The sequence below is a fragment of the Paraburkholderia sp. OAS925 genome, from assembly GCF_040543975.1.
In the GTDB taxonomy this organism is placed as follows: Bacteria; Pseudomonadota; Gammaproteobacteria; order Burkholderiales; family Burkholderiaceae; genus Paraburkholderia; species Paraburkholderia graminis.
This window is the reverse complement of the sequence record NZ_JBEUNO010000001.1, coordinates 1264627-1322297: the sequence shown is the minus strand read 5'-3', so window position 1 is coordinate 1322297 and position 57671 is coordinate 1264627. Positions and strand designations below refer to the sequence as shown.

General features: G+C 61.2%; 34 protein-coding genes and 3 pseudogenes (2 of these 37 only partly in view). 10 read left to right on the top strand and 27 right to left on the bottom strand.

The annotated features are described in order from the left end of the window. The 3 genes and pseudogenes from ABIE53_RS05710 to bcsB all read right to left on the bottom strand — a co-directional run. Nucleotides 1-3594 (bottom strand): annotated as a pseudogene (locus ABIE53_RS05710) (cellulose synthase subunit BcsC-related outer membrane protein) (it extends 523 nt beyond the left edge of the window). A 65-nt stretch (nucleotides 3595-3659) separates the two neighbouring features. Further along, nucleotides 3660-5102: a cellulose synthase complex periplasmic endoglucanase BcsZ gene (bcsZ, locus tag ABIE53_RS05705; RefSeq protein ID WP_192700146.1), complete on the bottom strand. Its 1443-nt coding sequence runs from the start codon at nucleotides 5100-5102 to the stop codon at nucleotides 3660-3662. Then, a complete protein-coding gene (gene bcsB, locus ABIE53_RS05700; protein ID WP_192700145.1) occupies nucleotides 5102-7513 on the bottom strand; it encodes a cellulose biosynthesis cyclic di-GMP-binding regulatory protein BcsB in 2412 nt (803 codons plus the stop codon). The genes bcsZ and bcsB overlap by 1 nt, the downstream gene beginning before the upstream one ends. Nucleotides 7514-7789: 276 nt before the next feature. Here bcsB and ABIE53_RS05695 point away from each other — a divergent pair, with 276 nt between their 5' ends. Beyond that, on the top strand, nucleotides 7790-8224 hold the full coding sequence (locus tag ABIE53_RS05695; protein ID WP_376914799.1) for a diacylglycerol kinase: 435 nt from the start codon (nucleotides 7790-7792) through the stop codon (nucleotides 8222-8224). 77 nt (nucleotides 8225-8301) lie between these two features. Here ABIE53_RS05695 and ABIE53_RS05690 read toward each other — a convergent pair whose 3' ends face one another. Then, on the bottom strand, nucleotides 8302-9951 hold the full coding sequence (locus ABIE53_RS05690; protein ID WP_006048614.1) for a methyl-accepting chemotaxis protein: 1650 nt from the start codon (nucleotides 9949-9951) through the stop codon (nucleotides 8302-8304). 251 nt (nucleotides 9952-10202) lie between these two features. Between ABIE53_RS05690 and ABIE53_RS05685 the strand changes: the two genes are divergently transcribed. Continuing rightward, nucleotides 10203-11303 carry an MraY family glycosyltransferase gene (locus ABIE53_RS05685; RefSeq protein WP_107707233.1) on the top strand — a complete coding sequence of 367 codons (1101 nt, stop codon included), beginning with the start codon at nucleotides 10203-10205 and terminating at the stop codon, nucleotides 11301-11303. Between the two features lie 40 nt (nucleotides 11304-11343). On the opposite strand, the gene ABIE53_RS05680 is transcribed toward ABIE53_RS05685, so the two are convergent. Both ABIE53_RS05680 and ABIE53_RS05675 read right to left on the bottom strand, forming a co-directional pair. Then, nucleotides 11344-12054, bottom strand: coding sequence for a nuclease-related domain-containing protein (locus ABIE53_RS05680; RefSeq protein ID WP_035570542.1), 711 nt, complete (start codon nucleotides 12052-12054; stop codon nucleotides 11344-11346). Between the two features lie 61 nt (nucleotides 12055-12115). Continuing rightward, nucleotides 12116-12739, bottom strand: coding sequence for a hypothetical protein (locus tag ABIE53_RS05675; protein ID WP_192700144.1), 624 nt, complete (start codon nucleotides 12737-12739; stop codon nucleotides 12116-12118). 2013 nt (nucleotides 12740-14752) lie between these two features. Here ABIE53_RS05675 and ABIE53_RS05670 point away from each other — a divergent pair. Beyond that, nucleotides 14753-15850, top strand: coding sequence for an integrase domain-containing protein (locus ABIE53_RS05670; protein ID WP_192700143.1), 1098 nt, complete (start codon nucleotides 14753-14755; stop codon nucleotides 15848-15850). 9 nt (nucleotides 15851-15859) lie between these two features. Beyond that, nucleotides 15860-16228 carry a hypothetical protein gene (locus ABIE53_RS05665; RefSeq protein ID WP_192700142.1) on the top strand — a complete coding sequence of 123 codons (369 nt, stop codon included), beginning with the start codon at nucleotides 15860-15862 and terminating at the stop codon, nucleotides 16226-16228. 711 nt (nucleotides 16229-16939) lie between these two features. Here the strand turns inward: ABIE53_RS05665 and ABIE53_RS05660 are convergent. The 3 genes from ABIE53_RS05660 to ABIE53_RS05650 all read right to left on the bottom strand — a co-directional run bounded on the left by ABIE53_RS05660 (nucleotide 16940) and on the right by ABIE53_RS05650 (nucleotide 20132). Next, nucleotides 16940-17602: a nuclease-related domain-containing protein gene (locus tag ABIE53_RS05660; RefSeq protein ID WP_192700141.1), complete on the bottom strand. Its 663-nt coding sequence runs from the start codon at nucleotides 17600-17602 to the stop codon at nucleotides 16940-16942. Nucleotides 17603-18192: 590 nt separating this feature from the next. Continuing rightward, nucleotides 18193-19131, bottom strand: a complete 939-nt coding sequence (locus ABIE53_RS05655) for a hypothetical protein (RefSeq protein ID WP_192700140.1) — start codon at nucleotides 19129-19131, stop codon at nucleotides 18193-18195. Nucleotides 19132-20000: 869 nt separating this feature from the next. Next, on the bottom strand, nucleotides 20001-20132 hold the full coding sequence (locus ABIE53_RS05650; RefSeq protein WP_310075869.1) for a hypothetical protein: 132 nt from the start codon (nucleotides 20130-20132) through the stop codon (nucleotides 20001-20003). Between the two features lie 1136 nt (nucleotides 20133-21268). Here ABIE53_RS05650 and ABIE53_RS05645 point away from each other — a divergent pair. Next, nucleotides 21269-22285 carry a PRTRC system protein D gene (locus ABIE53_RS05645; protein WP_192700139.1) on the top strand — a complete coding sequence of 339 codons (1017 nt, stop codon included), beginning with the start codon at nucleotides 21269-21271 and terminating at the stop codon, nucleotides 22283-22285. 612 nt (nucleotides 22286-22897) lie between these two features. Here the strand turns inward: ABIE53_RS05645 and ABIE53_RS05640 are convergent. The 11 genes from ABIE53_RS05640 to ABIE53_RS05590 form a co-directional block, all read right to left on the bottom strand. Further along, the gene (locus ABIE53_RS05640; RefSeq protein ID WP_192700138.1) at nucleotides 22898-23251 is read right to left on the bottom strand and encodes a hypothetical protein; all 354 of its coding nucleotides are present in this window, start codon (nucleotides 23249-23251) and stop codon (nucleotides 22898-22900) included. A gap of 1062 nt (nucleotides 23252-24313) precedes the next feature. After that, nucleotides 24314-26197, bottom strand: a complete 1884-nt coding sequence (locus ABIE53_RS05635) for a polysaccharide biosynthesis protein (protein WP_192700137.1) — start codon at nucleotides 26195-26197, stop codon at nucleotides 24314-24316. Between the two features lie 12 nt (nucleotides 26198-26209). Then, entirely contained in the window at nucleotides 26210-27232 is a 1023-nt protein-coding gene (locus ABIE53_RS05630) for an MraY family glycosyltransferase (protein WP_192700136.1), read from the bottom strand. Next, the gene (locus tag ABIE53_RS05625) at nucleotides 27226-28197 is read right to left on the bottom strand and encodes a UDP-glucose 4-epimerase family protein (protein ID WP_192700135.1); all 972 of its coding nucleotides are present in this window, start codon (nucleotides 28195-28197) and stop codon (nucleotides 27226-27228) included. Before ABIE53_RS05625 ends, ABIE53_RS05630 begins: the two co-directional genes overlap by 7 nt. Continuing rightward, nucleotides 28194-29039, bottom strand: a complete 846-nt coding sequence (locus ABIE53_RS05620) for a glycosyltransferase family 2 protein (RefSeq protein ID WP_192700179.1) — start codon at nucleotides 29037-29039, stop codon at nucleotides 28194-28196. The genes ABIE53_RS05625 and ABIE53_RS05620 overlap by 4 nt, the downstream gene beginning before the upstream one ends. A 222-nt stretch (nucleotides 29040-29261) precedes the next feature. After that, entirely contained in the window at nucleotides 29262-30677 is a 1416-nt protein-coding gene (locus ABIE53_RS05615; RefSeq protein WP_192700134.1) for an FAD/NAD(P)-binding protein, read from the bottom strand. 40 nt (nucleotides 30678-30717) lie between these two features. Further along, nucleotides 30718-31689, bottom strand: a complete 972-nt coding sequence (locus ABIE53_RS05610; protein WP_192700133.1) for an NAD-dependent epimerase/dehydratase family protein — start codon at nucleotides 31687-31689, stop codon at nucleotides 30718-30720. A gap of 48 nt (nucleotides 31690-31737) precedes the next feature. Then, nucleotides 31738-36966 carry a glycoside hydrolase family 99-like domain-containing protein gene (locus ABIE53_RS05605; protein ID WP_192700132.1) on the bottom strand — a complete coding sequence of 1743 codons (5229 nt, stop codon included), beginning with the start codon at nucleotides 36964-36966 and terminating at the stop codon, nucleotides 31738-31740. 63 nt (nucleotides 36967-37029) lie between these two features. Continuing rightward, nucleotides 37030-38433: an ABC transporter ATP-binding protein gene (locus ABIE53_RS05600; protein WP_192700131.1), complete on the bottom strand. Its 1404-nt coding sequence runs from the start codon at nucleotides 38431-38433 to the stop codon at nucleotides 37030-37032. Next, nucleotides 38423-39241, bottom strand: a complete 819-nt coding sequence (locus ABIE53_RS05595; RefSeq protein WP_192700130.1) for an ABC transporter permease — start codon at nucleotides 39239-39241, stop codon at nucleotides 38423-38425. Before ABIE53_RS05595 ends, ABIE53_RS05600 begins: the two co-directional genes overlap by 11 nt. 435 nt (nucleotides 39242-39676) lie before the next feature. Further along, a complete protein-coding gene (locus ABIE53_RS05590; RefSeq protein WP_376914791.1) occupies nucleotides 39677-39871 on the bottom strand; it encodes a hypothetical protein in 195 nt (64 codons plus the stop codon). 414 nt (nucleotides 39872-40285) lie between these two features. On the opposite strand from ABIE53_RS05590, the pseudogene cysD reads away from it, so the two are divergent. Together cysD and cysC are read left to right on the top strand one after the other, a co-directional pair. Then, nucleotides 40286-41183: pseudogene (gene cysD, locus ABIE53_RS05585) on the top strand (sulfate adenylyltransferase subunit CysD). 26 nt (nucleotides 41184-41209) lie between these two features. Beyond that, nucleotides 41210-43093, top strand: coding sequence for an adenylyl-sulfate kinase (gene cysC / locus ABIE53_RS05580; protein WP_376914789.1), 1884 nt, complete (start codon nucleotides 41210-41212; stop codon nucleotides 43091-43093). A 102-nt stretch (nucleotides 43094-43195) separates the two neighbouring features. On the opposite strand, the gene ABIE53_RS05575 is transcribed toward cysC, so the two are convergent. The 6 genes from ABIE53_RS05575 to ABIE53_RS05550 all read right to left on the bottom strand — a co-directional run bounded on the left by ABIE53_RS05575 (nucleotide 43196) and on the right by ABIE53_RS05550 (nucleotide 52457). Continuing rightward, complete coding sequence (locus ABIE53_RS05575) at nucleotides 43196-44692, bottom strand: mannose-1-phosphate guanylyltransferase/mannose-6-phosphate isomerase (protein WP_192700127.1); 1497 nt, start codon at nucleotides 44690-44692, stop codon at nucleotides 43196-43198. 56 nt (nucleotides 44693-44748) lie between these two features. Further along, nucleotides 44749-45714, bottom strand: coding sequence for a glycosyltransferase family 2 protein (locus tag ABIE53_RS05570; RefSeq protein ID WP_192700126.1), 966 nt, complete (start codon nucleotides 45712-45714; stop codon nucleotides 44749-44751). Nucleotides 45715-45762: 48 nt separating this feature from the next. Continuing rightward, nucleotides 45763-46341 carry an acyltransferase gene (locus ABIE53_RS05565; RefSeq protein WP_053857624.1) on the bottom strand — a complete coding sequence of 193 codons (579 nt, stop codon included), beginning with the start codon at nucleotides 46339-46341 and terminating at the stop codon, nucleotides 45763-45765. A 17-nt stretch (nucleotides 46342-46358) separates the two neighbouring features. Continuing rightward, the gene (locus ABIE53_RS05560) at nucleotides 46359-47588 is read right to left on the bottom strand and encodes a glycosyltransferase family 4 protein (protein WP_192700125.1); all 1230 of its coding nucleotides are present in this window, start codon (nucleotides 47586-47588) and stop codon (nucleotides 46359-46361) included. 34 nt (nucleotides 47589-47622) lie between these two features. Further along, nucleotides 47623-50970 carry a methyltransferase domain-containing protein gene (locus tag ABIE53_RS05555; protein WP_192700124.1) on the bottom strand — a complete coding sequence of 1116 codons (3348 nt, stop codon included), beginning with the start codon at nucleotides 50968-50970 and terminating at the stop codon, nucleotides 47623-47625. A 113-nt stretch (nucleotides 50971-51083) separates the two neighbouring features. Continuing rightward, on the bottom strand, nucleotides 51084-52457 hold the full coding sequence (locus ABIE53_RS05550; RefSeq protein WP_192700123.1) for an ABC transporter ATP-binding protein: 1374 nt from the start codon (nucleotides 52455-52457) through the stop codon (nucleotides 51084-51086). 496 nt (nucleotides 52458-52953) lie between these two features. On the opposite strand from ABIE53_RS05550, the gene ABIE53_RS05545 reads away from it, so the two are divergent. The 3 genes from ABIE53_RS05545 to ABIE53_RS05535 all read left to right on the top strand — a co-directional run bounded on the left by ABIE53_RS05545 (nucleotide 52954) and on the right by ABIE53_RS05535 (nucleotide 57458). Then, nucleotides 52954-53787, top strand: a complete 834-nt coding sequence (locus tag ABIE53_RS05545) for an ABC transporter permease (protein WP_053857620.1) — start codon at nucleotides 52954-52956, stop codon at nucleotides 53785-53787. After that, nucleotides 53777-55228, top strand: a complete 1452-nt coding sequence (locus ABIE53_RS05540; RefSeq protein WP_192700122.1) for an ABC transporter ATP-binding protein — start codon at nucleotides 53777-53779, stop codon at nucleotides 55226-55228. The genes ABIE53_RS05545 and ABIE53_RS05540 overlap by 11 nt, the downstream gene beginning before the upstream one ends. Before the next feature lie 322 nt (nucleotides 55229-55550). After that, nucleotides 55551-57458: a glycosyltransferase family 2 protein gene (locus ABIE53_RS05535; RefSeq protein WP_376915763.1), complete on the top strand. Its 1908-nt coding sequence runs from the start codon at nucleotides 55551-55553 to the stop codon at nucleotides 57456-57458. A gap of 53 nt (nucleotides 57459-57511) precedes the next feature. On the opposite strand, the pseudogene ABIE53_RS05530 reads toward ABIE53_RS05535, so the two are convergent. Further along, nucleotides 57512-57671: pseudogene (locus ABIE53_RS05530) on the bottom strand (glycosyltransferase family 2 protein) (it continues 764 nt past the right edge of the window).

Genomic DNA, 57671 nt, shown 5'->3' with positions numbered 1-57671 from the left:
ACGGTCGCTCCCGTGCGGAGCGTGACGCCGGTATTGGAAGCGACGTTGCGGCCGGTGAACATCCCGGCGCCGACGTCGGCGAACAGGTTCACGCGGCCGACGTCGACGGAAGAATGCACATCCAGCCCGTCGCGGCGCACGCCGCCCCAGACCGCGCCCGTCCACGGATCGCGAAGCCCCGCGTACGACAGTTCACTGCTGGTTTGCGGCCGCCGCGACAGATTGACGGTGAAGCTGCTGTCGTCGCCGGCCATGCGGTAGCGCACGCCGCCCACGAGGTAATGCACGGGGAAGCCGATCGGCGTCGTGCCGAGATCGAACCGCAGATTGTCCGACCGGTAGCCGATGCCGCCGCCCGCACCGGTCGCATGCTGATGGAAGCTCGCCACCGCGGCGGTGCTGCTATCCGTCAGCGCCGCGTGCGTGCCGAGCGTGTCGAGCAGGCTCGAATCGGAGCTGCTCAGCGTGCCCGCATCGAGATTGACGACGTCGACATGCGCGAACACATGTCCGTCGTAACCGACCGGCAACTGCGCATAAATCGGCACCTGCTGCGCGTGATAGTTCGAGATGCCCTCGTCGCCGGACTTGTAGGCCGGATACCACGCTGCTTCAATCGACGGATCGCGGCGCTGCTCCAGATCGCTCAACGCCACTTGCGCAGGCGTGCCGTTCGGGCCGGGGCTCACGCCGGCGCTGCGCTCCTGCACCTCGGACTTGCGATACAGCGCCGCCGCGTCGTCGTAGCGGCCGAGATCCTCGCTGATACGCCCCCGCTGCGCAGTCACGTCGTAACGGTCGGGAAACGCGCTCGCCAGTTCGTCGGTCAGCGTCTGTGCTTCATACGGCCGGCGCAACGCGGCCAGCCGGCGCGCCGCCGAGAGCCGCGTGTCGATGTCGTCCGGCGCGCTTTGTTCGACAACGCCGTGCACGAGATCGAGCGCCTCGCGGCGCTTGCCGCTTTCCTGAAGCACGCGGGCCAACGCAAGCTGCGCATCGGGATCGTCGGGATGCTCGGCGAGCAGTTTTTCGAGCGTCGCGCGGGCGCCGGCGAATTGGCCCTGCGCGCGCTGCAGATCGGCGACCTCGAGCGTGTAGCGCGGATCGCGCTGGCCTTCTTCGTCGACGGCCGCGAGAACCGCCGCCGCGCGCCGGTAGTCGCCGGCGTCGATCGCGGCGTCCGTCCGGCGCAGCGCAAGCCGCACCGACTGGTCCTGCAGCCGCGCGCGCTGTGCCGCGGTCAACGCGGCGTCGTTGCGCAGGTCGCGCAGCCACGCGTCGAGTTCGTCGTCGCGATGCGCGGAGCCGAGCAGATCGCCGTAGCGCAGCCTGACGTCGTCGTCGGTCTGTTGCGGGTGCGCCTTCATCCAGTCGGCAAGGCGCGCGAGACCGCGATCCGGCTGGCCCATGTCGATTTCGAGCGAGCCCACCGACGCGGTCAGGTTCGCGTCGTCGGCGCCGAGCGTCGCGGCTTGATCGAGCGCGGCTTTGCCCGCCTGCGCGTCGCCCGCGGCATACGCGGCGCGCGCCGTGACGAGCGCCTGTTGCGCATCCAGATTGCGGCCGAACGCGCGCATCGCATCGGTCTGGTTCGCGGCCGGTACGCTCGCGAGCAACGCGCGCGCGCCGGCCAGGTCGTCCGTGGAATTGCGGTAGAGCGCGGCGGCGTAATGCATTTCCGGCGAATCGGAAGCCTTGAGCCCTTCGTCCATCACCGTGCGGCCGAGTTGCGGCAGGCCGAGATCGCGGTAGATGCGAGCGAGCGCGAAACGCGTCCACGGCGAATCCGGTGCTGCGCGCAGCGCCGCTTCGTAACGGTCGATCGCCTGCGCGCGCAGGCCCTGCTGCGACAGCCGCTCGGCTTGCGCCACCAGATTGTCCGCGCGAATCTGCGCGAGTTCTGCGCGATCCGCCGGCGCGCGGAAGCGGTTTTGCACGGCATCCAGCAGCGGCCCGATGCGTTCGTCGCGGCCGGTGTTGTCGAACAGCGTCGCAGTGCTGCGCACCGTCGCGAGGCTCGGATCGCGGGCGCTCAGCAATTCCTTCAGCAAGGGCTCGGCGTTCGCCCAATCTTTTTGCGCAAGCAGCGAGTCGGCGAGCACCAGCTTGGCGTCGGTATTCGAAACGTTCATGGCGAGCGCCTCGCGCGCCAACCGCGCGGCTTCGTCCGGCCGGCCGGCCGCCGCGGCTTGCCGCGCGCGGGTGAGCGTGGCCCAGAACTGCGCGGTCCGGGCGAGGCCTGTCCACTTCGCGCGATTGTCGGGCGCGAGTTGCGCGGCGCGCTGAAAGAGCTTTTGCGCCTCGTCCTGGCGGCCCTCGCGCATGCGCAGCAGACCGAGGCCGCCGACCGCCTCGGCGTCATCGGATCGCGCCTGCGCGGCGCGTGTCAGCAGCGGATCAGCGGCGGCCAGATCGTTGCGCGAGAGCAGCGCGAGGCCGCGCTTCTGCGCGATGTAATCGGGATTGCTTTCGAGCCGGCGTTGGGCGTCGAGCTTGTCTTTGACGACGGCGAGGCGGTCGTGGAACTCGGTGTCGTCCGGCGCGAGCGCGACGTAGGCGCTCAAGCCCTGCACATAGGCCGGGTCGGGCCCCGCGGACTGCAACACGCGATGCCACAGGTCCATCGCCGCGCCGTGGTCCACATCGTTGCGGGTAGCGAGCGAACGGGCGATGCGCTCGGCCTCGGGCCGCGTGTCGCTGCTGCGATTGAGCAGGCCGGCGAGCGCCATCGCGGCTTGCGCGTCGGCGGGATCGGCGGCGAGCCGCGCGCGCAGCGCGGCGACCGCACGCACCCGGGCCCTCCGGCGTGCCGGCGACGATGCTGTAGTACTCCGCACCGAGCGGCCCGGACGGCGCGCCGTGCGGGAACAGCGCCTCGAGGCGCCGCGCGGCTTCTTCGGACTGACCGCTGCGCGCGAGCAGGCGGATCGTGGCGAGCTCGCCGCGGCCGCTCGTGGCCACGCGGAATTCGTCGTCCGACTGTTGCGCGAGTTTGCTGCCGGGCGCGGCCTGGTGCAGCTTCGTCAACGCCGCCTGGGCGGCCTGCGCCTGTCCGAGGCGCAAATTGATGCTCACCAGTTCGGCGAGCAGGACAGGCGATTGCGGAGCGATGAGCAACGCTTTGTCGATTGCCTGCTTGGCGAGGTCGTCGCGACGCTTGGCGCTCCACAGCCGCGCGGTTGCGTACAGCCGGGAGATGTTGGCGGAATCGGCGGCTGAGGCGGCGGGGGTGGGGTTTGCGGTGCTTGGGGTGGCGGTGGTGGTGATGCTGGTTGCGGCGTTACCGCTGGCCGCGGTGCTGGCTACGGCGCTGGCGCTGGCGTGCGCTGCGGCGCGGGCGCTGGAATCGGCGCTGGCGTGGGCTGCGGCGCTGGCGCGAGCGTGGGCTGCGCCGCTCTTGCTGACCGCGGCACTCTTGCTGGCTGCGACGGTTGCGCTGGCCGCTGCCGCGCCGCCATTGCGCGTGCCCTTGCCCGCAGACCGCGCAGCGCGTGCTTGTGCCGGCTCAGCCGGCTCAGCTGGCGCCGTCGACGCGGAACCGGCAGCCTGCGCTGCCGCCTCCTGCGCGGCAACCGCATGCGCGAGCGGCGGCATGCCGCACGTGAGACCGGCCAGCCACAGCGCGCGCGCAATTCGCGAGCGCGCGCGAACAGCGACGGTTAGCGTTTCGCGGGACGGCAAACAGAGCTCCAGGGCAAGTCGAGCGACCCATCGGCCGCAAAGCGATAGCGGCCATCGCGCCAGCCGAGGCCGAACAGCGTCAGCACGCTCGTGTAATAGCCGGGCGCGGTCTGCGCATCGAGCTGGTCGACCCGCGCGGACTGCCGGTCGGCAATCGGCGTCTCGCCGCGCGCGATCAGGAACGGAATCGCCGCAGCCGAAAAGCCCGCGTTGCCGTCGTTCGCTCCGGGTTTCGCGTCGGTCGTATCGATGCGCTCCGGCGGCGCTCCATGCTCCGCGACATAGCGCGCGAACGGCGTGAAATGATTGAGCAGCCGGCTTTTCAACGGATCGTTGCCGTTCAGCATGCCGATCCACAAGTACACGCGAATCGCGTTGTACGCGCTCTCGGCATGCGTCGCTGGATCGGGCAAAAAGCCCTTGCCCGCGCGATAGAGCGACCAGTCGGGCGAAAAACCCTGCGGCGCCGAGCCGACAAGCATGCGCGCCGACGAATCGACAAGCGCCTGCCAGCGCCTGTCCGAAGGCAGCGCGCTAGCCAGGCCGCGCAGCACCTGAACCGGCGCGTAGCTCGGATTGACGCGCCACAAATCGGCCTCGGGATGAAAACCCGTCGGCCCCGGCAACAGCGTGAGGCCGAGCGTCGGCACGCGCGCGGTCTCCTCGTCGAGCACGCGCCTGGCAAGCGCCGCGCCGCGCGCCGTGTAGCTGCGCTCGTTCCAGACACGCCCCGCTTCGAGCAGCGCATAGGCGATCCACAAGTCGGCGTCGGACGCCGCGTTGCTGTCGAGCACGCCCCATTTGCCGTCCTGCCCTCGCCCCCACAGCCACGCGGGCAGATGGGCCGTGAGATCGCCCTCGGCCAGATTGTTCTCGGTCCAGTGCAACAGACGATCGAACGACGCGCGGTCGTTGGCGACAAGCGCAAAGAACAGTCCGTACGATTGGCCTTCGGAGACGGTGCGGTCGTCGTCGGAACCGACGTCGATCACGCGGCCGTCCGGCGAGACGAACTTGCGCCTGAACTGTTCCCACGCGGGCCAATCGGCGGAAACGGCGAGTACCGTGGATTGCGCGCCGCCGGCATTGTCGAAGGCGCGGAAAGCCTGGGCGGGACAGGCGGCGGTGCCGGTCGCGCCGGCCGCCGACGTAGCAGCGGAAGAAGTAGCCGAAGTACCAGCCGAAGCAGCAGCGGAAGAAGCGGCCGAATTAGCAGCCGAAGAAGCAGCCGAAGAAGCACCCGAAGCCGCGGCCGCAACACTCGCCGGCGCCAGCGCCACACCCGCGGCAAGCCACGCCAGCACCGCGCCGCACACACCCGACGCGACGCGACGCGCGGGACGTGCCCATGCCACGCGCGCAACGCCGACAGACGGCGACTGCACGCCGTTCGCGCGAACCTGAACTGTGCGCTTCACCATCAGAGACCCCGGCGGCGCGCCGCAAGCTCCTGGAGTGCGACAAAGGCGCCGATCGCCAGCAGCAGACCGCCGAGCGCGCCCAGCAAGCCGAGCACGACCGGATGCCTGATCGCGCTGCTCCAGATGCGCGCATACCACGGCACGTAGCCGACCAGATAAGTTTCGCCGACGCGCAGGCTGTCGATCTGTCCGTCGCGGACCAGCGCGAGATCGCCTTGCAGCCGCGACACGCTGTCGCCGCGTTCGAACACATCGAGCATGTCGGTCAGATGCGCCGGGCTCGTCGCCTGCATGACGACCACGCTGCGCCCCTTGGTGCCCGGCTGCTGGAAGCCGAACAGCGCGGCGAGCGCGCCGTCCTGCTCGAGCTGTGCGCTGCCGCCGGCGACGGGCGCGCCGTTACGCCAGTGCTCCTTGACCGAGAACGACGCGCGCACGGTGCCACTCGGTGCGCCTGAGCCGCCCGCGCCGCCGGCCGCGCCTTGCAGCGCGCCGAGCGTGAGCGGCAGCGCCGCTTGCCACGGCGTTTGCGCAAGCACGCCGGGCGAGCCGCCGACGAACAGCATGTCCTTCGTTTGCGCGAGCGACGCAACCGCCGCGGGTCGAATCACTTGCACGCGCAACGACGGGTAGCCGGTCCATTGACCCATGTGGCCCATCATCGTGAGGAATGCTTCGAGTTCCTCGGCGCCGGCATGCGGCGGAATCACCACCGCCGTCTGCGAAAGATCGGCATAGCGCGTGAACGGAAAGCCGCTGTTGGCGAAGAACGCAAGGTTCGGCATCTGCGCGTAGTGCACGAAATGCGAGAAGTCGATCGTCGAATCGGGGTCGACTGCGGCCTGCACCGGATTCGCCGCGACGCCCTGACACAGGCCCGTCTTTTGCGAATCGAGGTTAAAGCGCAACTGCAACTGGTTCGAACTGCCGACGCGAAACGCCGGAATGTCGATCGAGTTGGTCGAGTGGCTCGGCTGGTCCGAGAGCACCGGCAACTGCATGCGCCCTTGCCCGTCCTCGGCGCTCGCTTTCGGCAGACGCAGCGACTTGACGAGCTGATCGTTGATGTTGACGGCCAGCGCGGAATTATTGACCACCGTCGGCGCGGTATAGCGGTAATGCAGGTCGAGCGGAACGCCCGTGCCGCTCCACGAAAACAGGTCCGCGGGCACGCGCAGATTCACGCGGATCGCATCGGGATTACTGCCGCTGACCTGCAACTGCGCCGGGTCGTCGACGAGTTCCTTGAACGTGACGGGACGGTCGACGGGCACCCAGCGCGGCGCATCGTAAGGCTTGCGCGGCTCGCCGATGTCGATATGCGCGACCGTCGTCGCCGGGCCGGACAACGCGGCACGGCCGAGCACGAGCGCATCGACGGCGCGCTCGACTTCGGCCGCGTCGCGGCCCGTGACGACGAGCAGCTTCTTGTCCTGCGCGGCGGGGTTGTCGACGACCATCAAGGTCGGGCCGGCGGGCGCGGGCAGCTTCAGTTGCGCAGGCAACGAAGACGCGACGCCGATCACGACGCCGTGGCTGTCAGCGGGAAGCCCCGACACCACCGGAAAGCGCGCCTGACGGTAATCGGCCAGCATGCCGAACCAGGACGCCAGGACGCCGGCGCTGCGCACCGTCTCGTTGTCGGGATTGGCGGGCAACAGGAACGGCAAACGCAGGCGCGACACGTCGCGGCGGTCGAAGAACGGCGCGGGCAGCAGCGCCAGATCGTTCGGCAGACGGACCGCCGACGTTTGCAGAATCAGTTCGCTCGTCGGGCTGATGTCGGCCCACAGCGCGGAGTTTTGCGGGTCTTCGCAGTGATCGAGCGTGTAGTGCGCGATCAGGTTCAGGTTGAGCTGGTTGTAATCGGTGAAAAAGCGCGGGTCGAGCACGATGTCGCGCGTGACGGCCTGCCCCGCCTGCTCGCGCTCGAGCGGCACCGTGGCGACCGACTCGCCGTTTACCGACACCTTGATGTGCGACATCGGAAACACGAGCGACGGCGAATACGTGTAGCGCAGGCGCAGCGTCGCGGCCGTCACCACACGGTCGAGCCGCACGCCGACATTGACCGTGCGGGTGTCGTCGAGACCGCGCAGCGCCAACGTCTGATAGGCGCCGAGCATGGAGAACGGCAAACGCAGCGCGCCAGCGCTCGTTGCGGCGGACGATCCGCCCACGGCGGCAGAAGACGCAGATGCCAGCGGCGCGGCAGCGAGCTTGCCGGCGATTCCAGCGGAAGCAGCCGACGCAGCAGCGGAAACCGAGGACGCGTCGGTTGCGGGCACAACCGTTGTGCGCGCCGGCGCTTCGCCGCCACGCGCGGCCACCGACATCGACGGATAGATAGCCGCTGCGAGCGCGCATGCGCCGGCCACCAGTGACACACAGAACGAGACAGCAGGCTTCATGAACTGATCAGACTCTCGCGCCCCCGCAGCACAATTGCTGGCAATGCTGTGGCAAAGCCAATTCCCTGGCCGGGATGCTGATGGGATAGAAGGAAGGGGCAATAATAAGACAACAGAAGGTAAGGTCACACTGCTTTACGTCACGGCAGCCGAAAACTGGAGCGCAAATCTCAAAATGATGCCGCACGATGTCGCGTGCGCGAGACAGTAGCAGCGCGAACACCCGGCGGCCACACAGACAGAGGCCCGTGTGGCATGCTTCTGCGGATGTCCAGAATGAACCGATCGATGCGCCGCCCGAACGATCCGCCGCCGTCTCCCGTCGCTCCCAAACGCAGCGGAGTCTTGCGCGGACTGTTCGCGCTGCGGCACTCTTATGACGGATTCCTTACGACCCTGCGTGAGGAAAGCGCATTCCGTCAGGAAACCGCGCTCGCCGCGGTGTTGATGCCGTTTGCCTTGCTGCTGCCCGTCACGCCGGTCGAACGCGTGCTGCTGATTTCGTCGCTGCTGCTGGTGCTGCTGGTCGAGTTGCTGAATTCGAGTATCGAAGCGACAATCGACCGCATTTCGCTGGAGCGGCACGAGCTTTCAAAGCGGGCCAAGGATTGCGGCAGCGCGGCGGTCACGTTGTCGCTGCTGATCTGCGCGACGGTCTGGCTGCTGCTCGCCGGGCCGGTGGTCGTCAGGCTGGCTGAGGCTTATCTTTAGTTTTCTTTGAGCTGGCTCCAGAAGCCGCGCGCAAGGCGGGCCCTCCCGGAAGCCCGCCCATCAGTCGACATTCGACGTCAAGCCACTTGCAGCGGCGAAGCGTCGCGCGCCGGCAATACGGGACGGCGCGTGTCGGCACGCGACAGCGAGCGGCCATCCGCGGCTCCGGCCGACTGAGCGCCATCCACGCGAAACACCGCCACCGCGTCGCGCAAAACCGCCGCCTGTTCTTCCAGCGATTTCGCCGCCGCCGCGGCCTCCTCGACGAGCGCCGCGTTGTGCTGCGTGACCTCGTCGATCTGCGAGACGGCCTTGTTGACCTGCTCGATGCCGTCGCTCTGCTCGAGCGCAGCCGCTTCGATCTCTCCCATGATGCCGGTCACGCGCTCCACCGACTGCATCGCCTCGTGCATCGTGCGGCTTGCCTCGGCGACGAGCGATGCGCCCTGCTCCACCTGAGCGGCCGAATCGCCGATCAGCTCCTTGATCTCCTTGGCCGCCGCGCCCGAGCGCTGCGCGAGGCTGCGCACTTCCGAGGCCACGACTGCAAATCCGCGCCCCTGCTCGCCGGCGCGCGCCGCTTCGACGGCCGCGTTCAGCGCGAGAATATTGGTCTGAAAGGCAATGCCCTCGATCATGCCGATGATCTCCGTCACCTTGCGCGACGACTCCGTAATGCCGTCCATCGTTTCGGTCACGCGCGACACGACCTTGCCGCCGCGCGTGACAGTATCGAGCGCGCCATGCGCCAGCCGGTTGGCCTGCTTCGCGTTGTCCGCGTTCTGCTTCACCGTCGCGGAAAGCTGCTCCATGCTGGCCGCCGTCTGCTGAAGCGCCGCGGCCTGCTGCTCGGTGCGCGCCGACAGATCGGTGTTGCCCGACGCGATTTCGTTTGCGCCCTGCGTGATGGCCGTGGTGCTGCCGCGCACTTGCGAGACGGTTTCGACGAGACCGTCGCGCATCTTCGTCAACGCGCTCAGCAACTGGCCCATTTCATTGCGCGACTGGCTCTTGATCGCCACCGTCAGATCGCCTGCGGCCATGCGCTCGAAGTGCTTGACGGTCGCGTTGACCGGCTTGATCAGCGCCGCCGACAACGCGATGCGCGCCGCGACGCCCACCGCGATGGCGAGCGCGCCGATCGCGGCGAAGAGCAGCGTCGCCATCTGGAAACGTTGCTCGGCGGTCGCGGCCTGGCGATGCTGATTCTCGATCTGCGCGTGTTCGAGTGCGTCGATGGCCTTCGAATACGTCGCATAGAACGCGTTCGCCGTCTCGCCCTGAATGTTGCGGAACGTGTTGAAGTCGAAGTCGGTGAGCGCCTTGAACTCGAGTTCGATCGCCTTATCGACGAGCGCGCCGCGCGCCTGTTCGACGTTCTGCGCGAGCTTCTGCTCGGCGTCGCTCGCAAACGGGCCGGCCATGTAATTGCGGAAGTCGTTGTTCGACTCGACCAGCACCTTGTGCGCGGCGGGCAGCAGATCGTCGGTCTGCTTGCCGATGCTAAAGAGCGTTTGATACGAGCCCAGCGCCAGTTGCACTTGCAGGAGCTTCTCCGAGCTTGCCTTCAGATGCGAGAGCGCCGACGCGCTGCGCTGCGTGTCGGCGAGGCTGCTGTTGGCGAGCTTCAGCGCGCCATAGCCGACGCCGATCACCGTCAGCAGAAAGGCAACGAATACGCTGATGACCAGCGTCAGGCCGCCACGAATTGTGATGTTGTTTAGCATGGATTCTCCGGAACGGTCTTGTCGATCCGCGGCGAGTGCGTGTTGCCCCGCGTTGTCCGCACTTCGCCGCATCCAGTCTTAACGGCTCGCGGCAAGCTCGCTGAATAGGTGAAATCCATGACTGGCGCGGCTTTCCGGGCCATTCTCGCCTCACTATCTGGGATAGTCGGCGGCATCGGCGAGCCCGGCGCTTTTCCGGGCGCGCAAGGTTTCGTTTGTATAATTCGGCGTCTTCGCTCAGGCCCACTTTCATGCTTAGTTTTGCGCTCGGCTTTCTCGTTTCACTGCTGATCACGCTGTTGATCGTGCGCTACGCGCATCTGCATGAAAAATTTTCGACGGACACCGATCTCGCCGGCGTGCAGAAATTCCATGTGCGTCCGGTGCCGCGCATCGGCGGAACGGGCATTCTGCTCGGGCTGATCGCGTCGGCGGTGCAATTGCACGGCGCGTACCCTGCCGTGTCGGGCGGCATCCTCGGACTCATTGCGTGCGGCATGCCGGCCTTCGGCTCGGGTCTCGTCGAAGACCTGACCAAGCGCGTGTCGCCGCTCGCGCGTCTAATCTGCACGATGGCCGCCGCCGCGCTCGCGTACTTTCTGCTCGACATCGCGGTGACGCGCATCAGCGTGCCGCCGCTCGACTTTCTACTCTCGTATGCGGTGATTTCGTGCGCGGTGACGGTGCTCGCGGTCGCGGCGCTGGCGAACGCGATCAATATCATCGACGGCTTCAACGGCCTGGCTTCGATGGTCGCGTTCATGATGTTCGCGTCGCTCGCCTACGTGGCCTTCCAGGTGCACGACCCGATCGTGCTGTCGGCATCGTTCATGATGATGGGCGCGGTGCTCGGCTTCTTCATCTGGAACTTCCCGGCGGGTCTGATTTTTCTCGGCGACGGCGGCGCGTATTTCATCGGCTTCATGCTCGCCGAACTGTCGATCATGCTGGTGATGCGCAATCGCGATGTGTCAGCGTGGTATCCGGTGCTGCTCTTCATGTATCCGATCTTCGAGACGTGCTTCTCGATTTACCGGAAGAAGTTTATTCGCGGCATGTCGCCCGGCATTCCCGATGGCGTGCATCTGCATATGCTCGTGTATAAGCGGCTGATGCGCTGGGCAGTCGGCACGCGAACCGCGCGCGAACTCACGCGGCGCAATTCGCTGACGTCGCCTTATTTGTGGCTGCTGTGTTTGATCGCAGTGGTGCCGGCTACGCTGTTCTGGCGGCATACGCTGCATCTGTTCTGTTTCGTGGTGGTGTTCGCGGCGACTTATGTGTGGCTCTATGTGAGCATCGTGCGGTTCAAGTCGCCGCGGTGGATGGTGGTGAGGAAGACGAGGCGGTGAGCGCAGTGCACAGGTCCCCGTGTCAGCGGATTTATCCGGCCTAGCTCTGGCCGCGCGCGCGGCCCTCCTGGATGCGTTGCCGGTGCTCAGCCAGCGCCTCCGGACGAGTGTCCGCATGCCGCAATATAACGTCCGCGATCTTGGGAACGGGCAGGCGTCCCGTCCCCGTACGCGCAAACTGCTGCTGGCGCACCCGCAGATGCCGGTAAAGTTCACTGCGCTCAAGCAACACCGCGGGAAGCGCAGGGGCGACCATTACGGCTTCATGCGAAAAGACACCGAGCCCTTCAACGATCCACAGCCGCGGAGGAAGCAGGCTGCGCAAAAACCGCACCTTCGCTGCATTTTGCTTCAAGGGCGAGGTGCGCACGAACCGCTGCCCATCAACCGTCGTGAGCGTCAACGTGTCGTCGGTTTCACCGTGTGTGACTACCCCTGCCCAATGCTTTGTTTCGACCACGAAGACTCCGAACGGCGCGATCGCCAGATGATCGATTTCAGCAGTCGGAAAGTCGCTCCCCGGTGCGTGGATTAGAACGAGGCCATCCAATACCAGCCAGTCATCACCGCACAGTCGCGTGAGGTGCCAGCGCAGTTCGGCTGACACCTCCCTCTCTCCTTCTTCCCCCCGCTCCTGGGCAGGTGCCGCCCGCGCTTCGCGAGCGTCGTCGTCCGCGAGACGTTGCTGGCTGAAGCTCAGATACGCGTACAGCAATCCAATCGCGAGCCCGAGGATTTTCTGGATCAGCATGCTGGTTTCTCCTTTAGATGTAGGTGAAACCAGCGTATCGGGCGCTAGGAGAAGTCAAGCATCAGGTCAGGATCGTAAGGCCGGGAGGAAACTGCTCGGCCGTTGGCCGCCCTTCGTTCAGGGCCTCGCAGACAGCATGCGTCGTCGTTCCCAGCGCGCGGGCCGCCTTGCGCAGGTTACCGCGATGTTCCGTCAGGGCGTCCATGGCCTTTTCGCTCGTGAGCACTGGTATGTCCGGCCGCGAGTAGACTGAAGCATCGGAGTATTGGACAGGTTTGCCCCCGACACGCGAGGCTGCTGCGGTAAGAGGCGCGTTCATTAAAACGATGAGTTGGGGCTTCCTGATCCATCGGAAAAACTCGCACCAGTGCTGGAGTCTCTCGGCCGCCTCTTCGGATGTCAGTCGCTGCGTGGACCAGCGATTGATGAGCACCTGCAAATGCTTGCTGCGAAAATTCCAGGGTGTCTGTAGCGCATAGCCGCTCGCGCGCAGCGCTTCAAAGCCCATCAACACCTCCGCCACGCGCCGACATTGCGTTTCGGCCGGCACAGCATCCTTGGCGCGAGTGCGCCAATCGTATGTCGCCGTGACCCGGCCTCTGGCGAGCCTGCGAAATTCCCGCCTGAATCCATAGGGCAGCCTGCTGCAGGCAATCACGTACCGGTAGTCGTAAAGAACGTACATGTCTGTTTTCCTTTGTTTGCATCCGTGACTTGGTCGGTGCGACAGAGGCACCGACCCGCGTTCAGCGGCGCGACGAGCGCACTGCTGTTTGAGTGCGCTGTTTATCGGGCCGCGCGCGCCACAGGAAAGGAAAATGTGCAGACGATGGCGAGCCGCCATCAAGACGCAGTCAGACGTGAAATTGGAGCAGCCGCCGCTAAACGCCGCCTGAAGAGGGGCGGTGGTCGGAAGTGTGCAAAGAAGAAAAAGAGAGAGGAAGCATAGCCGAGCGAACGACACTGGCACTCGCTGTGCCAAAGTGCACCTCGACGCCAAGAGAACGGAGGCGTACGGCCGAACGGATATACCGACAGGCTAACCGGAAGAAATACGGGTGGCTATGTCAGTTCAAGATCGATGCGTCGTGGACGCAGCATGAATATACTCCGACGCTCCCGAAGCTGGCAAGCCCGCGACTGGTGGAACGCATGTTATGCTGGTCACAGCCCAACAGCGGGGAACCAGCATGGATATTACCTGGCCGTTAATTGGAATCAATGTAATGTTTATAGGACTAGGGTGGGCGATGGAGCGTGGTGCGCGCCAAGAAAGAAAGAAACTCATCGCGCCACGTCCATCGGTCGTAGCTTCGCGCCAGAAAGAACAGCCACCGCGCGCCGGCGCTTCGCACCCGGCACAGCTGCACTGCCCACATTGCGGCCATATCATCGGCGATAGGGATTTCGCACGACAGCATGCGCCAACGGTCGACTGGCCGGGACGAGCATCGCGGGATTTCAGGCAGCCACCTGTCTGAGCACGACTCACTGACGCGCGTACGGAGTAGGCACCTTCGGGTGGCGCGGGCGGGGCGGACTCTCAGAGCACCGTACGGTGCCATTGCCTCGTTGGAGCGCCTGCCGGACGCAGGCATGCTGTCTGCGCCGATCATGGCGGCGATCTTGCCCCCTCGATATCCCGGGCCCAGACAATTCGGCTCTCACCGACCGAGTACGACCCGCTCAACAGGCGGACGATTCAAGGGCACCACGTGTCCTGTGTCGCGCGTCGGCCGAAGCCATTGAACGTCCAGGCGACAACCCGCTTTTTGTGCGAAAGCCACGCGCCCCTTTTGCAATCCCTGTAGCTATGTTCTAATAATTGCAGTACCGTTCGCTCACGTCACGAGCATCGACCATTACACCTCGTTGTTGGGGGTTTGGGGGCCTTTTCGCCCAATTCCTATAGATCCTTTGCTCAGCCGAACAGTCAAGCAAAGCACTTCGCGCGGTTCCTGTTAGCAGCATCGACATGAATCGAGCGCCTGCCGCTCGATCAGAGCCAGAGTCTTTCCCAAGGCCCAGAAGTTCCCACTGCGTGCTTCGCACGAGGCCTATCTCCCTCTTTCAGCCCAGTACGCGAGTCGATATCGCGTAGCAGCCAGTCACCTCTTCTGCAGCAAGTGATCGTCCGCCAACGGAAGTTACGTGCAGGCGAGCTTTTTGAACGCACCAGGGACTTGCCCCTGACGCCCTCGCCGCAAATGCGGGCCGTGTTCACGGTGCCTCCACGCCTTTAATGCAATCTGAGGGCGAGGAAGCATCTTCCCTTTTGCGATACACAGCGCAGCATCCATCCAAATAGGCCTTGCAGTCCGTTCATCTTCGGATGAAGACCGAAAGCGCTCCAATGGCGGCCCTGTTCCCTTGCAGGGTGCAGGCCGGTGCTTGTCTGGCACCCGCCGCTCGCCGCTCCCGCATCGACGCGATTCTTCCTTGCGGGGCTCCCATTTTCCCCTCCAGAACCTGCTTCACCAGGGCCCATCCGTAACCGGATCCCATAGCTCAACGCAGTGCCCGGCCCTCCCCCGAATTCAATTGCTTACGTACACGCTGCCCCCGCCCCGGGCCAGCGGTCCTTGCCGACATCCAACGTATTTGGGATATGTCACGAACTCATCGTGACCGGGGCCGTGTTCGCCTTCCCCGCAGGCGAACATGAGTAAAGCTGCGGGTCACAGCCGGGAGATAGCTCATGAGCATGATGTCAAAAGCCGTACACAGTTGCGCAGTAAGCAGCAAAAAAGCAGGCGGCAGTTTTGCGACACAGCAGAACAGGCGGTTCGACACAACAGGTCTTTTGCGCTTTGCCAGACAGCTCGGAGAGTTGCGGGCATCGGTCGGTGAAATTGCGCCGTGGGTGATCCATGCGTATGCCCAATACTGCATTGCGCAGGGCAAAACGGCTGGCACTCTCGCGAACATATTCTCGGCGGTTCGCGTCACATCGCGCCATGGCGGCCGGGACATCGATCATGTTTGCAACAACACGGAACTCCAACTGGTTCGAAGGGTACGAAGAGGAGCAAAACGGGCTATGAACCCGATGGAAATTGACCAGTTAATCGAGAGAGCGAAACGAATAGATCAGGGGCTAACGCACATGATATCGCTCGCCCTGCATCTCGGACTCCGACGCAAGGAAGCGCTGATGTGCGCGCCGGATCTACAGATGTGGCTTGACGCACTTGTGCGCGGCGACTCCACGCTTGCGCTGATGCGGGGCTCAAAAAACGCGAGGCCGAGGCAGGTACGGATCATCGAAAGCGAGCGCTCGCAAACCATCGAAGCCATCCGTTGCGCACTCGCGTACGCTCGCGAACACAATCTCGAATTGATTACTGGCACTGGCAGGACCCTCAAATCTGCCATGAACCGACTCAGAGCCCTGCTGCGTCGCGCGGGTATGGTTGGTCCAATCAGCTTTCATTCGCTTCGTTACACCTATGCGCTCAAGAGCGCACTGGAAATGCTGGACGGAGGAATGGCGCCCTATGAAGTCCTCGTGGAACTCAGCGAATCGCTCGGACACGGCCCCACGCGGATCCAGATGATCCTTGGGCACTACTGCCAGTCGATCCGGGAGAGGTTCGAGGGACATATATCGCTTCACAACATCGAATCCGATCGTCACCGGCCGCCGAGCAAACTCCCGCGGGCGACAGCGCGCCTTGCGGCCAAACGTCGACATAGCGAGTTAAGCGGCTACCCCATTGGCCGGATCGATGCGGCGCATGACGTAGCGTGTTCAGCAGACGACACGCCAGGGCAAGAACATCCTTTCAAAGCGTGAAAGACCACCATGTCCGATTCCTCACTCCTGGAACAAGTGAAGCGTTGCGCCGACAAGATAGGATGCAACGAGATGATGTGCGCCATCATGGTTAATGTCTGGTTCGAATTTGAGCAGACGATGGTTCCGCGTTCGCCACGGCCAATTCGGCTGCACGACCTGGACGTGGCTTCGCTTGCACGCTTTATCGAAGTGCGCTCCAAGCGATGCGTTAACGTCGAGCTACTTCTGCTGGAAATCACCTGCATCAGGATGGTGCTGTTGGAATCCGGCTTCCTTAACAACCAGTTGGCAGCCCTTAGCGTGCGAATAAAAAGGGAACGGCTTGCAAATGGCGAAAACGGTAAATATCGGTTCGGGAAAACGCTTTGTACCTGAGCTCTAAGCCATTAACTGCGAGAGGCAGATGACTTTGCACATCCCAGCGCGTTGCTGCAATTGAATCTTAACGCCTTGGGCGCCTGCTGCGCGGACAACGGCTGTGAGGGAGCAGGGCCGCTGTGCCGGTAGTGGCGCGGTGGCAGTTAAAGTCAGTTGCCTCAAGCAGAAAGATCCACACCAGCGTTTCTGATGGCTGCGCGTTTCGTCACCATGCAGCCCTCGTTACGCCTGGCATTGTGCGCGTTGTGCCGCGCGGACGCGATAAGCTCGATGGCGTTGACCAGTGAGCCACAGCGGGTGCTTCGTCGTCTAACCCGATATTTCCGTCGGCAGATCATATACATTAGTTATCCATAATTCCATAGTAGAAAACGAACGCTCCACGGGAATCGACTTCGGGCCCGCCCGGACCAGCCAGCCTCAGGTTTCCGACAGACATAGATTTGAACGCCCTGCCCCGCCTACACGGCCTCCAACTCGGGACGGCTTTGCGGGAGAAGCTCCTAAAAGCGATGAAAAAAACGCGGGCAAACTTTCCGCCCCAAAGATCCAGACAACGGCTGCGATTTCACTGTATGCGCTTGCCACAGAGGACGTCCATCAATGCAGGCCCAGCTGTTCGCTATTGGCGCCTGCGATTGCGGCGCCACATCGGACGACCGTATATCACTTCCTTTTCGCGACGACTTTCGAATCACTCTTTGCCTCTCAGCTCTCGCCCCAATCCGCACATCGCAGTTCCAGATGTGCGGCAAGTCTCCCGGGATCGAGATACTGCGGATGGCTGGCGCGGAAGCGGTTCAAGCGCGTGCGCATGAAATGATGAAGTTCTGACGGATACAGGATCGTGTCCGGCAGTGTGGGATCGAGTGCGCAATGTGAGGAGACGAAAATTGCAATGGACTCAACCGGGCAGCGATATTCGGCGAGTAGCGCACGCAGGTGCCGCACCGCGGGCTTTGCCCTGCGCAGTGGGGACGTCTGGATAGAAACAGCACCAGGCTCGTCATGTAAAAGGAGTTCGTCGTCGTTTACAGAGCGCTTTACGGTGCCCGTCCAGTCGTATCGATTAATGACAAACGCGCCAAACTCAGTCACAGCAAGACAATCTACCCACGTCACTGGATTGCGCGTTCCGGGCGCGTGCTCAAGCATGACGCCGCGCCGTACCACGAATGCGCGGTCGGACGTTGTCCGCAGGAGCGCTGCAACCGTTCTTGACAAGGGAAGAGACGAATGGCGTCGATGCGCCATCCAGCCGTCGCGATCGCCGGTAGGTTGCCTGAAGTCCGACGCCAGTTCAGGGGAACATGCGGCAGCACAATATGCATCTTTGTTCGCAGCGGAAAATAGCGTCTTGCCCCGTTTCATTTGTTCTCCTTTCGTGGACTGAAGAAGGTTATCGGACAGCGGCTCGCTCACGACCTGGACGGCTGGGGAGCAAAATCGTCATTCACCAGCGGTTTGGCGTGATGTCGGGTCGCAGATCCGAAGGATGGCCTATAACTCCAGCTTGCCATCCCCAGTCAGAAGTCAAGGCAACGCTTCAAGCAAAGAAGCAACTGCAGCGCGTACGTCACGGACCTTATTGCCCGCCACCCGTACAGCGGCCGCTACCGCTTAGCGCACGAAAGACGAGGGGGCACAAACGTACAACCAGAGGATAGGAATGCGGGGCCTACCAGGAAGACAGGATGCGTGCCGGACCTAGCTGGAAAGTGCCTGGAAAGAGGGCCTTACGGAAAACGTCACGCAGTCGACAAAACTGGACGACGAAACGCTGTCGGCCATTGCACACTGCCAGCAAGCGCTGCACTCGGGTTGAAACCATGGCCGGCCCTCGGCCGGTACAGATTCGCTATGTGTTGTAGTTTTCAGCTGCTGTCATCCGCTGATACGCGAGGTAAGGGCTGAGATGGAAGTTGCCTTTGTTACGGATGGATCTTTGGTGGAACATCACTTTAAAGTTTGCGATCATTGGAGATCGAGCGTGCCATCTCGATCTCCTCCGGACTAACGGTAACTCTCTTCACCACCTTTCGGATCGCACGCTCGATGTCGCGTCGGTATGGCAAGAGAGCGCCGGCGTCAATGCACTCGATGATGAGTCGCCGGGTTCCTCTACCCTTCCTGATGCGAATGCGATAATGGTCCGATGTCAGAACATTCACGCCGTTTAACTCCCGAAGAACAGTTTCGGGCGTTGCCTCGCTCCCTCCAGGGCTTAGACCTCTCACACGCTGCAATAGCGTTTGCCTGCCCAGCTCCTTGTCTAGCGCGAGTAGTTTCCGTCCAACAGCAAAAGTCAATTCGGCCTCACTGAAACTAACGGGCAAGCTACCCCGAAGCGCCATCATATACACCGCATCGCGTATGTTCTTTCGTGAAATGTCAAGTGCGCGGGCGCAGCCACTGTAAGTGGTCCATTCCCCTCTGGTCACACCCAGGTGATATCGATCGGAGATGTTTTTCGGTGAGTCCAGCGTCTTATTCAGAACCTTGTTCTCAGGGTTGCCTAAGTAGCGCAGCGCGCGCCTAGACGCAGCCCCTTGCCCATTTATCGTCGCAAGCACCGCTCGCGCTGAGAGCTTTCTGCCAGCCGCAACGTGCTCGCCGATTCGCTGAAACACGGTCTGAAGACCATCCCGCGCGATAACCTCGCGTATCACCCGCACGGAATACGGCGTTACCCCGGTGGCCGACTCAAACAAGTTGACTATCGCGGTGGGCAGAGCAGCCACTTTAAGCGCCAGCGAAAGTTCGGCCTGACTAACGCCAAGCGCGTTAAGTGCGCCCTTTTGGGTAGTCCATTTCCCTTTAGTCAGTCCGTCTTTATAGTAATGAGCAATAATGAAGCAATTGCGCTTTTTGAGTTGTCGAAGCAGTCCATCGGGGGTCATGGTTTTGTCTCACGCTTGATCCGGTGTTGCGGTAATCTGCAGGCAAAGCGTTACGATACGCGACTTGCCGCTCAAATGGCGACCGAATGGGGCACGAAAAATGCCCTGTTTCAAAAAAAGACGACGGCTGGTCAACCGCCGGGCAGTCACGTGGCATTGGAGGCATGAAATGCGCAGCCGCCGGCTACTGCTGCCGGTCTGGATGCAGAAGGGCACGCGTGCGCGGATTTCATACTTTTGGCCATCAGATGTCGTTACCACGCCGATGCGTCTTTCGCGCTTTCCCGAGAGTTTGCGACAAGATGGCCGAGCGCTTCGGTCCTGCCGAGTCGACGGCAGCTTGACTCGGCCCGCGTCGGTTTGGGGCGTCTGTCTTACAAATGTACTGCCGCCCCGTGAGCCGGCTCACGGTGGCACCAGCAGCGCGCTACCACCGCATCGTTCTGTTTTAATTGATGAAACAGGCTGGTTTGCGAAATCTCGATTGATTGATCAACGGCGCAAGGTTCGCAAATAAGGGGCACGCCGCGGATAGCACATAAGTGTTAGGGTCGATTCAAGACTGACCCACGAATGACAACTGCGGCGCATAGTGCCAGGAACCTGAGGTCGATGCTTATTCCGCTTCGCTCGACATCACTCCTTGAATGAACGTGAGCGCGCCACACTTGACCAGACGTCGTCTTAATGTCGGACGGAGTACAAGCCGGCGTCGACTGGCGCATCAACGAAAAATAGCAGCGGAAGTGTGTGGCAGAAACGGCCAATCTGCTCGCGGCGCTTTTCCCGCCTCGTTGCGCACCGATTCAATAGACAGCAACCGGCCCGTGGGAGCGGACGTCTAGGGAATCGAGGCCGGCAATGCCAATTCAGTTCCACAAGCTGCCTGTGATACGCCGGTGCCGCCGTTGCCGATCGCGCTTGCGCCCGCGATTGCTCATGTAGGCACCGTAGCCCAGGATCGGCGCCAGGACGAGCAGGACGAACAAACCGAGATTCATGATGGTCAACCTCCGTTCATTGAATGCGTAGCAGCGATGCCGCCGGCGCCTGAGCGCAGTAGCGCTCCCACCGCCTCAATAAAGCGATTTGCGAAGCGCGCCTGCCGAACTGAACGACCCCGAGTCCGTCGCCGATGTGCTGCACCGCCTTGCTCGCGATCCTCGAGCCTGCTTCGACGACTGCGAATCTGTTGTAGAGAAAATCGCGCCGAGACGGAGCATCAGCGCGGTTGCGCCGCACGCCAATTCTGAAGACGATGTTTGGAGGCGTCAACTGCCGTGTCCGCGTGCTGGCTCACGTAACGGTGCCACGCGGGGTACTCTCCACGGCTCGTTTTTTTGCGCGCAGGCTTGGTCCTGCGTAGCGGTGCCGGCTCCATCGCGTCGGCTCACCGAGTTGGCCGGGCAATGTGTGTTTTGCAAGAGTGTCAACACCGTGCGAAACGCCATCGTTGGGGTCTACTGTGGGTACGCTGCGTCGGCGCAGCACGATCCTTCTGTGTAAGACGGGGCGTGCACGGCTCCCGATTTGCGAACTCTGTACTGTTGATCGATTAATAGAAATTTCGCAAAATTAGCTCTTTTAATAAACGAAATCAATAGGATGCGGTAACGGCAGCGTGGCTGCCCCTACCGTTAGTCGGCTCCCGGTACCGCGACATTTGAGTGACCGACAGTCAAAACCGATGCATGCGCCAAGCGGCTGTCGACTGGGCAAGGTCGAAGAGATGGACCTGAGTGGTCCCGTCTTATCAGACATTGTCTTGGATGCTTACCGGCCGGCTACCGACATCGGGCACCCGAAGCATTTATCCCGCGCAAGCGTCCGGTTTGCAGTGTACGCAGCCGGACGACAACGAAGGAACGTCGTCGATTTGAAACCGTTGGCCAAGTCTTGATTGAAGGAACACAACTGGAAGGCGCCTACATCTAAACGCACTCTCTCATCGAAAGCTACGCCGAATATGTCGCCATTTGCCTGCACGGCAGGCTGATCGACCAGATACAGTTGGTTGAACACAGACGGTTGACTTCGACAAGCGGTAGGCAACGGTAGCGCGAGAACGGGCCGATGAGCATCGTCTGCACCGTCAGCCTCCGAAATCAGCAGGGTTTCACCGAAACGGAGAGCGTTAATGAAGGTTTCAGCATTTGGCGTCGACATCGGTTACGGCCACACCAAAGGGGCGTTCCGCACAGGAACCGATATCTCTACCGTGAGCTTTCCATCGCTCGCGCCTCTTGTATCCGAACTTGAGTTACCGCCAATCAGAAAACGCGTGGGCAACGCGTCGAGCGTTGTTTTGATGGAGGTGCAAGGCTCTCATTATGCAGTCGGCCCCGGAGTAGAGTCGTTGTCAGTTTGTTCACGCATAACGCGAACGTTGTTCGACAGTTTCTGTTTGACGCCCATGTTCGCGGCGCTGCTCGGCGGAGCACTGCACTCCGCCGGTGTAACCGACATCGAATGCATGGTGCTTGGCCTGCCGGCCCGCTTCAGCTGGAAATACTCTCGATATCTTCGCGATGCATTTACAGGCGCCCTCGATTTCGGCCAAGGTTCGATCCACGTCCGCTCGGCAAAGGTCGTTCCCCCGCTGCTCGGATCGCTCAGAATCTTCTCTGATTCTGGCGATGCCCGCTTTGATCCCGAGCACGACCATCTCCTCATCGATGTAGGCTACTCCGAGACTAACTGGCTGCTGTACCATGACCACAGGGTAGATGACCACTGTTCGGGCAGCGTCCGGGGCGGTGCATGGCAGGTCTATAGAACCATTGGATCGTTGATCGCGAACCAGGAACGCAGCCCTGTAGACAATATGGAACGCATTGGCCGATGCCTTGGCGACAAGAGGCCACTTCTGCACTACGGTAAGGACATCGACCTCGCTTCGTTTCTTGAAAGGTTACAAGCCGTCGTGAACGCTGCAGTGGCAAAAATCCGTGATCGCATCCACTATCCCTCGAGGCTGAGATCGGTCGTATTGACAGGAGGCGGAGCAAGCCTCTACGAGACAGCGGTTCGCGCCGCCTTCCCCCGGACACGCATCGACGTCCTAGACACGCCCTCACACGCAAATGCGAAGGGCTTCGTTCTGATTGGTGAGGCGGTGCTCGCTGGAAGGGAAATTGTGCCAATGTCTGCATGAACTCACGAAACGACGTGGCATCCTGGACCGACAACTGCAGCGCGTTGCTTCGAGGAGCACGAAAGAGGAGTTGGCCCTTCGCGTGACTGTTTGGCGAGCGGTACAGATTGTCAATTAAGATGTCCACCCGTGTTGCCTCACGGGATGGGTTTATTTTGGAGTACTTATCGCACTTCGGTATTGTTTTGCGGTGAACGCAGCTGCTGCTTGGCAACGTCCGCCTTCACCGCGCCGGCGTCGCCAGGTACGCGGTCACGACGTAGGAACGCAGGGTCCCATCGCTTCACCGTTAACTGCGTCGCGTCTTCCGCCGCGTCGAATCAGCCTAATTCAACAAACGACAAGGCCCCGTGGCTGCCCCGCCGGCTAGGCATAGCTCACTCGGTGTAACAGCTGTCGAGCTGACGATGGAGGATTAAGCGAAGGAAAAAGAAACCTTGCATATTTGGCGACTGTCAGGCGAAAGCAAAAACTCGGTTTCGTCGCAGCATTACAGATCTCGCACGGCTGGGAAAACGCGGCGCAAAAACGTGGCCACGATTATGCTTTGCGCAAGACATGCGATGCCGGCTAGTGCGAGGGATCTGACAGGTTCAAATGACGCAATCCCGGTCAGCGAGCATCATTGACCGCACGCTGCGGCACTTCTTCAGGCGCACACCGACTCGATTGCGCCAGGCTCATGAACATCGCGAGCAACGCGGTTAGCCGTCGCCGCTGAGGTAAAACGAGCTCGAACTGCTCCCCGATCGATACGGCGCGAGCAATCCAATATGCAGGTCCCAGATAGCCGGGCAGCTCTCGATATTCAGTGTTCAACAAGTAAGATGCGACGGTTTCCAGATGAGCGATTTCTGAGTCGGCGAGCATCGCGGGTAGTTTGCGACAAGCAGTTGCTGATGCGCCGTTCCTCTGGAGTTCTTGATTTGTATTGGGTTTGGGATAACGCTTCGTGAAACGGTCCATGTTTCAATGAGATCGGCTGATGTGATTCCATCTTGCCGACGTCATTGAAAAGTCAAGGCAGTACCAAGGTGAGAGTGCGGCGAGGGGTGTCCGGATCGTGGTGTGCCAGGGTCCCACCAAGAGCGCAGCGGAGCCCCCGACTGCGTAAGCGGTCAGAGACGCATTGGAAAAAGGTGGCGCGCCACTCCAGGCACGTAGGATGGTAGACGCCGACGGGCTACCGCGGACAACAGGACACGCCATTGCGGCACTGCTGTGGCTTGCACACCCTCGCAGAGTCGTAAGCGCTCTTTAAACCACACTGGATAGTGAGATGTTTTGGAAAGCAGGGCTTCAGGTTTGTCTACTTTTGGCCCAGCTGCTCAACGCCATCCCCATCAGCATCGGGTTGGCGGCCCCTCGGTCAAGCAGTTGGGGCATCAAAGTCATCGCCTGACCACGTTTCATAACGCTTCGCTGTATGGCTCGCGGTCCGTTTGAGTGACCTCTTTCACCTAAAGTCATAATGCCAGTCATCGCGGAGGGGATACTGATAGACGAACCGGTTGTCGCGGATATGAATCCAGCATAACCTCGCCGTGCGGTCATCCACCATTTCGCGATTTTCAGAGAAAAGATGGAGCACGGTGTCGTTATTGGCAGCCCCGCATCAGAGCCAGTACGCATGCCTTGTCACAGGCGCCAGCGTCAACGTCGTCGGGTTCGGTGCCGGTGATATGTTCGGCCTCGGACGAAGACGCGATCCTTGAACTTATCCCTGCTCGGAGGAAAGCGCCTCCTCTGCGCGAGACAAAACTGCTCTTCGCGCTGGGTAATCCGTTCGCAGAGTTGCCGGCTGCATGTCTCTTGCTTGCGAATGCAGGTCTGAGCGGCGGGCGGCACTCGGGAAAAGTCGTCGTCGTTTATGCCTTCCCGATAGCGAAGCGCCCCCAATGGGTTTGCGGGAATCGTGACAGGCCGACCGCTTCTTGCTAACGGGCGGACGCCCGACGCTCGAGCAACAGCCCCTCGCCGAGCGATTTTGGCGGCCAGAAATCTCCTTTGCACACCGCCGCTCGATGCTTACGAGGCTCGGATACCCGCTGGCTGCACACTGCGCAACGTGGTCGACGTCGCCGGCTGATATTCCGCAACCCAACGGCGCAGATCGCGGCGAACTTCGTCGTCGGTCGGCACGCGGTGCTGCATCAGCCACGGCAGCAGGTTGTCGATCAGGCTGTCCGGCACTTCGCGCGCCCGCGCGATGCGCAGCTTCGGATGCGGCGTGCGCGTGGTGGTTTCGTCGTCGGCGAGCAGTTCTTCGTAGAGCTTTTCGCCCGGACGCAGGCCCGTGAACACCACGCGAATCTGCTCGTCGGTGAAGCCGTAAAGCCGGATCAGATCATGCGCGAGATCGGCGATGCGCACCGGCTTGCCCATGTCGAGAATGAAAATCTCGCCGCCGCGCCCCATGCTCGACGCCTGCAACACAAGCTGCGACGCCTCGGGAATCGTCATGAAAAACCGCGTGATTTCCGGATGCGTGACCGTGACAGGACCGCCGCGTGCAATCTGCTCCTGGAACTTCGGAATCACGCTGCCCGCGCTGCCGAGCACATTGCCGAAGCGCACGGTCTCGAACTGCGTGCGCCGCGCGCCCTGCTGTTGCAGCGACGAACACACCATCTCCGCGAGGCGCTTGCTCGCGCCCATAACGTTGGTCGGATTGACGGCCTTGTCGGTGGAAATCAGCACGAAGCGCGCGACGTCGTGACGGATCGCCGCGCGCGCGACGCGATAGGTGCCGAGCACGTTGTTGCGCACGGCCTGCCACGCGTTGACCTCTTCCATCAGCGGGACATGCTTGTAGGCCGCGGCGTGGAAAACGATATGCGGGCTGTAGCGCGCCATCACCTGATCGAGCAGCAACGAGTCCTTCACGTCGCCGATGATCGGCACCACCGACACTTTCGGATATTTGTCCGAGAGCTCCTCATTGAGGCGATAGATGGAGAACTCGGAGACGTCGAACGCGACCAGTTGCACCGGGCCGAAGCGCAGAATCTGCCGGCACAGTTCGGAGCCGATCGAGCCGCCCGCGCCCGTCACCATGACGACGCGGTTCTTCAGCAATGCCTCGACGTCGTCGGTGTCGATCATGACCGGATCGCGGCCAAGCAGGTCTTCGAGATCGATCTGGCGGACGCGCGACAGGAAGGCCTGGCCTTGCGTGACTGCGGTCAACGCCGGCAGCACGAGCGCGCGGACGCCGGCTCGCACGCAAAGCGTTGCGACGCGGCGTTGGACGTCGACCGACGCCGAAGGAATGGCGATGATAGCGTACTCGGTTTTCAACTCCTCGGCCATGCGCGGCAATTCGCTGATCGGCCCGAGCACCTTGTAGCCGTAAATTTCGCGACCGTGCTTGGAAACGTCGTCGTCAAGCAGTCCGACGAGACGCCATTCGCTCGAGCGCGACAACTCACGGGCGAGGCTCGCGCCCGCGTTGCCGGCGCCGAGCACGACCACGGGCTTGCCCTGGGCGACGAGGCCGCCGTACAGGTAGAACTCTTTGGTCGCACGGTAAAGCGCCCGCGATCCGCCCATGGCGAGGAACAGGAAGAGCGGCGAGACGACGAGCACCGAACGCGGCACGATCGGCGAGGGCTGCACCAGTACGGAAACAACCATCGCGACAAGCGCGCCCGCGATCACGGCTTTCGAAATCCGAACGAGGTCGGGCAGGCTCGCGAACACCCACATGCCGCGATACAGGCCGAAGATGCGGAACATCATGCCGTAGACCGGCAGGACCCAAAGCAGCGACCGCAGAGCGCCGACGCGGAACTCGTAGGGAATCGAGCCGTTAAAGCGAAGGAGATACGCGATAAGCCACGATCCGGCAACTGCGGAAAGATCGAACAGGAAAGCGCTGAAAGACAGCCAAGCGGCCTTGTTTCGTAACATCAGCGGCATCCCTTACTTGTCTGACCGTGTTGATTGGAAATGACGCCAGCGCATGTCGATGACCACGCCTGCCAGAAAGAGAACTATCACCCAGGCGGTGACGATACACCACTGAAAAACGGTAGCGCGGCCAAGAGTAATTATAGCAAGCGTTGTGCCAGTGACCATGAGCGCATACCATGCGAGGGCTGTCTTCGCGTGCCCAATCCCACTACGCACCATACGCTGATAGTAGTGCTCGCGGTGCGCTTCCCAAAATTTTTCTCCGCGCAGCAGGCGGCAAGCGAGCGTGACCGACGCGTCGGCGATGAAAGGCGCGAACACCATCACCGGAAACCAAACCGGCCAGACGCCGCCGCGCCAGCCCCAATAACCGAAGGCGCCGGCGAGAAAGCCGAGCGATATCGATCCTGCGTCGCCGAGAAAAACGCGCGCCGGGTGAAAGTTGAAAACCAGGAAACCCAGAGCAGCACCGGACACCGCGACGGACGACCACGCCAGTTCCGGCAAGGGACGCTCACTGAGCAGCGCGGCGACGGCATAGCCGGCGAAGCCGAACAAGGCCATTCCGCCCGCGAGCCCGTCCGCGCCGTCCATGAAATTGTAGAGGTTGACCAGCCACAACATCAGGAAGGCCAGGACTCCCAGCGCCCACCAGGGCACGCTGGCCGGGAACGCCGCGACCAGGCCGACGACAGCCACCAGGTGAGCCGCGAAGCGGACCCGCGCGGGCAGACCGCGGCGGTCGTCGATCTGTGAAACAGCCGCGAGAAACGCCGTGCCCAAGGCCGCGCACCAGAGCGCCGGAGCTAACAGCAACATCGCCGCCACGCTGACGGGAACAATGCCCCAGCCGCCGACTCGCGGCGTGGGCGCGTGATGAAGCGACCGGTCATTGGGGACGTCGGTGGCGAGACGCCAGGCAAGTCCGGTTCGCAGCAACGTCCAAAGAATCGCGGCGCAAGCGCAGGCGGCTCCCAGCCCGATCAGGACTGCAGCCGACCAGGCCGGTAACGAGGCAAGGTATCTCAGCACCCGCTGCCTCCTCGTGTGCGGCGATACCAGCGGGCGGTCGCGGCCAGCCCTTCGTCGGTGGAATGCGGAGCGTGCCAGTCCAGCACGGTTCGGATGCGCGTGGTATCCACCTGCAACGCGCCGACGAGCCGGTCTATTTGAGCGGAGCGGCCTGTCAGCCGGCCTGCGAGACGCAGCAGGCTCTCAGGTATCGGAACGAGCCGCGCTGGCTTCTCCAAGTGACGGCCGAGCGCGCGGCACAATTCGGCCACGGTCGGCGCGTCGGTGTCCGCGACATGGAAGCATTGCCCCGTGGCGCGTGGATCGATTGCACAGCGCATCAGCGCATCGGCGAGATTTTCGACATAGACGAGACTGCGTCGTCCGCGCACGGCCCCGAGCGGCAGTGGCATCCCGCGCCATATGCCGTCCATCAGACGCAGAAAGTTGGCGCGCACCTCGGGCCCATACACGAGCGGCGGACGCACGATCACCACTTCGAGCCCCGACTCGCGACCGTAACGAACCAGCGCCTGCTCGGCGGCCCGTTTCGAGCGGCCGTAAGCGTCTTCGGGAGCCGGCACGTCGTCTTCAGTCAGCGGACGGCCGTTGTCGGCTTCCGCGATCGCCTTGATACTGCTGACAAAGACGAAACGCCGTACGCCATGTCGCCGCGCAGCGTGCGCAACGCGCAGCGTGCCGTCGACATTCGTCGCATGGAAAGCGGCTTCAGGATGTTCCGAAACTTCGTACATGACATGCACGCGCGCCGCCAGGTGGACGACACAATCGGCAGCGAGCCCCGCCGGCCATTGCGCTTCGAGCGCCGCGAAGTCCGCGCTCGGCTCGATCCACTCGCTGACACCCGGCTCGACGCCCCCGCCGCGCCGGACGAGACCGGTGACCGCGTGCCCCGCATCGCACAAGGCACGGCACAGCGCGCGACCGACAAACCCGTTGGCTCCAGTAACGAGTACGTGACTCATAGCCACTTCCATCCGAAGCGATTGAAGAACTTGTAGGCGGAAGCCACGAACATGCGGATATGAGCGAAGCCTTTGTTCGCCGCGCCGCCGCCGTGGTGCAGAACCCGGACCGAGGGCGCGTAGACGACCCGCGTGACGTCGTGGGCGCGAAGGCTCAGATCGTAGTCCTCGAAATAAAGGAAGTATCGGGCGTCGAAGCCCGCCAGTTGCTTCAACACGTTCGTGCGAAACATCATGAAGCAGCCGCTGACGATCGGCGGGTCCCAAACGACGTCCTGGGCGTTGATCATGTCGCGCATCTCATACCGTGCGAGGCGGCGCGCGAACCGCCGCCGCAACCGTGCAGGCAGAAAACCACGCGCGAATAGATCCAGAAACGTGGGGTATCGTCGGCAAAGGAATAGTTGATGGCCGTGCTCATCGCCTATCCAGGGCGTGATAAGTCCGGCCTGCGCATGGGCGTCGAAGAAATCAAAGGCTTTGCACAATGCGTCGGGCGCCAGATCGATGTCGGGGTTCAGCACAAGGTGATAGCGGTTCGCGCTGCGTTCGATCGCGAGGTTATGGCCGCGGCCGTAGCCCACGTTGCCATGTCCGGAAATGACGGTAGTCGAGACTCCGTGCCGTTCCAGTTCAGTGAGCGTGGCCCGCATGTCAGGCAGGCCGCCGTTGTCCACAAGGTACAAGCTGATCGGCACGCCCGGTCGGCCGGCGCGCAAGCTCTCGCTCGCCGCCGCGAGGCCAGCAAGCGTGGCGTTCAGCTGCTCTATATTCGGGCGATAGACCACCACCGACACGGACAGTCCTTCCAGTCCTGAATGCGGCTCTGCTGTAGCTTTCATGAGTTGTAACTGCGTGTCTTGTGGCGGGCACGTCGGTCGAAATGCCGTTGTTTGGCCGAACAAAGTTTGCTCAAGCTTGCCGGTTCCGGCAAGTCGGCTTTACGTTCGTGATCGGCGGGCCCGCAATTATCTCATTACCAGGCAGGGGCCAAGGCGGCGCGAGAAGCCGTCAGCTCGTGACGGGGCGCGGCGCGGCAAATAGAGAGCGGACGGCAGTCCCCCTCAGATTCCCCGGCGCACCGCAGAAGTCAGATCATGTAGAAGCTGATCGGCCAATGCTGCCGCGTGTTGCCGCAATTCGGGCACGGCAACCGCCTCCCAATACATGGCCCGAAGCATGGGACCGACGTAGAAGAGATTGTCAGCCGGGTGACCGCTCGCATCGAGCACGCGGTACCGATCGTCGACCTCGAGCCCCAAGCGGAGCGTATCGCGACGAATCTGGCGCGCGTGAAACAGTTGCCTGAGCAAAGGCGAACCCACCTTCGCGAGGTCGTAGTTCGGTCCCGTGCAATTGATCACGGCGCTGACCGTCAGCGGCCGGATCGCGCCGAACGGGCGCGTGCCCAGCGCGACATGAAGCATGCCGTCCTCTTCATACGCGTTGCGAACCGCTCCGGCGATACGTTCAACGTGCCCGGCCTTCAGCAGATACTGAAGGCGCTGACCGATAACCGGCGCAAGTCTGTGCCGATGGATGTCCCAATAGGGCAAAAGCGTGCGGAGAAAGCGCGCGCGCTCCGCAGGCGGGAGACTGCACCATAGCGTCGATGTGTGCGGGCGCAACTCGTTTAGCGCGTCTCGCCAATCCTCTCCGCGGGCGACGCGTTGAGCGACGCAGTCGCGCAGCGATTTTGCGTAAGCCCTGATGGTGGGAGGTAATGACGCGAACCGCTCCGGGTATCCGACCTTGACCGGCAACCTGGGGTTCGGACGGTGCGTGTGAGGCACGAGACCCCGGCGCGAGAACATGAACACCTTGCGCTCGGGGCTGAGCCGTACCAGACGCAGCAAAGTGTCGATACCGGTGTGGCCCATGCCCATGACAGCAACGGGCGCTGCCGGATTTAACGCGTCGATTGCATCGAAGTCCCAAGGCTGCAAGATTCTGTGAGCGACGTCGCTGGAGAAGCACTGCAGCACATCCGGCGCGAAGTGCCCCGTTGCAAGCACGACCCGCTGCGCGTGCAGGATCTGCCCGTCTTCGAATTCGATCCGATACCGCCTGGGCTCTTGCTCCAGGTGCAAAGCGACAGTTTCCCCCCGGTGTCGCGTAAGGACATTGGGACACATTCGCTCTCCTTGCGCGAGCGTGTGTTCCAGATAGTCGCCATATACCGTGCGCGGGACGAACGATCCGGCGTTCAACCGCGCATCGAGACGCTCCAAGTATTCGACGAAGTCTCCGGGCCGATCGGGGAACGCGCTCATGTTGCCGGCCGGCACGTTCAGCAAAAGCTCGGGGTGTGCAGTGCGATAAGCGAGCCCCCGCCCGAAACCCGGTCCGTTGTCGATCAGGACGACGCGAAGCGTGTTCGCCCGCGCGCTGCGCAGCAGGCCGACTGCCGTCAGCGCGCCACTGAATCCGCCGCCGATGATCGCAATGGTCGTCGCGACGCCCTGGGCGGAGTCGGCCACGCCGGACACCGGCTTCAACGCCCCGTCGCCGCTTGCGCTGCTAGCCAGAATATCCTCCGATTGCCTGCAACGACTGCGCCGCCAATTCGCGCTTCATCCAGGCGGCGAAGCGTTCAACGCCTTCCTCGAAATCGACTTTCGGTGACCAGCCGAGCGAACGGCGCGCACTTTCGATGCACAGCACGCTCGTCGGTACGTCGAACGACCGGCCCGACCGATAGCGTCGAATAGCAGGCTGGCCCACCGTGCGCTCGAGCACATCGAGCACCTCGTTGATACTGTGTCCCCGACCCGATCCGATGTTGAACAGGCGTTCGCTGCCTTTCAGGTCGATCGACAGCAGCAGCGCAGTCACGACGTCTTCAATGTAGATGTAATCGCGGATGACAGAACCGTCGCCCCACACTTCGAGTGTTTCGCCTCGAAGGATGCGGCCGAGGAAGACGGCGACGGCCCCTTGCCCCGACTCCGCGCGCTGACCTTCGCCAAAAGGATTGGCCAATCGCAATACCGCGTAATCCAGGCCGTGCTGCTGATGAAACAAAGCGAGGTATTTTTCGATTGCAAGTTTGGCTATCCCGTACGAACACACGGGATTGGTCGGGTGCGTTTCGGGGACGGGCACCGCTTGCGGCACGCCATAGACGGTCCCGCCGGAGGACACGAAAATGACTTTGGTCACGCCCGACTTAACCGCTTGCGTGAGCAGACGAACGGTGCCGAGCAGGTTGGTTTCAACATCGAACGCAGGGTCGGCATTCGACGATTTCGGCAACGTGGTCGACACGAGATGAAAGCAGACGTCGACACCTTCGAGCGCACACGCAAGATCCAGCGGATTAACGAAATCGCCCTGGAAAAGCTCGAAATTCGGATGCTCAATGGCCTGTGGGCAGCGCGCGCCCGTGTGCGGACGCTCGAAACAGCGAACGTAATAACCGTGCTCGAGCAACGCGCGCGTCAAGTGCGATCCGATAAAGCCTCCTCCCCCCAAGACGAGACACCGCTTCATGCTGGCTGCAATCTCACGACTGGCATGGCTATACATATTCGTCCACCGTCAGTTGAGTTGTAGGAGATCGCACCGGCGCTCTTCGGAACCTATCCGTCGTTTGCCGTGCGACATTTTGAAAAGCTCAACGTACTTCGCCGTCACCATATCGATCTTGTAGCGGTTAGCGACCTCGCGCACGAGAGCGCGAGTTCTCTGGTACTTCTGCTCGTCCGACGCGAACGCTGCGATGATTTGCGAGACCGCATCCACCGGCACGGCCCAGTCCTCGAGTTCGATGACCGCGCCGGCAACCTCGTCGCCTTCGGTGAGCATGTTGCGGATATCCCCGACGTCCGTCGCAATGTAGGGTCTGCCCGCAAACAGGCAATCGACGATCGTCAACGGAAAACTTTCGGACTTGAACTTCGTCAGCATGATGCCCATGTCCGCCGCCGCGTAATGGCCCACGGAGTTCTCCGAGAAACCCGCGAAGTGAACGAAGTCGAACGCTCCGCTTTGGCAATACTCGTCGTACACAGGACCGTTGCCCACGAGAATCAGGCGAATGTCGCGGTTCGACAGTGCACGGGCCCCCTCCACCGCCTCGATGGTCTCGGCCCAACCCTTGTCAGGAATCGCCCGACTCACACAGCACAACACGAACGCATCTTCGGGTATGCCCATGCTCGACCGGCTCACCGGCACGATGGTCGGCGGCATCATTCCGTTCGGAATCTTCGCAAAGCGGGTCGAAGTCTCGTCGTACAGTCCGCAGTCGATAAACGGCCCCAGGTTCTTGTCCGCCGTGTAGACCCAGGTCGTGACTTTCTCGTCGGCCAGACGAAGTTGCTCTTCCGTTGCGCCGAATGCGTCACCGTGCTCGATCATTCCGTGCAACGATGCAACGTGCACGCGCAAACTGTCGTATACGTCGGGGACCTGCGACGGATACTTCTGCAAGTGCCATTGATGCGTGTTCAACGCCTCGATGCCGAACGCACGGATAAGTTCTCTCGTCGCCGTCACGTCCGATACCTCGACCACCGGAACATCGTTGCGGACCATTTCACGAATGCGGTCGTCGTGCACCATCAGCCCGGTATTGAGGAGCAGCACGGAATGACCTTGCCGCTTCAGCTCGTTCACGATCCGGATGGGAAGGATCTCAGCACCACCTGGGCTAAAGCCCATCGTCGTGACCATGACGTTCGGTAAGCGCCGCTGGCGTGCCTGCAATATCGAAAAGTAATCGTACCAACGCAAGAACTCTTCACTATCGCCGCCGACAACGCGCAAATAGAATTCTTCGTAACCCTTGCGGCAACGCTCGAGTACTTCCAGTGGCACATCGTAGAGTTCTGCAACGGTACGACTCGCCATGCCGACTTCGCGATAGAACACTTCGCGCTTATAGGTCGTGTCGGCCGTGCTGCCGGGGTAGCGTCGGAAAAAGTTGGTTGCATCGGCGCAAAAGGCGATTTTCCCGCCGCGTAAAAGATGGAGATAGAACACCCAGTCGCCCGCCACGCGCATGGACAGCCACGACTCGTCGTTAAGAAGCGGCATGTCCACCGGCCGCCTGAAGACAACGCTACTCGCGTTTGGGATGGTGTTCTTGATGCCGAGCGCCGTCCTCACTTCGTTATGCGCCGTTTCGACGTAGCTGCTATTCCACCTTTCCGGGTTGTCGAGATCGCTTACGTAGCATTCGAAATTACCGTCGATGGGGTTTTCATCGCGATCGACGAATAGCGAGAAGCTGTATGCCAGCATGACCGCTTCATCGTTGAACGTCGAAACAAGAGTCTCGAGGAACGAAGCGTCACAGAAGTCGTCGCTTTCGGCGATCCAGACGAGATCGCCTGTTGCGGCCTGAATCCCTCTGGCCCATTGACGGAATACGCCGCCGGAGTTTCGGTCGTTGTATAACGTCCTGCTGATTTCCGGATAGGCCGATGCGTACTCATCCATTACTGCGCGGCTTTCGTCCGGCGAGCAATCGTCGAGCAACAGCACCTCAATATTCTTGTAGGTCTGACCGTACACGCTGTCAAGGCGGCGCCTGAGAAACTGCTCGTGCCGGTAATTCGGAACGATGACGGAAACCTTAGGCATCTTCTTGCCCGACTCGTATCCCGTCAGCGCCCGCGCCGTCTCGTTCAGACGGTTAAAGCCCGTTCTATGGTCCGGCTCCAGGGCGATGCCCTCGTTCCAGTCGTTCCACGCGTTGATGAAAACCATGCGCCGATCCGCGGGTTGAGACGTTCTCGCATTGCTGATCGCCGCATCCAGCCACCGCCGGTACGCTTTGGGATGGAAACGGGAATAGACGATCGAATCGGCGCCGCGGACCGCGGAATTATCGCGAGCCAGCGTGACGACAGGATAAGAGAAATGGTCAGGCGCACGGTCTTGCGATAGCCGCGATACACCGTTGGCCGCAACCACGCTGTAGGGAACTACATTGATGCCGCCTTTCGACAGAGGCGTGAAGGTGCCAATTTCCCCGGCCACGGACAGATCCAGCGACGCTTCAAAGAACTGGGTAAGTTCCGTGCGCGACACGTCGTCGTGATCCGCCGACCAGCTGCCGATGAACTTCGGTGCGTTCACGCCCTGTTGCGCAAGATGCTGACGCAAGCTTGCGACGAACTCGCCCATCTGCTGCGCGTTTGCGGCTACGGACACCAGAACGACCGGCCTGTCATCGATGTGGATATAACGACGATCGGCGAAACAAAGCGCGAGCTTGCCGGCGATTGCACGCGACGGTTCCTCGGACTTTGCGTGCAACTGGACGCAAAAACGAATGTCCGCGTCTTCAGTCGCGAGCAAGCCGTCTACCGGCTGTTGCGGTACTGAACCGTCGGCGTCTGTGCCGAGGTCGAAACAGAACGCGTACACGCCATGACGTCGGGCCGCCTGCGCCTGCCAGCGCATGACGTCCTTGTCGAGCGGATCATAAAATCCTGGCTGCGTGCTCGGCAGAAAAGGCTGCAAATGCCCTTTGAACATTGGACGGCCGGCGCGCGCGACAGACCAGTCGGGCGTTCTATAGAAAGCGATCAACTTGACGTCCGATTCGATAGGTCCGAACCAGATGTCTTTCTCATGCAGATTGCTGGCCGCAGGCGCCGCGCGCCGTGCCTCACTCGCTCCAGCAATGGCGTAGTGCCAGAACGGATTGATGCCAGCCTCGCGAATGTCGCGATACGTATCGAGGTAATACCGCGTGTCGAAGTCGTCCGACGGATTGCGCCCTTCTCGCCAGCCAGACTCGCAATAGTGGCGAATCGCCTCATCCGGACTCAGGTTGAGCTCCGAATTCACCGAAACGTAATAGCTCTCGTCAAACAATCCCGACTGTCTGATGGCGTCGACCTCGGCATCGAGGGCATTGTTCACGATTGCATGTTCGTCGCTCTGCGCTGTCACCTGGCCGTCTGCGGGCCCGTGATGGGAAGCGTCAACGGCGGCCACGTCGGTTTGCGACGAATGCGCGACGTCGAAGGATGCCGCCGTCGCGCTTGCCTGGACGATGCGCCCTTCGCGCTTTCCAAAGCGCAGATAGTGCAACAGAGGATTGACGAGTGCGCGCTCGACGTCCGGGTTATCGGACAAATATTGGGCGGTGCTGAAGGCGGGCGATGGATCGCGTCGCTCGCGCCAGCCATGTGTCAGATAGTGCCTGACGGGATCAAGCCCGGCGTCGCGCACGTCCGGATTGCTGGCGAGATAAAACGAGCCGTCGAACAGGTTATTGCCGCGAATGGCGCGGATCGCGAGCCGCGTCTGCAACGCGCGGCGCGCACGCGCGATTGGCGATACGCTGCGCATTTCGTCCGGTCGCGAGTGGCCCAATGCACGGCGGTACGCTGTGGCGCCCTTGCGAATGCGCGTGGCGAGTTGCCACGTGCGAGATCCGAAAATTTCGGCGAGCCGTTGGCGCTCCGATTCGAGCTGCGCGCCTTTCTCCGCAACTTCTTGCTGAAGCATTGCAATCTGGCGATCACCTTCGGCAATTTGCGCATCGCGTTCCGCGAGCGCGCGCTCAAGGTGCCACATGTGCGCCTCGGACTCCGCAATGCGCGCTTGTCGTGCCTCGATGGTCCGTTCCAGTGATTTCACCTGCGCGTTGCTCTGGATCGCTTGCCGACTAAGCCTGGAAACCTCCGCATCGCGTCCCGCGATGGCGCGATTCAGATTCGCGACTAACTGGTCACGCCCTGCGAGAGCCTCGTCGCGGGCGGCGATGTCCGCTTCGCGAGCGATTTGCAAGGCGTCGCGCTGCGCCCGCAACGTCTCAACCTCCATCTGCAACGCGTCGCGCTGCGCTCGTGTAGCGTCGCGCTCAGACGCAGCATTTCCAAGCACTGCGATTCGTGTGTCGCGTTCGCGGACGGCTTGGCTAAGTGCAGTCAACCGCTCCGAGCGCTCGCCGAGTTGCGTGTGCCGGGCGCGCAGCAGATGCACGGCCTTGAGCGCGACGTCGGCCTGCTCTTCGGAGAAGCTCTCCTTGGCTCCGGGCAACGCTCGGTCATAGCCGAATGCATCGAAGTCTTCCGCATACATCGCGCGCAGCAATTCGCCGCTTCGCTCGGTGATGAAATCCGGCTGAAAAGGAATGAGGCTCTCGTTCGCCCGATGCACGGCGAACGGATCAGGCAGGTAGCCGCCAAGCCACTCCTTCAGTGCAGCGCTCAAAGGCGCATTGTCTTCAACTTTCGCGATCCGGGAATATTCGATGATGTCCGGCCTCAGCAACGAAGCCTGCGGCATCCAGTGATGGTCCCAGAACGACGGTGCCTCGTTGCTCGCGAGATGTTCGAGAAACGCTTCGAACGCGGGCGCAATGTCCTGCCTCGAGTTAACCGGCAGATGAAAAAACTCGAACTTCGTATAGCGTCCGACCTGCAGCGGCTCCTGCAACAGCAGCTTGGATTGCCACGCGGAGAAGATGCGCTTATACGGGTTTCGCACCACCGCGAAGCGGAAGTATTCGTTCGAGGTCAACGCTTTATACAGCGCGTCTTCGTCCAGACCCGTGACGTGCGGCGCAACCTTGTGCGATTCGTGAACGACGAGCTCAGGATCGGATTCGGAGCTATCGTTAATGTCGTACAGCGACTCGGCATAGCCTTCCAGCGCCGCGAACCACCACTTCAACGAGGTGCACGCCACCTTGGGCGTGGCGATATAAAACAGCTTGTGCCGTTCGGAACGATAGCTGTTCCAGCGCAGGAACTGGAACAGCTTCTCCTGCGCCGCCAGCTTTCCATCAACAACGTCACTCATTTCCCACCCTTTCCAATCGCTCGATACGCGCCAGCGGATCGCGCAGATCCGTTGTCGAATGCATTACATCGTCGGGGTCGCCGCATTGATCACACAGCCGCTCAGATCGAGCGTCGGCTCACTCGCGGCGAGATCCACATAACCGAACGACTTTTTCCTTTCGGTGGGCGTAATCCGGAACATCACGGCATCCACAATTCGATGTGCGCATGCGGGCTCTTCCGCCGACCACACGCCGCCACCAGCGAAATACGCGCCCTGAATAAGGTTCATATTGAAAGCGAACCTCACCTTGAATTGCGTTCCTGCGCGAGCGTCCGGCACATAGGAGCCCTCTTCGGGATAACGCTGGCCGGTAATCTCCGCTCCCTGGATGTTGCGGATATGGCTACCAAAGAACACTCCGGCAAAGTCCCGCTTGAACACACCCTGCATTTCCAGGTAATACGTTTCACCCGACTGCAGCACATTGACCACGCGCCCGTCTTCGCTACGAAATGCGATGGATTGAATCTCCGCACCCTGCGCCGGATAGACCGTGGTGGTCTCCGGCATGAGTCCTGGATCGAACGTGGACTCGGCGTTCTTCGCTGCGCCCTGAGCGGCGAGCACGAGGTCTGCCGCGGCACCCGCCGCACCATTGACGGCGCCGGCACTGCTGTCCGCCGCGCGAAATTCGCGGACCAGTGATTCGTGATCCGCTTTGGGTGCGTAAAGCAGCTTCTGATACGCGCGCACGGCTTGCGCCGCCGGCGCATACATGATGCGGCTGCCGCTGTCGAGCAGCAGAGACCGTTCGCACAACTCGATGACGCTGGCCGCCGAGTGCGAGACAAAGAGGATCGACGTGCCGCGGCTTTTCAGTTCTTCGAGCCGCGCAAAGCATTTGCGCTGGAACTTCTCGTCGCCCACCGCGAGCGCTTCGTCGACGACAAAAATGTCCGGATCGATCATCGCCTGCACCGCGAATGCGAGCCGGACCACCATGCCGCTCGAATACGTTTTGACCGGCTGATCCAGAAAGTGGCCGATATCTGCGAACGCAACGATATCGTCGAAGCGCGCCTCCACTTCCTGGTGACTGAGGCCCAACACTGCCGCGTTAAGGAACACGTTCTCGCGACCCGTGAAGTCGGGGTTGAAGCCGGAGCCCAGTTCGAGCAACGCAGCGATTCGGCCTTTCGTTTCGAGCGTCCCATGCGTGGGATTCAGGGTGCCGCAAATCATCTGCAGCAAGGTCGATTTGCCGCTTCCGTTACGCCCGATAATTCCGACGGTCTCACCGCGCCGCACTTCGAACGATACGTCGCGAAGCGCCCAGAATTCATGAAAGTACTGGGCAGGCGCAGCGCCGATCATTCTCCGTACGCGGGGCAAAACGAATTGCTTGAGCCGATCTCTCGGCTGGTCGTAGATCTGATAGCGCTTGCTCAGGTTCTCGACTTTGATCGCGATTTCAGAGGACATCGGCAAATCCCGTGCGTGTCTTCTGGAACCAGGCGAAACCCAGCCAGGCGATGAATGCGCTGATCACCAAGTAGACTCCTAACATTTCGAAGCCCGGAACTTTGCCCCAGTACAGTACATCGCGCGCCGACTCGATCACCGGCGTCAATGGATTGAGATAGAGCAGCGGACGATATTTTTCAGGCAACGTTGTTGCAGGATAGAAGATCGGCGAAAGAAACATCAAGACAGTTGTCAGGATGCCGATGACCTGCGCAACGTCGCGCAAAAATACGCCGAGCGACGCCAGCGCCCAACTCAGTCCCATCGTGAAGAGAATGAAGGGGATCAGCACGAGCGGCAGCAAGACAACCGTTGCGTGCGGCGCTCCAAAAAAGATGCAATAGGCGATGAGCCAGACGAGCAAGCTAACGCCGCCGTGAAAAAGAGCCGACCCAAGACTGACCCAAGGGAGTATTTCAAGCGGAAATACAACTTTTTTTACGTAATTGGGGTTGCCCAGGATCAAGCCCGGTGCGCGGTTTATGCATTCCGCAAATAAATTAAATAGCATCAGACCCGCAAATAGCACGAGCGCGAATTCGGTCTTGGAATCGCTCGCCGCGTTCCACCGAGCCTTCATCAGGCCACTGAACACGAGCGTATAGACGGCTAGCATCAGCAGCGGATTGAAGAACGACCAAAAGATGCCGAGAAATGAACCCCGGTAGCGTCCGAGCACCTCGCGCCGAACAGACAATGCGATCAGCCTCCGGTTACGCCACAGACTGATTGCTAGTTCGCGCGGATGAACTGAAAACTTTTGCATTCGAAGAACGCCTTATGCTTTTTGAAAGAACTCTCACGACGGGTAATGGTCGCATGCTCACATGCGAACAACGAGCATGCATGCACCGGTCAGATGCGGTGATTTAACCAACGAAGTGTAGTTGGGCGGCGACAGGACAGGAAAGCGGCTTCTATAACCGCGAGATCGACAGACACACTGGATCGCAAGATCCAACGCTGCAGACCGCCCACGGCCTCGCCCGCGCGCCCCGCTGGGTTGGCTGACTTCATGACCCTTGCCGAAGCGCAGCGATTTTGCGCCATCGCGAGAACTCGCTTAGCGCGAGTGACAATAATACCAGCAATAAAAGGATTCGAGATCAATAGCAAGAATTTGAAGCCTTTTCCGCTTGTGGTGCAGCATCTTCTGCAATGCTCCTAGGACACGCTTGACGCAGTTCGCATTTATCGGTATTTAGCCCACCGAGATATTGGAAATTGCCGGGGCAAGCGCTAGACTAAGATGCAAATTTGCAAACTCCGACATATGACCAACATTGATCTTTTGGGTCTCGATGAAGAGAAGGTGTGGACGACGGAGCTCGCCTTTCAGCATCTGAGCACGCTGCTCGGCGCAGAAAGCAAGCGCACGACTGAACGGCGGCTGCATAGCCTCGAGATCCTTCCGCGAGAACTCAATGCCCAAACGCTCGTCGACGAGCTAGGGCGTCCCGCAATCGCGCTGGTGACGAACTGGGTCATCGAGCGCGCACGAAGCAAGCGCCGGCTCTTGCTGTTCTCGCAGCTAGCTTCGCTGCCGGGAGGACGTCCCTGTCTCCATGCAAACGACGCAAGGGGCGGACGCTATTGGGTACCGCTGCCAGGCGACGCGGACGCCCGCATGGTGCGCAACGCGCTCGCGCAATTGCAGCAGCATCTGGGCCGCGACCTGACCGTCCTCGCTTCCGGGCAACTGGTTGGACTGCTTAGAAATATGCCATCGATCCCATCGATCGAATTCGTACCGCAGGCATACTCGCCGATTCTGATCGAGCCAGCCGACGACGGCGCAAGCCGTGGTCTTATTTCGCCGCACCTGAAGCGGCTCGAAAACGAAAGCATTCACATACTGCGCGAGGCCATTGCCGAGGCGCAGAATCCGGTCATGATGTATTCGGTCGGCAAAGACAGCGGCGTGATGCTGCATCTCGCCCGCAAGGCGTTCTATCCGAGCCAGCCGCCATTTCCGTTACTGCACATCGACACGCGCTGGAAGTTTCAGGAGATGTATCTGTTCCGGGACTACATGGCGCGCCGTTCGGGTATGCGTCTTATCACGCATATCAATCCCGAAGCCATCACGAAGAACATCAATCCGTTCGAACACGGTGCGGCCCGGCATACGGAAATCACAAAGACGGAAGGCCTGAAGCAGGCGTTGGATCACTACAAATTCGACGTAGTCATTGGGGGAGCCCGTCGCGATGAAGAGAAGTCGCGCGCAAAAGAGCGCGTGTTTTCCTTTAGAACCGCCACGCATGTCTGGGACCCGAAGAACCAGCGCCCGGAACTGTGGAATCTCTATAACGCGCGCAAAGAACGCGGGAGAGAGCATCCGCGTGTTCCCGCTCTCCAACTGGACAGAACTCGATATCTGGCAATACATCCGCCAGGAAAACATTCCTGTCGTGCCTTTGTACTTTGCGCAGCCGAGGCCGGTTGTCGTCCGTCCCGACATGATAATGATGGTCAACGACGACCGATGCCAGATCATGCCCGACGAGCAAATAGAGATCCGCAAGATCCGCTTTCGCACGCTGGGCTGTTATCCGCTGACGGGTGCGATCGAATCGGAGGCAGAGACCATCGACGACATTCTGCTCGAACTGATCAATGCAAATACATCGGAACGCCAGGGCCGCAAGATCGACACCGATAGCCCCGGCAGTATGGAAAAGAAGAAACAAGTGGGGTATTTCTGATGGCGCGAAATCCCAGGACTAGCGGCTTGCCGCAGCGAACCGTCGAGCGGCCGGGCGATATCGACGCGTGGCTGGCCGAGCAATCGCAACTCGACCAGTTGCGCTTTATCACTTGCGGCAGTGTCGACGACGGCAAAAGTACGCTGATTGGCCGTCTATTGTGGGACTCGCGTCAATTGTTCGATGACCAGCTCGCCGAACTCGTAGCGGAGTCCAGAATGTATGGCACGCAACGCGATGCCATCGACTTCGCGTTGCTGGTGGACGGCTTGAGCGCCGAGCGTGAGCAAGGTATCACCATCGACGTCGCGTACCGTTTCTTCGCGACCCGCCGGCGCAAATTCATCGTGGCGGATACGCCCGGCCACGAGCAGTACACGCGCAATATGGCGACAGCGGCATCGACGGCCGCGGTCGCCATATTGCTGGTCGACGCACGGCGCGGCATCCAGACTCAGACTCGCCGGCACGCGTTCCTCGCGTCGCTCTTCGGCATTCGCCATGTCGTGCTGGCCGTGAACAAGATGGATCTCGTCGGCTTCGACCGCGCGACGTTCGACAAGATCGAGGAGGACTTCTCGCGCCTCGCCCGGCCGCTGCATTTCGATGAGATCGTCGCCATACCGGCCGCCGCGCTCCACGGCGACAACATCACGCAGAGGTCTGCGCGCACGGTCTGGTACACCGGCCCCACGTTGCTGGGTTATCTCGAGACGGTCAATGCGACCGCGCGGCCGCAAGCAGACTTTGCTCTGCCCGTGCAGTGGATCAATCGTTCGACCGCGGACTTTCGCGGCATCTGCGGTACGGTGGCCGCCGGTGTGGTACGCCGTGGAGACGAACTACGCGTGACCTCGTCGGGACAATGTGCGCGCGTCAGCGACATCGTGACATTCGACGGCAATCTCGACGAAGCTCGAGCCGGCGACGCCATTACAGTCGTTGTCGACCGGGACATCGACGTTTCGCGCGGCGATGTGCTGACGCTGGCGTCGCAACCGCTAGAGGTCACCGATCAGTTCAGGGCCACCGTCATCTGGATGCAGCATCAACGCGGCCTGACAGGCCGCAAATATGAACTGAAGCTGGCGAGCCAGTGGGTCGGCGCGTCGATCACCGCGATCAAGCACCGGATAAACGTCAACACGTTCGCGCTCGAATCCGCACGCGATGTCGGCATGAACGACATCGTGGTGTGCAACATCGCCACGAGCAAGCCTGTTGCTTTCATGCCTTACGAGAATTCGACGACGCTAGGTGGCTTTTTGCTCGTCGATAATTTCACGCGCAATACGGTGGCCGCCGGCATCATTCATCACAGTTTGCGCCGGTCGCAAAACGTACACCGCCAACCATTGACCATCACGCGTGAAGATCGCGAACAGCAGAACGGACACCCGGGCAAGGTTATCTGGTTCACCGGTCTTTCAGGCGCGGGCAAATCGACGATTGCAAACGCACTCGAAGTCAGGCTTCACGCATTAGGCAAGCGCACGTATATCCTCGACGGTGACAACGTTCGTCAGGGCCTGAATAAGGACCTTGGCTTCGAAGAGGCGGACCGCGTCGAAAATATCCGTCGCGTGGCGGAAGTCGCGAAGCTGATGATGGACGCAGGGCTCATCGTGCTGACGGCATTCATTTCGCCGTTCCGGCAGGAGCGTGAAATGGCGCGTCAACTTATCGGCGCAGATCGATTCGTGGAGGTCTACGTGAATGCTTCGCTGACTGTCTGCGAACAGCGCGATCCAAAGGGCCTGTATAGGAAAGCGCGAAATGGACTGCTGCCGAACATGACGGGCATCGACAGTCCCTATGAAGCGCCCGAACATGCGGACGTGACGATCGACACGGGCAATACGTCGATAGAGGACTGCACCGACATGCTGGTGCAGTCGCTGGACTGCTGATTCAGGCGTCGTTGTACGTGGGCGCAGACCAGCCATAGACAATCGCATCAGCCGCGGCGCACAACACGCGCGCCGCGCGCTGACGCGCAGCGACGCTAACGTTCAGCTCCGTCCGTAGGTGTCGTCGAACCGCACAATATCGTCTTCGCCCAGATAACTGCCGGACTGCACTTCGATCATGGCCAACGGCACCTTGCCAGGATTCTCGAGCCGGTGTTTTTGCCCGAGCGGAATATAGGTCGACTCGTTCTCTGACAACAGGAACGTTTCGTCGCCGCGCGTAACCAGCGCAGTGCCGCTCACGACGATCCAGTGCTCGGCGCGATGGTGATGCATCTGGAGCGAAAGGCGCGCGCCCGGATTGACTACGATCCGCTTGACCTGAAACCCGCGACCGCTGTCGATCGAGTCATAGTAACCCCACGGCCGATAGACTTTGCGGTGATATCCCGCCTCGGTCCCTTTCTCCGCCTTGATACGCGCGACGATGTTCTTGACGCGCTGCACTTCCGAGGTCTTCGCGACGAGAATTGCATCGGGCGTCTCGACCACCACCAGGTTCTCCGTGCCCACACATGCAATCAGGCGTCCTTCGGAATGGGCGAAGGTGTTCACCGCTCCATCGAACATCGCCCTGCCTCGTGCAACGTTTCCTTCATTGTCTTTCGGCAACAGATCCCAGATCGCGTCCCACGAGCCGACGTCCGACCAACCCGCGCGCAGCGGAATCACCACCGCCTCTGCTGGCGAACCGGCGTCGCCGAGATGCTCCATGACAGCGAAGTCGATGGACTCCGACGGACACGCCATAAACTCCGGCTTGCCGACGCGGAGGAAATCCTGGTCCGTCACAGAAGCAGCAAAAGCACGCTGCGACGCTTCGGCGATAAGCGGACGATAGTGGTCGACCAGCGTCAACCAGACCGACGCGCGAAGGACGAAAATGCCGCTGTTCCACCAGAACTCACCGGACTGCATGTAGCTTTCCGCGAGGCTCAGGTCAGGTTTCTCGACGAAGCGCTGAAGGCGATGTCCGCTTCCCTGGCCCACCGCTTCACCCACCTTGATATAGCCGTACCCGGTTTCCGGCCGCGTAGGGACGATGCCCATCGTGACCACCTGCCCCGTCGCCGCATACTCGGCGGCTTTGGCCACAGCGTCGGCGAACGCTGCGACGTCGCCGATGACGTGATCGGCGGGCATGGCCACCATGATTGCGTCCTTGCCGCCTTCCGCCAGCGCGAGCGCTGCAAGGGTGAGCGCCGGCGCCGTATTGCGGCCCGCCGGCTCCAGAATGATGACGCCGCTTCGGCCAACGCGCCGGAGCTGCTCCGCCGTAGTGAAACGATGGTCTTCGCCACACACGACGAGCACGTCTTCAGCAACCGGCCGCGTTGCGTGAACCGCATCGAGGCGGCGTGCAGTCGATTGAAGAAGCGACTCTTCGCTGAGAAGCCCGATCAACTGCTTGGGAAAGTGCTCTCGCGACAACGGCCACAAGCGCGTGCCCGAGCCTCCGGCCAGAATTACCGCCTGCAGCGGCAGCGAACCTTGCGTCGGCGACGCACTGTCCTGATGAGAAGATACCGTCGAATTCATAGTACTTTGGCGCCAGGTGATCAGCGAACAATGACCCTGTTGATGGGCCACTGCGCTCAGTTCATGACTGCTGCTCGGAAAGCCGCCGCGTTTCGGGCATCTCCCGCGTACTCGTAAAATGCAGCCCGAGTCGGAAACGTAGACAGGATTGTCTGGAAGAAGCACAGCAGTTCAGTCAACTGCTTGTTTCGCAAGAAAGTCAGGAATGCAGCGAGATCCCGTTCGGCCAGCCCAGCCGAGAATAGTCGCGGCCCCGAAGCGAATAACGCCTGTGCAATCACCGCAGCGATTTCGACCCGCACCTTGCTGAGGTCTTCCTTGATCGTGTTGCTTTCGTGGACGCGATAAACGATATGCTCGTGCTCGCGATCAAGAAACACCGAACTCTGCGCATACGCAAACATCAGGAAATCCAGATCGTGGCAATAGCGAAGCGGCTGGAAGCCTCCCGCTGCATCCCATAGCGCGCGCGAAAACACCATGTTCGATGTGGTCGCAACGAAGTTCTCGTTGAGCAACGCGAGCTGCGGCAGCCCTGTGTCTTCGAGAAAATTCGCGGCGCGGCCCAGCCAGTCGATCGCGACGCCTGCATTCTGCCGCACGCCGTTATCGTCCATGATGCCCGGTCTGCCCGCGATCAACCCGACGCCGGGACGGTCCTGCACGATGGCCCGCACTCGCTCCAGTTTGGTGGGCGCGAAGACGTCGTCCGAGTTCAGCACCGCAATGTATTCCGAGCGGCTGATCCCGATTGCACGATTGATCGTGTTGTGCGCGCCAGCGTTTTCCTGCTTGTGCAAGGTGGCATACGGCACTTTCGCCAGCATCTGCTGCGCAAGGACGAAACCATTGTCCTTCGAGCCGTCGTCAATGAGGATGATCTCGTCGGCGGGCGAAGTCTGCGACAGCACGCTGTCGAGCGCGGCCTCGATGTAGCGCGCGTGGTTGTACAGCGGCACGACGACCGAAATAGTCGGGGTCGTGCGCACTGGCGATGTCCGGCGTGGTTTGAAGATCGACATGATGGCGGCTGGCAAAAAAGTGACGGTGCCGACGGATAACGCCGTCGGCTATTGAATATCGGTGTCGAAGAACGGGAAATAGCGTGACCTGTACCGCAAATCGCGCGAGCGTTCCTTGATGAAGCGGGCCGGATTGCCTGCAACGATCGTGTACGGCTCGACGTCGCGCGTCACGACCGAGCCCGCGCCGATCACCGCACCTTCGCCGATCCGCACACCCGGGCTGATGATAGCGCGCGCGCCGATCCACACATGGTCTTCGATCACCACCGGTTTGCACAGGCAGACAAAGTCGGGGTTCTGCGGATCATGCGTCAGCGTCTGGATCAGCGTGTAGTGCGACACATTGACGTTGTTGCCGATCGTAAGCGGCACGCGGCCGTCGAGATACGTGTAACGGTTGATCACCGTATTGTCGCCAATCGCGATGTGATAACCGGTCACGAAACAGCCCATCGCAATACTCGAATCCCGGCCGATCCTGACCTGGCAAAACCGCCTCAGAAACCAATGCCGAATCCCGTACGGCATGTAGTTCATGAACAGATGGTTGCCCAGATAAAAACATACAGCAGGCTTGAAACGCCACCTGATGAAGCGATAAAACTCTTTTGCACGTCCCAGCATGTCGCCCTCTCGCCTTGCTAGTGGCTCTTTTGCCGAACCACGTTTTCGATGATCTCTTCATACCGTTTGACGATCTTCGAGAAGTCGAAACGCTCGTAAATCTTTTGACGGCCAGCCTCGGCTCGCGCGCGCCACTCGTCGCGATTGGACGCCATGTCGTTCATCGCGCCGGCAAGCACGGGTGCGATTGCATAACTGCGCGGCGCGTAAGCCAACTCGTCCAGAAGCCTGGAGTTCAGATCCGGCGTATCGCCGTACTCGTTCGGCACGAGAATGCCGATATCGTTGTTCTCGATCACTTCGGCGGACGCGCCCGTGTCGGTCAGGATCATCGGCTTGCGGTAAAACATTGCCTCGTTCATCGCAATGCTCCACCCTTCGATAAACGAGGGCAACAGGAAAGCGTCCGACACGCGATGCACGTCTTCGACATCGGGGAAATAGCCCGGCATCAGAATATGCTGGTCCAGACCATGCTCCTTGAGATACGCACGAAGCTCCTCGACATGCGGCGGATAAACGACGTTTCCAACGCAAAGTATCTTGACGTCGCGGCGCTGCCTGAGCAGATGACGCATGGCGTCCGCCATGACGTAGTGGCCTTTGTGCAAGTTGTAAGACGCGATATTGGCAAACACATAATCGCTGTCGGCAAGGCCCAGTTCCGCGCGCGTCAGCTTGACGGGCTTCTTTTCGCGCGCTTCGTGTTCGGAAATGATGAGGCCATTCGGTACGGTAACGATCTTGTCCGCATCCACGCCCAGGTTTCGCACCGCAAAGCGTGTCGCGTTGTTCGACACTGAGACATAACAATCGACGTATCGGTCGTCGCGCGCGAACGCCTTGGCCTGCGCCGGCGAGAAAAAGGCATACACGTTGTGAATGAACGTGATGTTGGGAATCTTGTGCCGCGCAAAAAGCGGATACCCCGCATTCGAAAAATGCGACATGGCCACGTCGATTGGCAACTCGCTCAATAACCGGTCGTAGGCGCGCTGCGGGTCATCGGCCGGCAAGCCGATCACTCGCAGGCCCGCATCGCGCGCGACGGCACCCAGATGCCCAACCTTGCCGGGCGTCACGATGGTCACATCGAAGCGTTGACGGTCGAAAGCTATCGCCGAGTCGAGCACGACCTTTTCCAGACCGCCTTTGTCGAACGATGCGAGTTCGATCAGCACACCTAGCTTGCCGTCCGTGCGACGCGGCGGACGCTTCCTGAACAACGAAAAAATAGATTGCAACATAAAGTGCCCGGGGCAGTTCGTTCGATACGATCGGTTAGTGGATGTGGAACGCGCTAGGCTCGATAACGCGCGAGTTGTCGATCAGACCAACCGAGTCGAGCAACGCCGAGAACTTGTCAGCGACGCTCTCCACGGAATATTCCTCGGCGGCTACGAGAAAGCCTGCGTCGGCAATGCGCTGCCACAACTGCGCGTCTTCGTGTAACCGCACGATGGCCGCCGCGATCTCTTCGGCAGTCTCTCCTTCCAGGACGTGCTCGCCGTCGACGAGGCCCATGCCTTCGCTCGCCATCTTGCTCAGTACGCAAGGCAGGCCATGCAGCAGGCTCGACACAACCTTGCCCTTGATGCCCGCCCCGAAGCGCAAAGGAGCGACGGAGAGCCGGGCCGTGCTCATGACCTCGTCCAGATCCTGGACGAAGCCGACGATCTTGACACCGGCAGCAGGATTGTCGAGCGCACTGATTTCCGGCGTCACATTGCTGCCGACAACGCGCAGTTCGGCACTCGGCAAATTCCGGCGCACGATCGGCCAGATTTCGTTGACGAGGAACATGACCGCATCGATATTCGGCCGATGCGCGAAGCCCCCGACGAACACCACACCCGAGCGATCGGCAAACGTACTGGCCGAGCGCACAGGCATTCGCGGAATCGGAATGCGGTGGACATTCACTTCCGGCAACGCGGCCTTGACGATGTCGTGTTCCAGCCGACTCACCACGATGGTCGCGTCGGACAAGGACATCGCACGGAGTTCCTCGCGGCGCAGCGTCAACGCATAGTCGAGCGCTTCGGGCGAGCGTTCATGAATGGCAATGCGCTCCTCGCGCAGATAATGCAGATCGACCGTGCCGAATACGATCTTGGCGCTCACTTGCCGTTCGCGAAGCGCGCAGATCACGTGACGGGCCACGACGACGCGCTGCACCAGCACGACTTGCGCGTCTCTCGACTCTTCGAGTACCAGATGATTCAGATGATCGAGATCGGTCGCGTATTGAACCCGCACGCCCCAACGGCGCAGTGCGTCGGCGTAACTTTCGAGCGGTTGTTCTTCGAACGCCGCGATGAAGCTGACCTGATAGCCGAACGCATGAAAAATCCGCATGTACCAGAACAGATCGGCGGACCCGGAGTCCTGGTCGGGCTTCGGCACAAACGCGTCGATCATCACGATCTTCGGCCTTGCTGCAAGCTTCAGCACGGTCCCATCGGCCCCGGAGGCAGCGAAAACTTTCTCGAATCGCTGACGAACCGACCACCGCTGGTGCGCGTCCTCCCATTTGCTGTTTGCGTCGCTGGAAGCCGCACGGTCGACCTTCGAGACCGGCAGCCGGGTGAAGCGCGCAAAAGGCTGCAGGAACGTGTTCTTGCCAAGCGTGGACAACAACAAGCCGATTGAGACCAACCCTGCCTGAAACGGGTCGTCGTTGCCAAAGTGCCCGCCTATCGCGCGCCAGGCATCCGCGCGCATCGCTATCAAACCGGGCCCCGCGCACGTCACGCGCATGACGGCGTTGACCGCCGGGTCGTCCGGTGTCAGCCCCGCGCAGTTCGGTCGCAGCCGCGCATCGGCTTCAATGGCGGCGCCGGCCGTCTCCACGGTATCGGCATCCTTGAGAATCAGTGCGCCGAGCGCTGCCGCATCGGGGAAGCGCGCAAACGCTTCGTCGAGTGCGGCAAGCCAGCCGGGATGAGCGACCAGCCGATCCGAAACCAGCACGACGAATTCGCCGCTCAGTTGGCCGATGCTGTCACGCAATGCCGCGAGCGACCGGGACGTGTTGCTGTCGCCCAGGAAGCCGACACCGTATTGCCCGGCGAGTTCCGTATTGGCTGCGCCCACAACGGAGACTGCGTAAGGCACGTCAGAGGTATGGGCGCTGAGTGCGGCCAGACATTTCGCCAACGATCCGTCGTTGCCCGATTCAAGGACAAAGATGGTTGCGCGCGGTTGCGCCGCCTGGGTAAAGCGGGCCGGCGATTTGGGAATCGCGGGCAGCCGGCCAGCCGGCAACGCGACGCGCGAATTGCCTTCATGAGCAGGCAACGCGTTGCCACGGCCAAGCGCGCGGGCGAGTTTGCGCCTCGCGGGCCTCAAACGCGTGACGACGCCGCGCAGTGGCTCGGTAAGACGCCATGACGCGGAATGGACAAGCGCATCGATCTGCGCGCGCAATCTATCGTTTTCAAGCCTCAGCGCTTCGTCGGATGGGCCGCTCGGGATAGCCTGCTGGGTTTGCAGCGCCCGCAACGCCGCATTCGAGTTCTTGACCTGCCGCGTCAATTCGGCCAGTTGCTCATAGATCTGGGACGGTTCAACCTGCGGCACATTGGCAGCGGCATTGGCAGTCGCATTTGCGCTCGCCAACAACTGGTTCAGGCGCTCGATTTCGTTGTTGCGGATAATAATTTCTTCGTTCAGCCGCACTGCTTCCTGCGTAAGACGGCCGATTTCGGCGTCTCGCGCGAGCACTGCCTCGGTCAGGCGTACGGTCTCGCCGGTCAAATGTCCGATCTCGTCGCCACGGGCAATCGTCTCGGTCGTCAGGCGTGCGATCTCGACCGCCTGATTGCCGATGTGCCCGTTGCGCGAGTGGTCATAGCGCGCGAAAGAAAAGCTCCCTTCGAGAACGTCGTCATTCGGCTCGGGCAACGGACCATCGGAAGCGATCGCGACGAAATAGACCGGGTCGACCATGCTCTCCGTCGCCGTGTATTCGCCTATGTCCGTCTCCGACCAGTACGTGACTTCGCGCGCGCCTTTGCGCCCCTCGCGGAACAGCATTGAACCTGCCGTGGGCTTCTGTTCGTAAAGCACGAAGTTCTTGAAGCCGGTCTTGAGCCACTGAACGAACTCCTCGCGATCGAGCTCGCGCACATGATATTCATTCGGCGGTGCGCCAGGCGGCGAGTAAATCGGCCGATTCGGCGTCGATATGATCATCAGGCCGTTCGGGCGCAGAACACGCCGGGCTTCCTGCATGAACGCCTCGTGCTCATGGAAGTGCTCGAGTGTTTCGAACGAGTTCAGGATATCGACCGAAGCGTCGGGCAACGGAATAGCCGTTGCGCTGCCATGCTCGTAGCGCAGATTCGGTTGCTCGCCATAGCGCTTGCGGGCGTTTTCGACGGCCTGGGCGTCGATATCCACGCCCACTACGGATTTCGCCGACTGTGCCAGCACTGCAGAACCGTACCCTTCGCCTGACGCGATATCGAGCACTTCCTTGCCTTCGCACAACGGCGCGGAGAACAGATACCGATGGTAGTGTTCGTACTGAATAGGACCCGCCACGCCGGGAAGATAGCGTTCCCCGGTAAATTCATGGCCGCTCTCCGCGCCTTTGAACCGGAATGTTCTAACTCGTGTTGTCATATTTGAAATCCTGGGCTACTGGCTGACTTAGCCTGGTGAAACTGTCGGTTGTTTTTTTAAGGCCCGATCTTGCGAAGCGTGCGTGAAGCGCCGCTGCTGATACGGTCGCGGCGTCAGGGCACGGCGCTCACGTCGACATGAAGCATCGGGATGCCGAGAAGCGCGTGATGAACTCGTGAGGCGTGCGACTGGAGCGGCAATGCATCATGAACCCAGTGAAGCTGAACGTGGTTGTACTGAGTGCCTTCCGCCACTGCGACATTGATCGAAAAATGGCCCTTGGGCAGGACCGGCATGACGAACGAAAACTCCGCGCAAAGAACGGAGTTAGCCTCACAGTGCACAGGGCGGTCTGCGAAAGTACCGAACGTGTTTTCGCCGAACAGATCCTGGCCACGATCGTTCTTCAGAAAGAATCCAACGATCGGGGAAAAAAGCGATTCGCCCACATGAACCGACACCTGCAAGGTCACCGGTTCGCCGCCAACGACCCACTCGAGGCGGCGTTTCGCTTCGTCGACGAGCGCGACGTCGACGATATGCGCGCCGCCTGCTCCGAACGATTGCGACTGGCGATTGAAGGCCATGACCTGAATGTCGTTGCGCAACGAAGACGCGTTGATGAGCCCGCGCCGTTCGTCGCACGACGCGACGCTGCGAGGTTTTACCGGAACCCGCCCGCTCGTGATTGAGGGCGCAGAACCGGTGTATCGGGCTTCGAGATACGCGGCGCACACTTCCTCGGGATCGCCCTGGGCCATCACATGGCCGCGGTCGATCCAGATAACCTTGGAACACAGCTTCTTGATTGTCGAAGTGTCGTGGCTCACGAAAAGGATCGTGCCGCGCTTCTTGAATTCGTCGAGAAAACGAAAACACTTCTGATTGAAGAAAGCGTCGCCGACAGCAAGCGCCTCGTCGATAACGAGAATGTCCGCGTCGACATGCGCAATGACCGCAAACGCAAGTCGCACGAACATGCCGCTCGAATAAGTTTTGACCGGCTGGTCGACGAACTCGCCAATGTCCGCAAAAGCGACGATATCGTCGTACCGTTCGTCGATTTGCTGGCGAGTCAGACCGTAAAGCTGCGCGTTCAGGTAGACGTTCTCGCGCCCCGTGTACTCCACGTCGAACCCCGAGCCGAGTTCGAGCAGCGCGGCGACTTTACCGCGCACAGCGATGTCGCCCGCCGTCGGCGCAAGCGTTCCGCAGACGATTTGCAGCAACGTGCTTTTGCCGGACCCGTTGCGGCCGATGATCCCCACGGTTTCCCCGGCTGCGACCGAAAAGCTGACGTCGTGCAGCGCCCAGAACACACTGGATAGTGCGTCGACACGGCGCAATGCGGCGCGCTTTGCAAGCGCGCCCGGCGAGAACCGCGCCGCGACGCCTAACATGCTTTTCTTCAGCCGGTCGGCTGGGCGCTCGTAAGAAGCAAAGCCCTTACGAATGCCCGAAGCTTCGACTGCCAAGTTTCCCGACATATGGTTTGTTCCTTAACCGCTCTCGTATCGCTCTCCGGCGCGCGAACGCATCCTGGCCGCAGACGCGGACTTAACGGCCTGATCAGAGTGGTGCTGAGTAACCGACGATTTTACCGCGTTTCATTCATTTCACAATATGATAAAACCACAGTCGCCGATGATTACGTGATCATGCGAATAGCCGGCCGCGCGCTTCTGCGGAGGGTCGCTGCCTGTGCGAGCAGATTTGCGGCAACGCGCCGCCGATATTCATTTACAGCATTTACACTTCGAGACATGAGGGCCGGCTTCGCGGGGTTTCGAGCGCAGCCGCTATGCGATAATGCGTACCCACCCATATACAGCTCATCTCCGGCAAGCCACTCGTTGCCGGTTGATCCGACCGCGTCGCCCGACAAGCCGGATGCCTCTCGTCAGCAGGCATCAACCGAGGGCGTGTGCCTGTCGGATGACGCCGTATCTCACTCCATCTTTGTAGAGCATCGACGACCGACTTATGCATAGTTTTAGCGTTTCGCCACGATACCTCGCTGCATCGCTGGTGAAGAATCGGCGCCTCATGTTGGACCTCGCACGCCGCGATGCAGTGGGGCGATACAAAGGTTCATTACTCGGCATATTGTGGTCGCTGCTTACTCCCCTTCTGATGTTGACCATCTACACGTTCGTGTTCAGTACGGTCTTCAAATCGCGTTGGGGCGGCGGTGCCGCGGGCACCGAAACAGCGTCCAAAGGCGAGTTCGCCGTCGTCCTGTTCGCCGGGATGATCATGTTCAATCTGTTCTCCGAGTGCGTGAGCCGCGCGCCGACCTTGATCCTGTCGCATGCGAACTTCGTCAAGAAAATCGTCTTCCCGCTTGAGATTCTCCCTTGCGTGACGCTGCTTTCCGCCATGTTCCATCTTTGCGTCAGCGTGTTCATCCTGCTCGTGGCGGAATGGTTGATCGTCGGGTCAGTGCCGCCGACAGCGTTTCTGCTTCCAGTCGTGCTCGCGCCTTTGTGTGTGTTCATACTCGGCATCAGTTGGACGCTCGCGGCGACCGGTGTCTATCTGCGCGACATCGGACAAACGATAGGCATTCTGATCACGGCCCTCATGTTCCTGTCGCCCGTCTTTTTTCCGGTCTCGTCGCTGCCGGAACGCTTTCGCACGTTTGTCTATCTGAACCCGATGACGTATCCCATCGAGCAAAGCCGCGATGTGCTCGTGTGGGGCCACTCCATCGACTGGAGCCGCTGGGGCATCTATACCGCCATCGCCGTTCTCGTCGCGTGGCTCGGGTTCGGATGGTTCCAGAAAACGCGACGGGGATTTGCGGATGTCATCTGACATTGCCATCCGCGCTGCGTCGCTGACCAAAGGCTTCGAGTCGTACGAGCAGCCTTCGGACCGCCTCAAGCGCAGTGTCCTCGGCCTGCTCGGCACCCTTGCGCCGTTGCCGCCGCTACGGCGAGCGTTGTTCAAACGCGCCCAGGACTGCGTTCGCACCTTCTGGGCCCTGAAGGGCGTCGACTTCGAGATCGCCCGCGGAGAAACGGTCGGTATTATCGGCCGGAACGGCTCCGGCAAAAGCACCTTGCTGCAGATTGTCTGCGGAACACTGGCGCCCTCCGGCGGCGAGGTGGAAACACGCGGCAGGATTGCGGCGTTGCTGGAGCTCGGCTCCGGCTTCGACGTCGAATACACCGGCCGCGAAAACATCTACATGAACGGCCAGTTGCACGGGCTGAGCCGCGACCAGATCGACGCGCGTCTCGAGCAGATCATCGAGTTCGCCGATATCGGCCACTTTATCGACCAGCCGGTAAAAACCTATTCCAGCGGCATGTTCGTGCGGCTGGCCTTCGCGGTGATCGCCCACGTCGACGCCGACATACTGGTGATCGACGAAGCGCTCGCCGTGGGCGATGCGTTCTTCACGCAAAAATGCATGCGGTTCCTGCGCCGGTTCCAGCAAACGGGCACGGTACTGTTCGTGAGCCATGACTCGTCTGCGGTTCGCAGCCTGTGCTCGCGCGTGATCTGGCTCGACCGTGGCGTGATTCGCGAGACCGGGGAAGCCAGACACGTCTGCACCAGTTACTTCGAAGCTTTCTACCGCCAGCAGCAAGGCGAAGCCACGTCATGGGCAAGCGCCGAGGACCTTGGCGAAAGAGGGTCGGACATCAAGGCGCCGGCGGGGCTGACACGACAACCGGCGCAAGCGCAAACCGCGGATCAGCGGCAACGCTTCATTGAGAACGCGGCCACGCCGGGCGTGACGCTCACCGCGCTTGACGTCGACCCACATAGCCTGCCCACGCAGAGAGATACACCGCTCATCGAGTCGGTGGAACTGATCAGCGAACAGGGATCGCCGGTGAGCTGGGTGGTCGGTGGCGAGCGCGTGCTGCTGCGCATCCGTGCGAAGAGACCGGAGTCCGGCTCGTTGCCGGTGTTCGCCTTCTTCGTGAAAGACCGGCTGGGTCAGCCGCTGTTCGGTGACGACACCTCGCTCACGAGCACCGGCGACAACGCAGCGTTGCGCGAAGCGCCCGCGGTCGAGGCGGAGTTCGTGTTCGACATGCCGATTCTGCCGCCCGGCGATTACGCGTTTACAGCGCTGGTGCTTACCGAGGCTGCCCATGTTGCCGGCACAATCGCCGTACAAGATTGTGTGCACGACGCGCTGATCGTCAAATCGGAGTCAACGAGCGTGACGACCGGTCTGGTCGGCGCGCCGATGAGCAACATAGCGCTCTTCGTTCGAGATGAAGTAGAACAGGCGTGACATTCGCTTCGCGCCTGAATGACCTGAACCAATGGAATAACGCGATTCGTTCGCGCTTCAAAAAATGACGTCTGGCCACAATGTCGGCGACCCCAGGCCCGCTCCGCTTCCACGTAACGCGCCTGCTGCATCACACGAGTCGGAACTCGCCGCAGCAACCCAACGCGCCGAGGTGCTCGAGGAAAAACTGGCGTTCGCGCTCGAGAAGCTGACCCACTACGCGTCAGTAGAAAACGAGCGGGTACGACTCGAAGTCGAACTGCAACGCGTTCTTACCTCGCCGTCATGGCGTATCACCGCGCCGTTGCGTCGCGTGTCGGCGATGGCCCGTGCGCTCCGTCTTGTCTGGGGGACCATCGAGCGACAGGCCGAAGCGCAGGGCGGCTACGCTGGCGCGCTCGGCTACTACGCCAAAGCGCTGCGCCGCGGCGGCATAGCCGGCGCACGCGATCGCCTGCGCCGCTTGCAAAGTGGCGCAGGCTTCGCAGACAGACCGCCTTCGGAAGCCGTCTACAGTGCGTGGATCGATCGCTTCGACACGTTCGGCGAAGCGGAGCGAGACAAGGCGAACACGATCATGGCGACGTTCGCGCGTCAGCCGCTGATATCCGTCGTCGTGCCGACCTATAACAGCGACCCGGTGTTCCTCGAAGCCATGATCCAGTCGGTGCGGGATCAGATCTATCAGAACTGGGAACTGTGCATCGCAGACGACGCCTCGACGAGGCCCGAGCCGGCGCAGATTCTGCGCCGATACGCGGCGCTCGATCAGCGGATCAAGGTTGTGTTCCGGGAGGTGAACGGCCATATCTCGGAAGCGAGCAATAGCGCGCTGTCGATTGCCACCGGCGAATATGTCGCGCTGCTGGATCACGACGATGTCCTGCCGGCTCACGCGTTGTTCTCGGTGGTGCGCTATATCAACAAGCACCCCGACGCACGAATGTTCTACAGCGACGAGGACAAACTCACCGCTGACGGCAAGCGCGCGATGCCGTACTTCAAATGCGACTGGAACCCGGAACTGTTCCTGACGCAGAACATGTTCTCTCACCTGGGCGTATTCGAGACCGCATTGATCCGCGAAGCAGGCGGCTTTCGTAAAGGCTTCGAAGGAAGCCAGGACTACGACCTCACATTGCGCTGCGTGGAAATCGCAGGGCATGACAAAGTCGTCCACATTCCTCACGTGCTCTATCACTGGCGCATCGCGCCGGGCAGTACCGCCGGCAGCGGCAGCGAGAAGCCGTATGCGCTGCTGGCCGCCATTCGCGCGCTGCAGGAGCACCTGAAACGCATCGGCGCGGAAGCGACCGTCGAACAGGTCTTCGACGAGCCGGCCATCCTGCACGTCCGCTATGCGGTGCCTCAGCCTGCACCCAAGGTGTCATTGATCATCCCGACACGCGACGGCGTTGACCTGCTTCGCCAGTGCATCGAAAGCGTTCTATTGCGAACCATTTACCCGAACTACGAAATCATCGTGGTGGACAATGGCAGCGTCAAAGAAGAAACGCTGAGCTACTTCGCGCAGATTTCGGAGAAGAGCAACGTTCGTGTTGTCCGCGACGATTCGCCGTTTAACTACTCAGCGCTTAACAATCGCGCGGTGGCTATGGCCACTGGCGACTATCTTTGTCTGCTGAACAACGACATTGAAGTGATTTCGCCTGACTGGCTCAACGAGATGGTCGGCGTTGCCTGTCAGCCCGGCCACGGCGCGGTCGGCGCGGCGCTCTGGTATCCGGACAACACGTTGCAGCACGGCGGCGTGATGATCGGCCTTGGCGGTGTCGCGGGCCATATTCATCACAAGATGAAACGCGGGCTGTTCGGTTATTTCGGCCGGGCGGTCGTGCGGCAGAACCTGTCCGCGGTCACGGCGGCCTGCCTCGTGATCCGCAAGTCGATCTACCACGAAGTGGGCGGCCTGAACGAAGAGCTGGCTGTCGCCTTCAACGACGTTGACTTCTGCTTACGCGTAGGCGAAGCCGGTTACCGGAATGTGTGGACACCGCACGCTGAGCTGTACCACCATGAATCGGCCACGCGCGGTTCGGATATGGACCCGGACAAGCGCGACAGGTTCGTCAGCGAGGTTCGATGGATGCAGAACCGTTGGGCGAGTAAGCTGGAATATGATCCGGCATACAACCCGAACCTGACGCTGAACCCGCAACTGCCGCTGTTCACGCTAGCCGACCCGCCGCGCACCCACATACTCGATTGACACCCCGAATGCGTGGGTCAAACCAGCGGCCGTTGCCGGCCGCTGCGGCGTATTCACTGCCGACGGTACGCACCAAGCCGCCCGCGCCAACCGTCGCGAACCCCGCGCCACGCCATCGCAAGGTGGTCTTTTCGCTGCTGCGGAAAGAAGCAGTAAATCAGCACGCGTATCGGGAGTTTGATGAGCTCAGTGCTTTTCCATGCCATCGGCATC

What these genes read in the sequence shown, in the direction of transcription:
- bcsZ (WP_192700146.1), bottom strand. Translation starts at nt 5,102, where the DNA reads ATGGTGAAGCGCACAGTTCAGGTTCGCGCGAACGGCGTGCAGTCGCCG.
- bcsB (WP_192700145.1), bottom strand. Translation starts at nt 7,513, where the DNA reads ATGAAGCCTGCTGTCTCGTTCTGTGTGTCACTGGTGGCCGGCGCATGC.
- ABIE53_RS05695 (WP_376914799.1), top strand. Translation starts at nt 7,790, where the DNA reads ATGAACCGATCGATGCGCCGCCCGAACGATCCGCCGCCGTCTCCCGTC.
- ABIE53_RS05690 (WP_006048614.1), bottom strand. Translation starts at nt 9,951, where the DNA reads ATGCTAAACAACATCACAATTCGTGGCGGCCTGACGCTGGTCATCAGC.
- ABIE53_RS05685 (WP_107707233.1), top strand. Translation starts at nt 10,203, where the DNA reads ATGCTTAGTTTTGCGCTCGGCTTTCTCGTTTCACTGCTGATCACGCTG.
- ABIE53_RS05680 (WP_035570542.1), bottom strand. Translation starts at nt 12,054, where the DNA reads ATGCTGATCCAGAAAATCCTCGGGCTCGCGATTGGATTGCTGTACGCG.
- ABIE53_RS05675 (WP_192700144.1), bottom strand. Translation starts at nt 12,739, where the DNA reads ATGTACGTTCTTTACGACTACCGGTACGTGATTGCCTGCAGCAGGCTG.
- ABIE53_RS05670 (WP_192700143.1), top strand. Translation starts at nt 14,753, where the DNA reads ATGAGCATGATGTCAAAAGCCGTACACAGTTGCGCAGTAAGCAGCAAA.
- ABIE53_RS05665 (WP_192700142.1), top strand. Translation starts at nt 15,860, where the DNA reads ATGTCCGATTCCTCACTCCTGGAACAAGTGAAGCGTTGCGCCGACAAG.
- ABIE53_RS05660 (WP_192700141.1), bottom strand. Translation starts at nt 17,602, where the DNA reads ATGAAACGGGGCAAGACGCTATTTTCCGCTGCGAACAAAGATGCATAT.
- ABIE53_RS05655 (WP_192700140.1), bottom strand. Translation starts at nt 19,131, where the DNA reads ATGACCCCCGATGGACTGCTTCGACAACTCAAAAAGCGCAATTGCTTC.
- ABIE53_RS05650 (WP_310075869.1), bottom strand. Translation starts at nt 20,132, where the DNA reads ATGAATCTCGGTTTGTTCGTCCTGCTCGTCCTGGCGCCGATCCTGGGC.
- ABIE53_RS05645 (WP_192700139.1), top strand. Translation starts at nt 21,269, where the DNA reads ATGAAGGTTTCAGCATTTGGCGTCGACATCGGTTACGGCCACACCAAA.
- ABIE53_RS05640 (WP_192700138.1), bottom strand. Translation starts at nt 23,251, where the DNA reads ATGGACCGTTTCACGAAGCGTTATCCCAAACCCAATACAAATCAAGAA.
- ABIE53_RS05635 (WP_192700137.1), bottom strand. Translation starts at nt 26,197, where the DNA reads ATGTTACGAAACAAGGCCGCTTGGCTGTCTTTCAGCGCTTTCCTGTTC.
- ABIE53_RS05625 (WP_192700135.1), bottom strand. Translation starts at nt 28,197, where the DNA reads ATGAGTCACGTACTCGTTACTGGAGCCAACGGGTTTGTCGGTCGCGCG.
- ABIE53_RS05620 (WP_192700179.1), bottom strand. Translation starts at nt 29,039, where the DNA reads ATGAAAGCTACAGCAGAGCCGCATTCAGGACTGGAAGGACTGTCCGTG.
- ABIE53_RS05610 (WP_192700133.1), bottom strand. Translation starts at nt 31,689, where the DNA reads ATGAAGCGGTGTCTCGTCTTGGGGGGAGGAGGCTTTATCGGATCGCAC.
- ABIE53_RS05605 (WP_192700132.1), bottom strand. Translation starts at nt 36,966, where the DNA reads ATGAGTGACGTTGTTGATGGAAAGCTGGCGGCGCAGGAGAAGCTGTTC.
- ABIE53_RS05600 (WP_192700131.1), bottom strand. Translation starts at nt 38,433, where the DNA reads ATGTCCTCTGAAATCGCGATCAAAGTCGAGAACCTGAGCAAGCGCTAT.
- ABIE53_RS05595 (WP_192700130.1), bottom strand. Translation starts at nt 39,241, where the DNA reads ATGCAAAAGTTTTCAGTTCATCCGCGCGAACTAGCAATCAGTCTGTGG.
- ABIE53_RS05590 (WP_376914791.1), bottom strand. Translation starts at nt 39,871, where the DNA reads ATGCAGCCGCCGTTCAGTCGTGCGCTTGCTTTCTGCGCCGAGCAGCGT.
- ABIE53_RS05575 (WP_192700127.1), bottom strand. Translation starts at nt 44,692, where the DNA reads ATGAATTCGACGGTATCTTCTCATCAGGACAGTGCGTCGCCGACGCAA.
- ABIE53_RS05570 (WP_192700126.1), bottom strand. Translation starts at nt 45,714, where the DNA reads ATGTCGATCTTCAAACCACGCCGGACATCGCCAGTGCGCACGACCCCG.
- ABIE53_RS05565 (WP_053857624.1), bottom strand. Translation starts at nt 46,341, where the DNA reads ATGCTGGGACGTGCAAAAGAGTTTTATCGCTTCATCAGGTGGCGTTTC.
- ABIE53_RS05560 (WP_192700125.1), bottom strand. Translation starts at nt 47,588, where the DNA reads ATGTTGCAATCTATTTTTTCGTTGTTCAGGAAGCGTCCGCCGCGTCGC.
- ABIE53_RS05555 (WP_192700124.1), bottom strand. Translation starts at nt 50,970, where the DNA reads ATGACAACACGAGTTAGAACATTCCGGTTCAAAGGCGCGGAGAGCGGC.
- ABIE53_RS05550 (WP_192700123.1), bottom strand. Translation starts at nt 52,457, where the DNA reads ATGTCGGGAAACTTGGCAGTCGAAGCTTCGGGCATTCGTAAGGGCTTT.
- ABIE53_RS05545 (WP_053857620.1), top strand. Translation starts at nt 52,954, where the DNA reads ATGCATAGTTTTAGCGTTTCGCCACGATACCTCGCTGCATCGCTGGTG.
- ABIE53_RS05540 (WP_192700122.1), top strand. Translation starts at nt 53,777, where the DNA reads ATGTCATCTGACATTGCCATCCGCGCTGCGTCGCTGACCAAAGGCTTC.
- ABIE53_RS05535 (WP_376915763.1), top strand. Translation starts at nt 55,551, where the DNA reads ATGGCCCGTGCGCTCCGTCTTGTCTGGGGGACCATCGAGCGACAGGCC.